Consider the following 57,671-nt stretch of genomic DNA (forward strand, 5'->3'; position numbering starts at 1 on the left):
TTGCGGAAGGTGGTGCCGATCGGGTGGATCGGGGGGAGGTAGACGACGTCGAAGCCCATCTCCGCGATGGCGGGCAGGCGTTCGGCGGCGGTGCGGAACGTGCCGTGCACGGGCGGGTCGAGCTGCCCGGACTCCGAGCGCGGGAAGAACTCGTACCAGGAGCCGTACAGCGCCCGCTCCCGCTCCACCAGCAGCGGCAGCGGTTCGGAGGCCGTCACCAGGTCGCGCAGCGGATGGCGGGCGAGTACCTCGTCCACCTCGGGGGTGAGCGCGGCGGCGAGCCGGGCGGCGACCGGACGGTCCGGGTCCCGCAGCGCGTCGACGGCGGCGCGGACGGTGTCGCGGTGCCGCTTGCCCTTGGTGCCCTTGGGGAGGCCGGCCGCGGCCCGCTCGTACAGCCGTGCGCCCTCCTCCAGGACCAGTTCCGTGTCCTGGCCGGCCGGGATCTTGATGCGCGCGTGGTGCCGCCAGGTGGTCACCGGATCGCTCCACGCCTCCACCGTGTACGTCCAGCGGCCCTCCCGGTCCGCGCTCACCGGGGCGCCCCAGCGGTCGGTGCCGGGAGCCAGTTCGCGCATCGGCGCCCAGGGGCCGGGGCGGCCCTTCGGGTCGTACAGGACGACGTTCGCGGCGACCGCGTCGTGCCCCTCGCGGAACACCGTCGCCGACACCTCGAACTCCTCGCCGACGACGGCCTTCGCGGGGCGGCTGCCGCCCAGCACGACCGGCCGCACGTCGAGGACGGGGATGCGCCCGACGGCCGTCGCCGCGGCGCGCGGCGCCGCCCCCGCTCCCCCGGACCGGGTCGCCGGGACGGCGGACCGGGCCTTCTTGCGGGGCGCGGCGCCCGGCGCCGAGGCGGCGGTCCTGCGGGAGCCGCCCTTGCTCGGGGCGGCCGTGTCCGGGACCGCGGGGTCGGGAAGGACGGGGTCGGGGACCACGGGGTCCGGCGCGGCGGCCGGAGTCGCGTCGAGGGCCGCCGAACCGGCGCCCTCGGGGGCGGCGGTTCGGTCCTCGGTGCGCGGACGAGGTCCGGTCCTGCGCTTGCGGGGCGTCTCGGAGGTGGCCGTCGGGGGTGGCGACGAGTGGTGCGTGGCGGGCATGACCGCTCCTGTCCGCGTCAACGTGGGTGGGCGGATGGGGGTGTGGGGAAGGTGGACCTGCGAGGCGTACCGGAGGAGCCTTCCCACCCTGTGCGGGTGAGCATTCCGGCACTTTGTTAACTACTCACGCGTATGTCTACACACAAGACCGGCCTCCTCCCGGTCAGGCGAGGCCGGTGCGGGGTGGCCGAATCACCCTGGTCGTGCCGGCGCCCCGCCGCGGTCATCCGACGTTCAGCAGTTTGTTCGGTGAACCGGGCCCGACATCCGACAGCTTCCCCGGAACGGCCAGTTTCACCAGCGCCGCCGCGACCTGTCCCGGAGCGGCCCGCGGATGACCGGACAGATACAGCGCCGCGGCGCCCGCGACGTGCGGGCTCGCCATCGAGGTGCCCGAACCGGCCACGTGCGCCGTGTCGCCGGCCGACGAAGCTGACGTGATTGCCACCCCCGGCGCGAACAGGTCCACGGCCGGTCCGGTGTCGGAGAACGCCGCCCGGGCGTCGCCGCGGTCGCTCGCGCCGACCGTGACGGCCTCGCGGACCCGGCCCGGGGAGAACCGCCCGGCCGGAAGGCCGCCGTTGCCCGCCGCGACCGTGTACGTCACCCCGGAGGCGATGGAGGCGCGGACGGCCGCGTCCAACCGGGCGTTGCCGCGCCCGCCGAGGCTGAGGTTGGCCACGGCCGGCTTCCTCGCGTGCCGGGTCACCCAGTCGATCCCGGCGATGACCTGGGCCGTGGTGCCGGCCCCGTGGTCGTCGAGCACCCGGACGGCGACGACCCTCGCCCGCTTGGCCACCCCGTACCGGGAGCCGACGGCCGTCGCGGCCACCTGCGTGCCGTGGCCGTTGCCGTCCTGCGCCGTCCGGTCGCCGTCGACGAAGTCCCACCCGCTGCTCGCCCGGCCGCCGAAGTCCCGGTGGGTCAGCCGGACACCGGTGTCGATGACGTACACCGTCACGCCCGCGCCCGCCGCCGCGGGAGCCGCGTACCGCCGGTCGAGCGGCCGCGCCCGCTGGTCGATCCGGTCCAGCCCCCACGACGGCGGGTCCTTCTGCGCCTCCTGCGGGACCACCCGGGTGTCCTGGACGACCGAGGCCACCCGGGGGTCGGCGGCGAGCCGCCGGGCGCGGCCGGCACCGGTCCGCACGGCGAAGCCGTTGAGCGCCGAGCCGTACGTGTGGACGACGCGCACGCCGTAGGCCGCGGCCAGGGCCGCTCCCGCCGGCGACGCAGCCCGGGTCCCCTCGGCGAGGGTCACGATGTAGCTCCCGGAGACCGATCCGGGTCCCCCCGCACCGAGGACCCGCCCCTCCGCCGACGCGGGGGAGGGCGGCGCGGCGGCCGAGAGGACCACGGCCGTGACGGCCGCCGCGAGAGCCGCCCCCCGGCGCTTTCGCCGCTTCGCCGACCGTGCCATGACTGCCGTTCCCCTCCTCGACGCCGGCGCGGCCGAACCGTGCCCGCGGTCGCGGGGCGGGTCCGGCCGTACGCCACCCGGCGAGCCTCTCCCGGCGGGGCGAAGCACCACAAGGCCGCCCGGGAGGGCGGAATCGGCCATACCGCATCGGGCGGCCCGGTGAAGGCCGCGGCCGGACGCCGCCGGGGTCACGCCGTCGCGGAGATCCGGGGTCGTGCCGCGATGCGCCGTGTCGCGACGGCACCCCCGCCGCTACCGTCATGGGTGACGAAAGCCGCACAACGCCGTGCGGCCTCTGCCGCGTACGTCCTCCGTGAAGGTGGAATCCGTGAAGGCGATCCGCAGGTTCACCGTCCGACCCGTACTCCCCGAAGCCCTTCACCCCCTCAGTGACCTGGCACGCAACCTCCGGTGGTCCTGGCACGCCGAGACGCGCGACCTCTTCCGGTCCGTCGACCCGGAGCGCTGGGCGGCCTCCGAAGGCGACCCCGTCCGACTGCTGGGCAGCGTGTCCGCCGCCCGGCTCGCGGAGCTGACCGAGGACAGCCGCTTCCTCGGCCGCCTCGCCGAGGTCTCCGCCGACCTGCGCGACTACGTGACCGGCGACCGCTGGTACCAGACGCAGAGCGCCGACCTGCCCGCCGCCGTGGGCTACTTCTCGCCCGAGTTCGGCATCACCGCGGCACTCCCGCAGTACTCCGGCGGGCTCGGCATCCTCGCGGGCGACCACCTCAAGGCCGCCAGCGACCTGGGCGTCCCGCTCATCGGGGTGGGCCTGCTCTACCGCCACGGCTACTTCCGCCAGTCGCTGTCCCGCGAGGGCTGGCAGCAGGAGCACTACCCGGTCCTCGACCCCAACGAACTGCCCGTCGTCCCGCTCCGCGAGGAGGACGGCACGGACGCCCGGGTCTCCCTTGCCCTGCCCGGCGGACGCGCCCTGCACGCCCGCGTCTGGCTCGCCCAGGTGGGACGCGTCCCGCTGCTCATGCTCGACTCCGACGTCGAGGAGAACGACCTCGGCGAACGCGGCGTCACCGACCGGCTCTACGGCGGCGGCAGCGAGCACCGGCTCCTCCAGGAGATGCTGCTCGGCATAGGAGGGGTGCGTGCGGTCCGGACGTACTGCCGGCTGACCGGGCACGCCCCGCCCGAGGTCTTCCACACCAACGAGGGCCACGCGGGATTCCTCGGCCTCGAACGGATCGCCGAACTCGGCGACGCGGGGCTCGATTTCGACTCCGCCCTCGAAGCGGTCCGCGCCGGGACGGTGTTCACCACCCACACCCCCGTCCCGGCCGGCATCGACCGCTTCGACCGGGAACTGGTCGCCCGCCACTTCGGCGCCGACGCGGAACTGCCCCGGATCGACGTGCAGCGGATTCTCGCCCTCGGCATGGAGACCTACCCCGAGGGCGAGCCCAACCTCTTCAACATGGCCGTGATGGGCCTGCGCCTGGCACAGCGCGCCAACGGGGTCTCCCTGCTGCACGGCCAGGTCAGCCGCGAGATGTTCTCCGGACTGTGGCCCGGCTTCGACCCGGAGGAGGTGCCGATCACCTCCGTGACCAACGGCGTGCACGCGCCGACCTGGGTGGCCCCCGAGGTCTTCCGGCTCGGCTCCCGCCAGATCGGCGCGCAGCGCACCGAGGACGCGCTCACCGTCGGCGGCTCCGACCGCTGGGACGCCGTCGCGGACATCGACGACCAGGAGATCTGGGACCTGCGCCGGGGCCTGCGCGACCAGCTGGTGACGGAGGTCCGCGAGCGGCTGCGCCGGTCCTGGCGCCAGCGCGGCGCCGGCACCGCGGAACTCGGCTGGATCGACGGGGTGCTCGACCCCGACGTCCTCACCATCGGCTTCGCGCGCCGCGTCCCCTCGTACAAGCGGCTCACGCTCATGCTGCGCGACCGCGACCGGCTCATGGACCTGCTCCTGCACCCCGAGCGGCCCGTCCAGATCGTCGTCGCCGGCAAGGCGCACCCCGCGGACGACGGCGGCAAGCGCCTGATCCAGGAGCTGGTGCGGTTCGCCGACGACCCCCGGGTGCGCCACCGCATCGTCTTCCTGCCCGACTACGGGATGGCGATGGCGCAGAAGCTGTACCCCGGCTGCGACGTCTGGCTGAACAACCCGCTGCGCCCGCTGGAGGCGTGCGGCACCAGCGGGATGAAGGCGGCACTCAACGGGTGCCTCAACCTCTCCGTCCTGGACGGCTGGTGGGACGAGTGGTTCCGGCCCGACTTCGGCTGGGCGATCCCCACCGCGGACGGCACCGCGACCGACGACGACCGGCGGGACGAACTGGAGGCCGGCGCCCTCTACGAGCTGCTGGAACAGCGGATCGCACCCCGGTTCTACGAGCGCGGCCGGCAGGACCTGCCGGACCGCTGGATCGAGATGGTCCGCCAGACGCTGACCCACCTCGGCCCGAAGGTGCTGGCCGGCCGGATGGTCCGCGAGTACGTGGAGCGCCTCTACACTCCCGCGGCGCACGCCCACCGCGCGCTCACCGCCGAGGCGGCCCGGGAACTCGCCGGCTGGAAGGCCCGGGTCCGCGCCGCCTGGCCCCGGGTGACGGTCGACCACCTGGAGGCGTCCTCGGGCTCGGCGACCGCCGAACTGGGCGCCTCGCTGGCGCTGCGCGTGCGCGTCGGTCTCGGCGACCTCGCCCCCGACGACGTGGAGGTGCAGGCCGTCGCGGGCCGGGTCGGCACGGACGACCGGATCGCCGACCCGGTGTGCGTCCCGCTGAAGCCGGCCGGCGGCTCCGACCTGGAGGGCCGCTGGGTGTACGAGGGCCCGCTGTCCCTGGACCGCACCGGCTCGTTCGGCTACACGGTCCGCATCCTGCCGGCCCACCGCCTGCTGCCCTCCGGCGCGGACCTGGGCCTGGTGGCCGTGCCGTCGGAGGACGCGGGCGAGGGCGCGGGGCTGCTCATGCGCTGACGCGAGGCGCCCGGCGCCCGGGAGCCGGGGCGACGCGCGTCCGGGCGGCGCGGTGGCAGGGGTCGGGAGCGGTCCGGGCCGCGGGTGCGGGCCGCCGCACCCGCGGCCCGGTTCCGGCATCGGGACCCGACGTCCCGTTCCGGCGTCCGGTCTCCGCGCCCGTTCAGTCGTCCAGGCCCGCGCACAGCCGGCGCAGCACGGTTCCGCAGCGCTGGGCGTAGGCGCGCTGCAACCCCCGGGTGGCCGCCCCGCCCGCGCGGGCGTACCACTTGGCGGGGCGGCTGAACGCGGTGACGGTCAGCCAGACGGTGCCGTCGCCGGTACGGGAGACCGCGAAGGCCTCCTCGCCGCTCTCGGGATGGCCGTCCAGGGTGCCGTAGGCCCAGGCGGTGAGCCGGGGCTCCTCGGCCGTCCAGACCACCCGGCAGGGAGCCTTGATCGGGCCCACCGCGACCGTGACGTCCACGCCCGGGGCCGCCCGGTCGGCGTCGCCGGCCATGCCCAGGCCCAGAGCGCGGTGCATCTCCCAGGTCATCAGGGCCTCGGAGGCGCGTCGGAAGACGGCCTCGCCCTCGCCGATCCGGGAACGGACGTGCAGTCGGTGGAAGCCCGGCGGGCAGCGGTCCTCGCGGGTCGCGCCCACGTCCTCGTACGTGTAGGGCATGGGGGCAAGCGTAAGGCGGCACCCGGGGGAGTCCTCGCCCCGGGTGCCGCCCGGCGTCGTGACGCCTTGCCGCTAGTTGACGTTCACGGCGGACCAGGCCGCCGCGACCGCCTGGTACTCCGCGCTCGTCGAGCCGTACAGGGCCGACGCCGCGGAGAGGGTGGCCGTGCGGGCGCCCGCGTACTTGGTCGTCGACGTCATGTACGTGGTCAGCGCCTTGTACCAGATCTGGAGCGCCTTGGCGCGGCCGATCCCGGTGACCGTGGAGCCGTTGTACGTCGGGGAGTTGTAGCTCACCCCGTTGATCGTCTTGGCTCCGCTGCCCTCCGAGAGGAGGTAGAAGAAGTGGTTGGCGACGCCGGACGAGTAGTGCACGTCCTTCCTGCCGACCGAGGAGGACCAGTAGTCGGCGGAGCCGCCGTCCTTGCTGGGCTTGTCCATGTAGCGCAGCGGGGAGCCGTCGCCGTTGATGTCGATCTTCTCGCCGATGAGGTAGTCGCCGACGTCGGAGGAGTTGTTGGCGTAGAACTCGACGCCGGTTCCGAAGATGTCGGAGGTCGCCTCGTTCAGGCCGCCGGACTCGCCCGAGTACTTCAGGCCGGCGGTGTTGGAGGTGACGCCGTGGCTCATCTCGTGGCCGGCCACGTCCAGCGACGTCAGCGGGTGCGTGTTGCCGGAGCCGTCGCCGTAGGTCATGCAGAAACAGCTGTCGTCCCAGAACGCGTTCACGTACGAGTTGCCGTAGTGCACGCGCGAGTAGGCGCCGACGCCGTTGTTCTTGATGCCGCTGCGCCCGAAGGTGTTCTTGTAGAAGTCCCAGGTCTCCTGGGCGCCGTAGGCGGCGTCCGCGGCGGCGGTCTGGTCGGTGCCGGAGCTGGACGCCGCGCCGGTTCCCCAGATGTTGTCCGCGTCGGTGAACAGGCTGCCGGTGCCGGACGTGCCGTGCGCCAGGTTGTACGTCTTGTGCCCGCCGCGGGAGGCGTCGGTCAGCTGGTACGTCGAGCCCGACAGCGTGGTGGTGAGGCTCACGGACCCCGAGTACAGCGTCTTGCCGGTGCCGGTCGCGTTCTCGATGCCCTGGTACTCGTGGAGCTTCTTGCCCGTGGCGGCGTCGGTGATGACGTGCAGCTGGTTGGGGGTGCCGTCGTCCTGGAGGCCGCCCACGACGGTCTCGTAGGCGAGGACCGGCTTGCCGCTCGCCGCCCAGATCACCTTGCGCGGGGCCTGGTCGGCGGTGGTCCGGTCGGAGCCCGCGTCCTTGGCGGCGGTCAGGGCCTGCTTCTCGGCCTTGGCCGTGGTGACCGCCGGCTTGAGCGAGGCGACCTTGATGGCGGCCTTGGTCGCCCTGGTCACGCCCTGGGACGTGCCGGACGAGGACTCGTGCACGACGAGGTCGCCGCCGAGGACCGGAAGGCCGCCGTAGGTGCGCTCGTAGCGGGTGTGGACGGTGCCGTCGGCATCCTTGACGACGTCTCTGACGACCAGCTTCTCCTTGGCGCCGAGACCTATCTCGGCGGCCGTCCGCGCCGTGGCGGCGTCGGCCTTCCGGATGAGCGCCGTCCGGGCGGAGGGGGAGAGCTGGACGGGCGCGCCGGCGAGCGGGGTGGCGGTGCCGGCGGGAAGCGCCGCGGTCTGGGCGGCGGCACCGGTGGTCATACCGGTGGCGAGCAGGGCTCCGGCGGCGACGGTGGTGGCGATGGCCAGAGTGGTGCGCTTGTGACGCGCGTAGAGGGGGGTCACGCAAGCTCCTTCTTGGGGGGACGTCCGCACGGGCTGGGGATTCCGGGCGGACGGTGGTGAAGTTGCGGTGCGGGTGAGCCGTGCGGTGGAAGCGTGCCACCAGGGACGCGTACATGTCAGGAGGGCCTAAAGACCTTGGCCGAAAATCGACGATCGGGTGAACAGTGGGGGTTCCGACCGGCCGTCGGGTGTCGCCAAGAAGAGGTCAAGGCGAACTCCGGGTCATGCAAAGGGAAACGCCGTCCCGGAGGGGTGAACCTCCGGGACGGCGTCCTGTTCTCGGAGCTGCCGCGCCGTCTCGCGCGACCCTCCGGGGCCGGTCTACGGGAAGGTCAGCTTCCAGCTGTTGATGTAGCCCGTGTCGTACCTCGCCTGGTCCTGGACCTTCAACTTCCAGGTGCCGTTGGCGACTTCGGAGGAGGCGTTGACCGTGTAGGTCGTGTTCACGTTGTCCGCCGAGTCCGAGGAGCTGAAGTTCTTCAGCCGGTACGTGGACCCGTCCGGAGCGACCAGGTCGATCACCAGGTCGCCGCGCCAGGTGTGCACGATGTCCACCGAGACGGCGAGGTTCGACGGGGCGTTGCCGCTCCGCCCGCTGACCGTGATCGACGACGTGACCGCCGGTCCGTTGTCCGGAATCGATACGTCGGTCGTGTTCTCGAACGACGTACCGCCACCGCCGCCGCCACCCGGACGCGATCCGACGTTCACCGCCGCCCAGGCGTTCGCCACCGCGGTGTACTCGGCGCTCGACGTGCCGTACAGCTCGCCGGCCGCCGCGAGCGTGCCGGTGCGGGCCGCCGCGTAGTTGGTGGTGGAGGTGAACTTGGTGGTGAGCGCCCGGTACCAGATCTGCAGGGCCTTGTCGCGGCCGATACCGGTGACCGGGAGACCGTCGGAGGTGGGCGAGTTGTAGCTGACGCCGTTGATGACCTTGGCGCCGCTGCCCTCGCTCAGCAGGTAGAAGAAGTGGTTGGCGACACCCGAGGAGTAGTGCACGTCGACGTTGCCGACGCCCGAGTACCAGGAGTCCTTCGACCCGCCGTCCTTGCTGGGCTTGTCCATGTAGCGCAGCGGGGAGCCGTCGCCGTTGATGTCGATCTTCTCGCCGATGAGGTAGTCGCCGACGTCGGAGGAGTTGTTGGCGTAGAACTCGACGCCGGTTCCGAAGATGTCGGAGGTCGCCTCGTTCAGGCCGCCGGACTCGCCCGAGTAGTTGAGACCCGCGGTGTTGGAGGTGACGCCGTGGCTCATCTCGTGGCCGGCCACGTCCAGCGAGGTCAGCGGGTCGGCGTTGCCGGAGCCGTCGCCGTAGGTCATGCAGAAGCAGCTGTCGTCCCAGAACGCGTTCACGTACGAGTTGCCGTAGTGCACGCGGGAGTAGGCGCCGACGCCGTTGTTCTTGATGCCGCTGCGGCCGAAGGTGTTCTTGTAGAAGTCCCACGTCTCGGCCGCGCCGTAGTGCGCGTCGGCGCCGGCCGTCGCGGAGTTCGACGTGGTGCCGTTGCCCCAGGTGTCGCTCGACTGCGAGAACAGCGTGCCGGTGCCGGACGTCCCGTGGTTCAGGTTGTACGTCTTGTGGCCGCCGCGTGCGCCGTCGTTCAGCGTGTAGGTGGAGCCCGACTGGGTGGTCGTCAGGGACACCTGGCCGCTGTACTGGGTGTTGCCGATGCCGGTCTTGACGCCCTGCCAGGAGAACAGCTTCTTGCCGGTGGCGGCGTCGGTGATGACGTGCAGCTGGTTGGGGGTGCCGTCGTCCTGGAGGCCGCCCACGACGGTCTCGTAGGCGAGGACCGGCTTGCCGCTCGCCGCCCAGATCACCTTGCGGGGTGCCCGGTCGGCCTCGGTGCTCTTGGAGCCGGCGGCCTTGGCGGCGGACACCGCCTGCTTCTCGGCGGCGCTCGCGGCGACGGAGGGCGTGAGGGTGGCGACCTTCAGGGCGGCCCGGGTCGCCTTGTAGACGTGCTCGGTCTTCCCGGACTTCGACGCCTCGACCACGAGGTCGCCGCCGAGGACCGGCAGCCCCTTGTACGTCCGCTCGTAGCGGGTGTGGACGGTGCCGTCCTGGTCCTTGATGACGTCGCGCGCGACGAGGCTCTCGTCGGAGCCGAGGCCGAGGTCCCTGGCGGTGGCCGCCTTGGCCGAGTCGGCGTCGCGGATCAGCTCGGCCCGCTGGGAGGCGGTGAGCTTCACGGCGACGGCGCCGGCACGGACGCCGCCGGGGCGGGGTGCCTGCTCGGGGGCCGCGCTCGCGGCGCCCGACTGGACGGCCGCGGCCAGCAGGGCGGTGACGCCGACGAGGGCGACACCGGCGACGCGGCGCTTGGTGGTGTGGGAGGTGCGTCTGTGGGAGGAGCTGCTACTCAACACTGACTCCTTCTGCGTGGCCGCGGGTCGCGCGGCCAGGGGAGACCGGACGAACGAAGGACCCGTCCGGGCAGAACTGGGCTGTTCGCGGAACCAGGTGCAACGGGGTCGTGCGGGCGCGTCACAGCGAACGGACTGTGGGGTTGCTGTGAAGCAGCCGTGGGAAGAGTGGCAGGAGATGACGCTTTCTGTCAGGACCGCGTCAGGACTTTGGCCGGAAACGGTCCGTTGTCCGGTTCGTCATGTTCGGTATACGGACTGTCTGTCGAAGCGTGCGGTGGTCTTCCGCCGTGGACGCCGGGGAGTTCATCCGTCCGCCATCCGCGGGGTCCCGCCGCCGCGCGCCGCCGGCAGACGTCCGCCCCCGCGCGGACTGCGCCCCGGCCCTGCCGCGCTCGCCCCACCGGCGCACCCGCCCGTGCCCGGCACCCCGGCGGCGATGCCTCGGCACCCGGCGCCCGGGCCTTCGATACCGGGGCACCCGGCGCCCGGCCTGCGGCGCCCGATGCCGCGGCGCCCCGCGTCCGGTAATCCGGGGGGCGCCGCATCCCGCAGTCCGGCACCCGGTGCCCCGGCATCCGACGTCCCGGCCGCCGACGCCCTGGCGCTTGGCGCTTGCGCGCGCGGTATCCAGGCGCCTCGCGTCCTGGCACCCGGTCCTCCGGTACACCGTGCCGGGGGACCGGTGCCTCGGCGCCCGACCTCCGGCACCGCGGATCATCCCGGCCCTCGGTGCCGTGGCGTTTGGCGCTTTTGCACCCGGTGTCCAGGGGGCCGGCGTCCCGTCATCCGGCGCGCAGACCCCGGCCTCAGGCTCCTGACGTCCCGGTGACCGGCGCCCAGACCCCCCGCCCCCGCCGCCCGGTCCCCGGCATCCGGTCGCCGTGTGCGGGTGGGGTGGGCCCGGCGGTTCGTGGTGTGCGGCGTGGGGGTGGGGGCCCGAGCGGTGCCTGGGCCGCGGGCCCCGTTCCTCAGACGAGGCTGTCCCGCCACGCGCGGTGCAGATCGGCGAACCGGCCGGTGCCGGCGACGAGTTCGGCCGGCGATCCGTCCTCGACGATCCGCCCGTGCTCCATCACCAGCACCCGGTCGGCGATCTCCACCGTCGACAGCCGGTGCGCCACGACCACCGCGGTCCGGCCCCGCAGCACCGTCGACATGGCGCGCTGCACCGCCCGTTCGCCCGGCACGTCCAGCGAACTGGTCGCCTCGTCCAGGATGAGAACGGCCGGATCGGCCAGCAACGCACGGGCGAACGCGACCAGTTGGCGCTGGCCCGCGGAGATCCGGCCGCCGCGCTTGCGGACGTCGGTGTCGTAGCCGTCGGGCAGCTCGCTGATGAACTCGTGCGCCCCGATGGCCTTCGCCGCCTGCTCGATCTCCTCCCGGGTCGCCTCGGGCCGGCCGATCGCGATGTTCTCGGCGACCGTGCCCGAGAACAGGAACGCCTCCTGGGTCACCATCACCACCCCGCGCCGCAGCTCGGGCACCGACAGCTCGCGCAGGTCCACCCCGTCCAGCAGGACCCGCCCCTGCGTGGGGTCGTAGAACCGGGCGAGCAGCTTCGCCAGCGTCGACTTGCCCGCGCCGGTCGAGCCGACCACGGCCACCGTCTGTCCGGCCGGGAGCGTCAGGGAGAACGCCGGCAGCACCTCCCCGCCGGTGCGATAGGCGAAGCGGACCCCGTCGAAGACGACGTCGCGGCCCGGATGCTCCGAGGCGAGCGCGGGCAGCGGGCGCGGCTCGGACGGCTCCGGCACCGACGGCGTCTGGGCCAGCAGCCCGGCGATCTTCTCCAGCGACGCCGCCGCCGACTGGTAGGAGTTCAGGAACATGCCCAGCCGGTCGATCGGGTCGTACAGCCGGCGCAGATAGAGCACCGACGCGGCGAGCACGCCGAGTTCCAGCGAACCCGACGCCACCCGGTAGGCGCCCCACAGCACGATGCCCGCAACGGCCGTGTTCGCGACGAGCCGGGAGCCGACGACATAGCGGGCCATCTCCAGCAGGGCGTCGCCGTTCGTCTTCTCGTGCCGCCGGTTGAGCACCCGGAAGGCGTCGTCGTTGGCCGCCTCCCGACGGAACGCGCGGACCGGCCGGATGCCGTTCATCGTCTCCGCGAACTTCACGATCACCGAGGCGATCGCCGTCGAGCGGACGGCGAAGATCCTGCCCGCCCGGCGCCGGTAGCGGCGGATGAGCAGGTACAGCGGGACGAACGAGGCGACCGCGACAGCGCCGAGACCCGCGTCCAGCCAGAGCAGCATCGCCGAGATGTAGACGAACGACAGGATGACCGTGACGAGTTCCTGGAGTCCCTCGCTGAGCAGCTCGCGCAGCGACTCGACGTCCGTGGTCGAACGCGAGATCAGCCGGCCCGAGGTGTAGCGCTCGTGGAAGTCGACGCTGAGCGCCTGCGCGTGCCGGAAGATCCGGCCGCGCAGGTCGAGCAGCACGTCCTGGTTGACCCGGGCCGAGGCGATGATGAAGGCCCACTGGAGTCCGCCGGAGAACGCCGAGCACAGCAGGTAGGCGACGCCGACGGCGATCAGCGGCCCGTGGCCGCCGTCCCGGGACGCCGGGACGGCCCGGTCGATGGCGTAGGCGACGAGCAGCGGCCCGGCCTGCACCGCCGCCTGCTGGAGCAGCAGCAGGACGGTCGTCGCCGCCACCCGGGTCCGCAGCGGCGCGAGCAGCGAGCGCAGCAGGGCGGCCGTCGCGCCCGGGGGAGTGGGCAGGGTGTCGCGGTCGAAGGGGTCCCGGGGCGGCTCGGCCGGTCCGGCGGCCCCGGCCGCCGCCGTCGCGTCGCTCCGGTCCTCGCCCGGCGCTCCGTCCGGTTCCCGGTCCGGAGCGGTGGTCGTGGGCGCCGCGGTCATCGGTCGTCCTCCTCTGCGCCCGACATCAGATGGGCGTACTCGGCGTGCGTGCGCAGCAGTTCGTGGTGGGTGCCGACGGCGGTGATCCGCCCGCCGGAGAGCAGGGCGACGCGGTCGGCCAGCAGGACCGTGGAGGGGCGGTGCGCCACGATGAGCGCGGTCGTCTCCGCCAGCACCCGGCGCAGCGCGGCCTCGACCGCCGCCTCCGTGTGCACGTCCAGGGCGGACAGCGGGTCGTCCAGGACCAGGAAGCGGGGCCTGCCGACCACCGCCCGGGCCAGCGCGAGGCGCTGGCGCTGGCCGCCGGAGAGGCTGAGGCCCTGCTCGCCGACCTGGGTCGCGGTCCCCTGGGGCAGGGCGTGCGCGAAGTCGGCCTGCGCGACGGCCAGGGCGCGGTCCAGCTCGTCCCGGCCCGCGGAGTCCGGGGCGCCCATCAGGACGTTCTCGCCGACGGTGGCGGAGAAGAGGGTGGGCTCCTCGAAGGCGACGGCGACGAGTTCGCGCAGCTCCTCGCGCGGCATGGCGGTGATGTCCCGGCCGTCCAGCGTGATCCGGCCCGAGGTCACCTCGTGCAGCCGGGGGACGAGCGCGGTGAGCGTGGTCTTGCCGGTCCCGGTGGCGCCGACCAGGGCCATGCTCTCGCCGGGCCGGATGTGCAGGTCGACTCCGTCGAGGACCGGCGGGGCGTCGCCGGCGGCGTCCGGGTACCGGAACACGACCCCGTGGAGGCGGAGCCCGCCCTCTTGGGACGGGGCCGCCGCCCGGTGGGCTCCCGCCGGACCGGCGGTGGCCGCCTGCCGGTCGGCCGCGACGGGCGCGGCGCCGTTCGCGGGCGCGGCCGGGGAGGCCGGCGGGGCGGGGGCCGCGGCGGGGACCGGGCCCGGGGAGCCGGCCGGCGTCCGGGCGGGGGTGGGCGCGGGCGAGGACTCCTGTTGCGCGTCCATCACCTCGAAGTACCGCTCCGTGGCCGTCGCCGCCTCCTGGCTCATCGCGAGGAGGAAGCCGATGGAGTCGACGGGCCAGCGCAGCGCCAGCGCGGTGGACAGGAAGGCGACGAGGGTGCCGGCCGACAGGTCGCCGTCGGCGACCTGGATCGTGCCGAGCACCAGGGCGGCGCCGATGGCCAGTTCGGGCAGGGTGACGATGACGGCCCAGATCGAGGCGAGCAGCCGGGCCTTGGCCAGCTCCGTGCCGCGCAGTGTCCCGGACAGCTCGCGGAACGCGCGGGCCTGACTGCGGTGGCGGCCGAACCCCTTGATGATGCGGATGCCGAGCACGCTCTCCTCGACCACCGTCGTCAGGTCCCCGACCTGGTCCTGCGCCGTGCGCGCCACCTGCGAGTAGCGCCGCTCGAAGGACCAGCAGACGATCATCACCGGGATCGCGGGGGCGAGCAGCACCAGCCCGAGTGTCCACTGCTGGACCAGCATGATCGCCACGCCCGCCAGGATCGTCACCGAGTTCACCAGCAGGAACGTCAGCGGGAACGCCAGGAACATGCGGACCAGCATCAGATCCGTCGTCCCCCGGGACAGCAGCTGACCGGACGCCCAGCGGTCGTGGAAGGCGACCGGCAGCCGTTGCAGGTGCCGGTACAGGTCCGCCCGCATCGACGCCTCGACGCCCGCGAGCGGCCGGGCCACCAGCCACCGGCGCAGCCCGAACAGCCCCGCCTCCGCGATGCCGAGCAGCAGCAGCCACAGCGCGCCGAGCCAGACCCCCGCCGGGTCCTCGCCGGCGATCGGCCCGTCCACCATCCACTTCAGGACCAGTGGGAACACCAGCCCCAGGCACGACGCGACCACCGCGACGAACGCCGCGCCGAACAGCCGCGCCCGCACCGGCCGCACGTACGGCCACAGCCGCAGCAGGCTGCGGACCGTCGATCGGTCGGGCTGATCCGTGGTGACTGCATCTGTGGTGGCCATCAGGGGCGAGCCTACGGAGTGCCACGGACAGTGCCCACCGAGTTTCGGCCGGACCGGCGGGAACGGGACCGCGCGGCCCGCGCGGAATCCGGGCAGCTCGCGGCGGGGACACCGGCGGCCCGCGGGCCCGGGAGCCGGCCCCGGGAGGGGCGGCGGCTTCGGGCGCCGGCACCCGTGCCGGTCCCTCCCGCGGCACGGTGTTCAGCGCACCCGCAGCAGCAGCACCGACCGCGCCGGCACGGTGACGGCCGCCCCCGCCGGGTGCACCACGCCGGGTTCGGCGTCCTGCTCCTCGCGCGAGGTGTCCACCACCACCTCGTAGGCGCCGGCCCACGGCGGGCCGGGCAGCTCGAAGCGGGCCGGCCCGTCCCCGGCGTGCAGCACGGCGAGGAAGCTGTCGTCGGTGACCGGAGCGCCCACCGCGTCCCGTCCCGGGATGTCCCGCCCGGACAGGTACATCCCGAGGGTCCCGGCGGGCGCGTACCAGTCCCGCTCCGTCATCTCCGTGCCCCGGGCCGTGAACCAGGCGAGGTCCCGCAGCCCGTCCGCCGAGTGGGCCCGTCCCGAGAAGAACGCCCGGCGCCGCAGTACCGGGTGCTCGTGCCGCAGGGCGATCAGCCGGGACGTCAGCTCCAGCAGCGCCCGCCAGCCGGGGTCCTCCAGCTGCGTCCAGTCGACCCAGCCGATCTCGTTGTCCTGGCAGTAGGCGTTGTTGTTGCCCCGCTGGGTGCGCCCGAACTCGTCCCCGGCGACCAGCATCGGCACGCCGGTCGACAGCAGCAGCGTGGTCAGCAGGTTCCTCAGCTGCCGCCGCCGCAGCGCCCCGACGGCCGGGTCGGCGCTCTCCCCCTCCACCCCGCCGTTCCACGCCCGGTTGTCGTCCGTGCCGTCCCGGTTGCCCTCCCCGTTCGCCTCGTTGTGCTTGCGCTCGTAGGACACCAGGTCCCGCAGGGTGAAGCCGTCGTGCGCGGTCACGAAGTTCACCGACGCGTACGGGCGCCGCCCGCCCCAGGCGTACAGGTCGCTGGAGCCGGACAGCCGGTAGCCGAGGTCCCGCACGTCGGGCAGGGCACCGCGCCAGAAGTCCCGTACGGCGTCGCGGTAGCGGTCGTTCCACTCCGTCCACAGCGGCGGGAAGGCCCCCACCTGGTAGCCCCCCGAGCCCACGTCCCACGGTTCCGCGATCAGCTTGACCCGGCGCAGCACCGGGTCCTGCGCGATCACGGCGAGGAACGGCGACAGCATGTCGACGTCGTGCATGGACCGGGCGAGCGCGGCGGCGAGGTCGAAGCGGAACCCGTCGACGCCCATCTCGGTCACCCAGTAGCGCAGCGAGTCCGTGATCAGCCGCAGCACCTGGGGCTGCACCACGTGCAGGGTGTTGCCGCAGCCGGTGTAGTCGGCGTAGCGGCGGGGGTCCTCCTGGAGCCGGTAGTAGCCGCGGTTGTCGATCCCGCGCAGCGACAGCATCGGGCCCAGTTCGCCGGCCTCCGCCGTGTGGTTGTAGACCACGTCGAGGACGACCTCGATGCCCGCCGCGTGCAGCGCGCGCACCATCCGCTTGAACTCGCCGACCTGCTGCCCCCTGGTCCCGGAGGCCGCGTAGCCGGCGTGCGGGGCGAAGTAGCCGATCGAGTTGTAGCCCCAGTAGTTCCTCAGGCCGCGGCGCAGCAGATGGTCCTCGTGCGCGAACTGGTGCACCGGCAGCAGCTCGACCGCCGTCACCCCGAGCCTCACCAGGTGCTCGATCGCCGCCGGGTGCGCGAGCCCCGCGTAGGTGCCGCGCAGCTCCTCGGGGACGCCCGGGTGCAGCCGGGTGAACCCCTTGACGTGCAGCTCGTAGATCACCGAGTCCGCCCAGGGCGTCTTGGGGCGGTGGTCGTCGCACCAGTCGTCGTCGTCCTGCACGACCACGCCCTTGGGCACGAACGGCGCCGAGTCCCGGTCGTCGCGCACGGTGTCGGCGACGTGCTGCTGCGGCCAGTCCCGGACATGCCCGTACACCTCCGGCGGCAGGCTGAAGTCGCCGTCCACCGCGCGCGCGTACGGGTCGAGGAGCAGCTTGGCCGGGTTCCAGCGCGCGCCGGTCCAGGGGTCCCAGCGGCCGTGCACCCGGAAGCCGTAGCGTCGGCCGGGGAGCACGCCGGGGACGAATCCGTGCCAGATCTCGTGGGTGAGTTCGGTGAGCGGGACGCGGACCTCGGCGCCCGCGTCGTCGAAGAGGCACAGGTCGACGGCCTCGGCGCCGCCGGCCCACAGGGCGAAGTTGGTGCCGGTGACGCCGTCGGGGCCGGTACGGAAGCGTGCGCCGAGCGGGGTGGGGGAACCCGGCCACACGGGAACGGGCGGCGCCTGCGGGCGCCGGGCGCCGTTCAGGGCGGGGGCGGCCGGTCGTGGTTCCGTGGTTGCGGGCGCGGCGGTGGACCGCCCCGCCGGGTCCGTGGCGGTCTGCGTGGGCAGTTCGGCGGCAGGTCCCTGGTGGACTGCCTCCTGCTCGGGTGCGCTCGACACCGATCAGCCTCCCGCGGCTCGTGGAACGCAGTGAGAGGGGGCGTACGGCGTCCCGGCCGCAGCTCCCTGTCGCGTCGTCCTCCCCAGTGTTCTGCCCACCGGGTGGCTCGCACTCACGTTTCCCCGGCGGGGCGCCGTCGTTGGGTCCCTTGTGAACCATGTACAGACGCGCGCGCGGCGCGCAGGGACCGCGCTGACCGCCGCCCTGACCTGGGCGGCTCTGCTGGCCGGAGCCGCCGGCTGCTCCTCGGGCGGGATCGGGGAGGCGTTCGGCAAGCCGCGCTCGCCCGAGGACGCCATCCACGTCACGCCCGCGGACACCACCAAGGGGGTCCGCCCCGGGCAGTCCCTGGAGGTGCGGGTACCCGACGGCCGCCTGGAGTCCGTGAAGGTGGTCCGGTCCCAGGACGCGCGGCAGTCCCCGGTACCGGGGCACATCTCCGACGACGGCCTGTCCTGGACCCCGGACGGCCGCCGCCTCGCCCTCGCCGCCCGGTACACGGTCGACGCGGTGGCCCTGGACGGCCACGGACGCCGGTCGGCCCGGCACACCACCTTCACCACGCAGGTCCCCGACGAGCGGTTCATCGGCTACGTCACCCCGGAGAACCGGTCCACCGTCGGCACCGGGATGATCGTCTCCCTGGAGTTCAACCGGGAGATCGAGAACCGGGCGGCCGTCGAACGCGCCGTCCGGGTGCGGGCGGAACCGGCCGTCGAGATCCGCCCGCACTGGTTCGGCAAGGACCGCCTGGACTTCCGGCCCGAGGCGTACTGGAAGCCCGGCACGAAGGTCACCGTCGAGCTCCGGCTGCGGGACGTCCAGGCGGCGAAGGGCGTCTACGGACTCCAGTCGAAGACCGTCTCCTTCACCGTCGGCCGCAGCCAGACCTCCGTGGTCGACGCCCGCGCGCACACCATGGAGGTCCGCCGCGACGGCGCCCTGCTCGACACGGTGCCGATCACCGCGGGAGCGCCGAAGACGACCACGTACAACGGGAAGATGGTCGTCACCGAGATGCTGGAGATGACCCGGATGAACAGCCGCACGGTCGGTTTCGGCGGCGAGTACGACATCCCGGACGTCCCGCACGCGATGCGCCTCACCGCGTCCGGGACCTTCCTGCACGGCAACTACTGGGCGCCGGAGGCTTTCGGCCACACCAACGTGAGCCACGGCTGCGTGGGCCTTCAGGACGTGAAGGGCGGCGGCTCGGACACCCCCGCGGGCTGGTTCTTCGACCGCAGCCTGGTCGGCGACGTCGTCGAGGTCGTGCACAGCAACGACAAGCGGGTGGCGGCGGACAACGGCCTCGGCGGCTGGAACATGGGCTGGAAGGAGTGGACGGCGGGCTCGCGGCGGTGAAGTGACCCGATATGCGGGGAGGCGCACGACGGACTCCAGCGGCGTCCCGCACGGCCGAAGTTGGGACGGAACGGTGACCTTCGCGGGGAGCCATCGCCGCCGGCCGTGTGATTAATTGGCGCGACAAGCGCGTGGGACGCGCTGGAGTGCGGGCCGGCCTGATCAGGCCGTGCGAGGGGAGATCGACTGTGAACGGGCGACCGATATCGGGGGCGTCGGTTGACGCACGGACCCACCGGAGCAGGGGAGTCCTGGCGCTGCTGCTGGGAGTTCTGCTGCTGGCGCTGACGGCGTGCGGCGGGGGAGGGGACTCGGACCGGGAAGCCGGCTCGGGCGACGCCAAGGGCAGCGAGTCGAGCGGCACCGCGGACACCAGGGTCTCGCGGGCCGTGGTGCGGATCGCCCCCGAGGACGGGGCCCGAGACGTGGAGACGACGGGCGCGCTCAAGGTCACCGCGGCCAAGGGCAAACTGACCGAGGTCCGCGTCGAGGACACCAAGGGAAACGCTGTCAAGGGCGGCATCACCGACGGGGGAGCCACCTGGACCCCGTCCTCGCACCTGGCCGCGGCCACCAAGTACACGGTCCACGCGGTCGCCGAGGACTCCGGCGGGCGTGAGGCCGCCGAGGAGTCGGCGTTCACCACACTGACGCCGAAGAACACCTTCGTCGGCATCTACTCGCCCGAGGACGGCTCCACGGTGGGGGTCGGGATGCCCTTCTCGGTCCGCTTCACCCGGGGCATCACGCACCCGGACGCCGTGGAGAAGGCCATCCGGATCACGACCGAGCCCGCGGTCGCCGTCGAGGGCCACTGGTTCGGCAACGACCGGCTGGACTTCCGCCCCGAGGAGTACTGGGCGGCCGGCACGAAGGTCACCGTCCGTCTCGACCTCGACGGCGTCGAGGGACGTCCCGGCGTGTACGGCAAGCAGGCCAAGACGGTGGCGTTCACCATCGGCCGCCGGCAGGTCAGCACGGTCGACGCGAAGACCCACAAGATGACCGTCAAGCGCGACGGCGAGGTCCTCAAGACCCTCCCGGTCACCACGGGCAAGCCGGGCTACGACACGTGGAACGGCCGCATGGTCATCAGCGAGCGGCTCAAGGTGACCCGCATGAACGGCGAGACGGTCGGCTACGGCGGCGAGTACGACATCAAGGACGTCCCGCACGCCCAGCGCCTCACCGACTCCGGCACCTTCATCCACGGCAACTACTGGGGTGGCGGCACCTTCGGCAACTACAACTCCAGCCACGGCTGCATCGGTCTGCGCGACGTGCGCGGCGGCTGGGACGCGAAGGTGGCGGCGGCCTGGTTCTTCGACCACTCGATCACCGGCGACGTCGTCGTGGTGAAGAACTCGCACGACAAGACGGTCGCCCCGGACAACGGCTACAACGGCTGGAACATGTCCTGGGCGGACTGGACGAAGTAGGGCGGCCGGACGGCCGGTCCACCGCGGGCCGGGTGCGCTGTGACCCAGCACACCCGGCCCGTTGCCGTTAACGAGCACTAACCTGCTGCCATGACTGTTCATCTCGAAGTGGCCGAGGGCGTGGGCACCATCCGCCTGGACCGCCCGCCCATGAACGCCCTGGACATCGCGACGCAGGACCGTCTCAGGGAACTCGCCGAGGAGGCCGCGACGCGGGCGGACGTGCGCGCCGTCGTGCTGTACGGCGGGGAGAAGGTGTTCGCGGCCGGCGCGGACATCAAGGAGATGCAGGCCATGGACCACGCGGCGATGGTCGCGCGGTCCCGGGCGCTCCAGGACTCCTTCACCGCCGTCGCCCGCATCCCCAAGCCCGTCGTCGCCGCCGTCACCGGCTACGCCCTCGGCGGGGGCTGCGAACTCGCCCTCTGCGCCGACTACCGCATCGCCGGGGACAACGCGAAGCTGGGCCAGCCGGAGATCCTGCTCGGCCTCATCCCGGGCGCCGGCGGCACCCAGCGGCTGTCCCGGCTGATCGGCCCCTCCCGGGCGAAGGACCTCATCTTCACCGGCCGCATGGTCAAGGCCGAGGAGGCGCTGACGCTCGGTCTGGTCGACCGGGTGGTGCCCGCCGCCGAGGTCCACACGGCCGCCCACGCGTGGGCCGCCCGGCTGGCGCAGGGCCCGGCGATCGCGCTGCGCGCGGCGAAGGAGTCGGTCGACGCGGGGCTGGAGACGGACCTGGAGACCGGGCTGGCCATCGAGCGGAACTGGTTCGCCGGCCTGTTCGCCACGGAGGACCGCGAGCGGGGGATGCGCAGCTTCGTCGAGGAGGGCCCGGGCAAGGCCGAGTTCCTCTGACCCGGCGGACGGCGGCACCGCGCCGACGGTGCCGTCCCCCGTCCCATTGACGCGGTGTCTTACCCGGCGTCCCCCGATGGTGCGGTTTATGCCAGCCTTAAGAGAACCTTAAGCGCACCTTGTGGCCAGCCGCCGGGTCATGCCCCCGAACCGCACGTCGCCCCAGGTCGAATGGGCTGTCCAGCCCGCCGAAATGCCGTGGGCATATGCCGTTCGACCCCTGTGGAATGTCCCGTTCCGGGGGACGTATTCCTCCGGAACGGCCCCTCGGCGGGGGTGCGGCGGCCATGATGGGGGGCATGGCGGGGCTGGAAGGTATCGATCAGCCGGGGCGGCACGGAAGTGCGACCGCGGCGCGCTGGACGCCTGCGGTCGAGGACGAACGGGCGCTCAGGGCACTGGAGTCGTTCGGCAACCCTCTCGACACCGAGGTGCAGTTGCCGTCCCGTCCGGAGTCGGCGGCGTCGGCCCGGCGTCTGGCCCAGGTCGTGGTGCTGCGGCACTGGGGCCTCTCGCCGAAGATGACCGAGGACGCGGTCTTACTCGTCTCCGAACTGGTGGGCAACGCCGTACGACACACCGGCGCCCGCATGTTCGGACTCCGGATGCGCCGCCGCCGCGGCTGGATTCGCGTCGAGGTGCGCGACCCCTCGCGCGGCCTTCCCTGCCTCATGCCGGTCCAGGACCTGGACCTGAGCGGCCGGGGACTGTTCCTCGTCGACAAACTCTCCGACCGCTGGGGCGTCGACCTGCTGCCCCGCGGCAAGACCACCTGGTTCGAGATGCGCGTCGCCGACCGCTGAAGCGTGGACGGCGCGTCGCGTGCGGCCCGCCGCGAGCCGTGCGTACACGAGAACCCCGGCCGCGTGGCAGCCGGGGTTCCGGGGCGCCGCGCAACGAATGGGGTGTGGTCCGCGGTGCCGGCGACAACCAGGGCCCGGGTCAATGGGTGGAGGTCGCACCGCTGACTATCGCAGACCCGCCGGACTGATCCAAAACGCGAGGACACCTCCCCGGACGGCCTCCCGACCGCCCCCCCCGGGTCCGATCGTCGCCCAACTCCGGGCGCCGCCGTGTTCCGACCGCCTCCGCGTCCCGGGCGCCGCCCCGCTCCGGGCGCCGCCCCGCTCCGGGCCGGGCGGCCTCCCCGCGGGGTCCGGCCTCCGGCCCGCGGCGGAGTCGGTGCGGCGGCGTCCCGTCGGGGCCGGGAGCCCCGGGGTGCCCGGGCCGCCGCCGACCCGCAGCCGCCCGCAGACGGAGCAATCGCTGGATTCCGGGCGTACCGCCCCTTAAATGGTCCGGTGACCACGCCCGCCGAAGATCCCGGACCACCCGCCCCACCGCGGCGCGCGGCCCTGCTCTCGGGCCTCGCGCTCACCGCAGGAACGCTCTCCGCGGGCGCCCTCACCGCGGGGTGCTCCGCCCCCGTGGCCCCCGGCGCCGCACGGGCCGATCCCCGGTCCCGGCCCCCCGGCGCGCCGAGCGCCTCCGCGGCGCCGAGCGCCCGCACCGCACCGCCCGCGCCCGCCCCCCGCCGCTTTCCCGCCCAGCCCGCGCAGATCGCGCACGGCCCCCGCACCCATCCCCCGAAGGTCGCCCTCACCTTCCACGGCCAGGGCGACCCCGCCCTCGCCACCTCGGTTCTCGGCGAGGCGGAGAAGGCCGGTGTGCGCGTCACCGTCCTCGCCGTGGGCACCTGGCTCGACGAACACCCCGGCATGGCCCGCCGCATCCTCGACGGCGGCCACGACCTCGGCAACCACACCCTCCGCCACCTCGACATCAACGCGATGCCGCAGGCGGAGGCCGCCGCCGAGATCCGCGGCTGCGCGGACCGGCTGAAGCGGCTGACCGGCTCGATCGGCACCTGGTTCCGGCCCTCCCGCAGTCCTCGGGCCTCGGCCCTGGTCCAGCGGCTCGCACGGGACGCCGGATACCCGCACACCCTGTCCTACGACGTCGACTCCCTCGACTACACCTCGCCCGGAGCCGCCGCCGTCACCCGCAACGTCCTGGCGGCCGTACGGCCCGGCTCCGTGGTGAGCCTCCACTTCGGCTACGCCGACACCGTCGCCGCCCTCCCCGACCTCCTGCACGAACTCGACGGGCGCGGCCTGCGCCCGGTCACCACAACGGAGTTGCTGAGCTGATGCCGACGCCCCCCTCTCTCCTGGGTTCCTCCCCGCGTTCCTCCCTGCGCCCGTCCTCGCGTTCCCCCCTGCGCGGTGCCCTCGCCGCCGGTGCCGCCCTCGCCGCGCTGGCCGCCCTCGCGGGCTGCGGCGGGTCCGCCGGCGGACACGCCGACGAGGCCCTCGGCACCAAGGCCGCCGTCCGGCCCGCCCCGGCGAAGAAGAAGGCGCCCGAGGGCCTGCCCGGCATGCCCCCGCTGCTGGACCCGACGGACGTCTACGCGGCCGACCGCCCGAACCGGCTCTCCCCGGTGGTCAAGGACTTCCCGTCCCGGGTGTACGTGCCGAACACCGAGTCCAACACCGTCTCCGTCATCGACCCGAAGACGTACAAGGTCGTCGAGACCATCCCGGTCGGCGCCCAGCCCCAGCACGTCGTCCCCTCCTGGGACATGAAGACGCTGTGGGTGAACAACGACAAGGGCAACAGCCTCACGCCGATCGACCCCGCCACCGGCAAGGCGGGCAAGCCGGTCGACGTGCACGACCCGTACAACCTCTACTTCACGCCCAACGGCAAGTACGCCATCGTCATGGCCTCCCTCGACCGCGAGCTGGTGTTCCGCGACGCGCACACGATGAACCGCGTCAAGACCGAGCCCGTCAGCTGCTACGGCGTCAACCACGCCGACTTCTCCGCGGACGGCCGCTACTTCGTCGTGTCCTGCGAGTTCAGCGGCGAGCTGCTGAAGGTCGACACCGAGAAGATGAAGGTGGTCGCCCAGCAGAAGCTGCCCTTCGACGGCGCGATGCCGCAGGACGTGAAGATCTCCCCGGACGGCAAGACCTTCTACATCGCGGACATGAAGGCCGACGGCGTCTGGGTGCTGAACGGCGACACCTTCGCCCAGCCGACCCTGCTGCACACCGGCAAGGGCTGCCACGGGCTGTACATCGGCCGCGACTCCCGCGAGATGTACATCTCCAACCGGGGCGAAGGCACCGTCTCCGTCTTCGACTTCACACGCGACGAACTCACCCGGAAGTGGCGGCTGCCGGACGGCGGCAGCCCCGACATGGGCGGCGTCTCGGCGGACGGCAAGGTCCTGTGGCTCTCCGGGCGCTACGACGCCGAGGTGTACGCCATCGACACCCGCACCGGAAAGCAGCTCGCCCGCATCCCCGTCGGCCGCGGCCCGCACGGCCTCGCGGTCTACCCCCAGCCGGGCCGCTACTCGCTCGGCCACACCGGCATCTTCCGCTAGAGCCCCGACCGGCGGGTCCGCCGGCTCGCGACGCCCGGGACGGCGGCTCGCCGCGTCGTCGCATCACCCGCGTACATCCCGTACGCGGGCGACGCTCCGCCGTGCGCAGCACCGCACCGGACGCCGCGAGCCACCCGGCGCACCCTGCCGGTCACGGCACCGGAGCATGACGCGACGCCCCGCCCGGCCCCCGGTCACCGCCCGGCCCGCGGCGGGGCGGCGCGGGGCGTGAACAGCGCCTCCGCCCCGACCGGGCGGAACCCGGCCGCCAGGAACGCCCGCAGGCTGCGGGCGTTTCCGGCCGCCACCTGCGCCCACACCGGGCCGCCGGCGAGGTGGCGTGCCGCCGTGGCGAGCCGCCCGCCCAGCCTCTGGTGCCGCGCCTCCTCGTCCACCTCGACCGAGACCTCCAGCCGTCCGCCGACCCCGCGTCCGAGGACGACCACACCGCCGCGCGCCTCCCACGCCCGCACACCGTCCCGCCGGGCCCGCGCGGCGGCGGCCCGCGGATGGCCGGGACCGGACGGCCCGGACACCTCCGTGAGCGGCAGCGGCGGCGGGCCCGGCAGCGGGCCGGCGACCGCGAGGACGTCGACGGTGTCGTGCGAGCGCCCCGTCCGCTCCCCGAAAACGGCCAGGAAACGGGGGTTCAGGGCGGCGGCGAGCGGATCGCAGCCGACGGCCGCCAGGGCCGCGCGCACCCAGTCCTCGTCCTCGTCGATGAAGACCACCGAGTGCGCCGTGAAGGCGAGGACGCCCGCGTCGCGCCACGCGTGCTGCCGCACGATCGTGACGGACCCGTCGGGCGCGGGCGGGACCCCGCGGCCCGCGGCCTCGACAACGGCGCGCAGTGTCGTCCCGGTACCGGTCACGTCGGCCCTCGATTCCGCGGCGCCGCCCGCCGCGGGCTCCACACTGGCAGACGCGCGGTCCGGCGTCGCCCGTCCCGGGGGACGCGGGCCCGGGTGCCGGGCCCGCTCGCGGGTGGGCACCGCCCGGCGTGCTCGCGCGGCCCGTTAATCTGACCTCCGTACACCAGCAGCGACGCACGCAGTGATGCACGACGAAGGGGCGGATCGGTGGCCGACATCGAGGAAGCACGCAAGCAGTTCGAGCGGATCGACACGAACGGTGACGGGTTCGTCACGGCGGCCGAGTTCAAGACCGCGCTCGCCCAGGGCGGCGACTGGAACGTCACCGAGTCGGTGGCGGAGGTCATCATCGCGACCCGCGACCTGAACGGCGACAAGCTCCTCTCGTTCGACGAGTTCTGGGCCCACCTGAACAAGTGACGCGCCGCGAGGGGGCGCCCGCCGGCACGACCGGCGGGCGCCCCCTCGTCCGTTCCCGCCGGCCGCCGGCGGACGCGGACCGGCCGAGGGCCGCGTGCCCGCGGCCCGGTGACCCGTCTGCCGTATCGGGCGGAATAGGGCACCGGCGCCCGGGGTTGGTGATCCCCATCAGGAGCATCCACCCCGGAAGGGTCTGTCTCTCATGAAGATCGGCATCATCGGCGCGGGCAACATCGGCGGCAACCTGACCCGGCGGTTCACCGCGGCCGGGCACGAGGTCTCCGTGGCCAACTCCCGCGGCCCCCACACGCTCACCGCGCTCGCCGAGGAGACCGGGGCCCGGCCCGTCCCGGTCGAGGAGGCGGCGCGCGACGCCGAGATCGTGGTCGTCACGGTCCCCCTCAAGGCGGTCCCCGACCTGCCGGACGGCGTCCTGGACGGTGCCGCCGACGGCGTCGTCGTCATCGACACCGGCAACTACTACCCCCGGCAGCGCGACGGCCGGATCGCCGCGATCGAGGACGGCGGCCTGACCGAGAGCCGCTGGACCGCGCAGCAGCTCGGCCACGCGGTCGTGAAGGCCTTCAACGGCACCTACGCCCAGGACCTCCTGGACCGCGCCCGCCCCGCCGGCGCCCCCGACCGCATGGCGCTGCCGGTGGCCGGCGACGACGCCGAGGCCAAGCGGCGGGTCCGCGGGCTGATCGACGCGATCGGTTTCGACACCGTGGACGCGGGCGGCCTGGACGACTCCTGGCGCCAGCAGCCCGGCACGCCGGTCTACGGTCTGCGCGAGGGCGTCACCGCGGTCACCGAGGCACTGGCCGCGGCGCCCCGGGAGCGCCCGGAGGACTTCCGCGGCTGACGCCCGTCCGGCCGTCCCCGCCCGCCCCGCACGCGCTCTCGCCGCACCGGGCCGCAGCCGGGTACGCCCGGTACACGGCTCGGCGCGGGGCGGGCGCTGCACCGGCCGTCGCGGACCGTCCGGCACACCCGTCCGGTCACCGCGTACGGGCCGGGCGACGGAGCCGGCCGCCGGGGGCCGGCCGGGGGGCCGGGGGGCGGGGGCCCGCCCCCCCCTGCGGGGCCCGCGCAAGGGGCCCCCCCGCCCCCGGGGGGCGCCCGGGCCGGGGGGGGGCGCGGGGGCGGCCGGGGGGCCCGGGGGGGGGGCGGGGGGGGCCCCGCGCCGCCCCCCCCGCCGGCCCACGGCACTAGGCTCCGCCCGCCCAGGTGCGCAGCGCCGTCCTGCTGGGGAAGTCGGCGACGTCCTTGTCCACCGGGTCGGACGTGTACTGGTGGAAGCGCCACTTCGCCTTGATGCGCGGCTTGCCGGCGCTCACGTAGTCGGCGATCCAGAGGCCGTCGCCCGCGTACGAGGTGGTGTCGACGTTCAGCCAGAAGTTCCGGTTCGTGTAGAGGACCACCCGGTTGTGCGGGCGCAGTTCCTTCACCTTGCGCACGAAGCGGTCCTTCTCCGCGTTGCTCGCGTGGGTGCCCTCGCCCGTGGTCTCCCAGTCGACGGCGAGCACGTCGCCCGCCCTCTCGGGGGCCTTGCCGACGAAGTGCTCGGCCTGCGCGGTGAGGTTGCCGGGCCACAGGAAGTGGTAGAGCCCGACGACGCAGCCGGCGTCGCGGGCCCGCTTCACCTGGGCGGCGAGCTTGGGATTGACGTACGTACGGCCTTCGGTCGCCTTGACGAAGACGAAGGAGAGGCCGGTGGTGTCGTAGGCGGACGACTGGTAGGCGCTGACGTCGATGCCTCGCAGCATGGGGGGAGCCTCCGTGCGGGGGGCGGGCGGGCCACACGGGGTGGCGCCCGGGGTTCGTGGGGGAGTAACTGCCCTTCGAATTCCCCGGCTTGCCCCGCCTCACCCTCGCACGTGGGAGCGAGCGCCCTCCGCGCTCCGGTCCGGCGCGGACCCCGCGGCTCCCGTGTCCGGCTCCCGGCACGACCGGTTTCCCCTCGCCGGTCGTGCCGAGAGCCGGGCGGCGCCGGTCAGTCGTCGAGGTTGCCGAGGGTGCGGACCGTGCTCGCGTAGAGGGCGAGGGGGGCGAGGACGACGAGCGCGCAGGCGGTGCCGAGGGCGCCGCGTGCGCTCAGGGTGTCCGCGATGGTGCCGCCGAGGAGCGCGCCGACGGGGAGGGCGCCCCAGGTGAAGAACCGGACCGACGCGACGACGCGGGGGAGGAGGTGCGGTGGGGTGACGGTCTGGCGGTGGGTGCGGGTGAGGATGCTGAGGATCGTGATGCCGGCCGCGAATCCGGCCAGGCCGAGCGCGAAGCAGACCGCCGTCCAGCTCGACCGGGCCAGCGGCAGCAGCAGGGTGGCGGCGGCTCCCGCGGCGGTGGCGAGCACGGCGGCGCGCGCGGTGCCGAGTCCGGCGGCGAGCCGGGTGGTGATCGCGGCTCCGGCGAGTGCTCCCAGGCCGTCGCAGGCGAGGACGAGACCGACGGTGCCCGCCGGGAGGCCGGCGGTGCGGACCAGGAAGACGGGGGCCACGGCCAGGACGATCCCGGAGGCGAGGTTGAAGGCGGTGGAGGCCAGGACGGAGGGGCGTATCACCGGGTGCCGGAGGACGAACCGCACGCCCTCCCTGATCTGCCGGACGAACGGTTCGTGGCCGTGCGCCGGGGAGCGGGGGCTCTCCGCGCGGATGCGCCCGAGGAGGACCGCGGACAGCAGGTAGCTGATCGCGTCGGTGAACAGGCTGGTGGCCGCGCCGAGGAGCTGCACGAGGAGGCCGCCCAGCGAGGGGCCGGCCAGCTGGGTGGTGGCGAGGGTGCCGGAGATGAGGCTGTTGCGGGCCGTCAGTTCCTCCTTGCCGACGATGGCGGGAAGGAAGGCGGTGTTGGCGACGTCGAAGAGGATGTTGGCGAGGCTGATGAAGAGGCCGACCAGCACGAGCTGGGCGATGGTCAGGATGTGCAGCCACGCCGCGGCGGGCACCGACGCGATCAGGACGGCGCGGATCAGGTCCATGAGGACCTGGAGGCGCCGCATCGGGAAGCGCTGCACGATGACACCGGCCGGCAGCCCGAGGAGGACGGCGCCCGCGTAGCTGGCGGCGGTGATGAGGCCGACGTCGAAGGCCGAGGCGTCGAGGACGACGAGTGCGGTCAGCGGCAGGGCGACGGCGGTGACGCCGGTCCCCAGGCTGCTGATGCCCGACGAGGCCCAGAAGTACCAGAATCCTGAGCGCGCCGAGGTGCCGCCGGGCACCGTGGTGAGCTGGGGGCCAGTGGTCATGACAGGGTTCCCATTCCTCTTCGTGGGGTTCCGGGCCGGGCGGGCCTCAGACCGTCCGGCCGTCCCGGGGGCGTGCGGCCAGGCGGAACTCCAGACGGGACACGGCCTCCCGTGCGGCGGCCAGCGCGGCTTCGGGGGTGTCCCCGAGCGCGCGGACGGAGGCGAGGCGGGCGTCGGAGTCGGTGAGCGCGCCGATCTCGGTGCCGGGTTCGGCGAGGACGGCGACCTTGCCGACGCCGGGGACGGCCGCCGCCTTGTCGGTGCCGGTGACCGAGACGAGGGTGCCGGAGGTGTCGAGGGAGGCGAACCAGATGGCCGAGGCCCGGCGCGCCGGCCCGGGTTCGGCGAGGGCGGCCCGGATGCCGGGCAGCACCTCCTCGCCCAGTGCCTGCCGGGTCGTGCAGTCGTCCATGTCGACGCCGGTGGCGTCCAGGGTCAGGTCCGGGATGCCGTCGCCGCCGACCCGGACGTGCGTCTCGATCAGCCGCGGGCCCTTGCCGGTGAGGACGACCTCGGTGTGGGTGGGTCCGTTCTGCACGTCGAGGGCGTCGAGTATCCGCGTGACGTAGGCCCCGATGCTCCGCTGCCGGTCCTCCGGGAGAGGGGCGGGGGAGACGTGTCCGAGTTCGACGAAGCCCTCCGGGTCGGAGCACTTGGCGGTGATCCCCACCAGCTGGTGCTCGCCGTGTTCGGAGAACGCCTCGACGCTGTACTGCGGTCCCTCCAGGAACTCCTCGACGAGCACTCCGGACGGGCCCGCACCGCCGGCCCGCGCGAAGGCGCGCTCCAGGTCGCCCTCGGCGCAGACCTTGCCGACGCCCAGGCTGCCCGCGCTCGACACCGGCTTCACGATGCAGGGCAGGCCGTGGAGCCGGGTGAAGGCGCGCAGCTCGTCGAGGTTCTCGACGCGCCGGGACGCGGTGGCGTCGATCCCCTTCTCGCGGAGCCACTCGCGCATCGCGGCCTTGTCGTGGGCCAGGTGCACGGTGCGCGGGCTGTGGCCCGGCAGTCCCAGGGCCTGGGCGACCGCGGCGTAGGGGATCTGGTCCGACTCCCCGAACGTGGCGACGCGCGTGAACGGATCACGGGCGTGCACGGCCTGGGCCAGGTCGATCCACTCGCCCTCGGGCGCGTCCCTGCGCAGGCAGAGGACCCGGACGTTCTCCGCCGGCTCCCTGACCCGGCCGATGTAGGTGACGTCGCACAGGACGGTGGTGCGGGTACCGGGCGCGGCCCGGCGCAGGCGGGCGGGGAAGTCGCGGCCCGGGCCGACGATCAGAACGTGCTCGGACATGGTCTGTCTCCTGGGTCTCGGTCCCCGCCTGCGGACGGCGGGGTTCGGCGGAACCACCCGGCGGGGGTGCGCCGGGCCGGGGAAAACTCCGGTGCGGGGGGCGTCGGGACGGTGGGGACCGGCCCCCGCCCCGCGTGCCGCGTGCGACCGGGCGCACGCGGCGGCGCCGGTGCGGGGCTCAGGCGAGTTTGTGGCGGGCTCCGCCCTCGACGTGGATCGTCTCGCCGGAGACGAAGCCGGCGCCGAGCAGCCACATCACCGCGTCGACGACGTCGTCGCTCTCGCCGTGCCGTCCGGCCAGGGTCCCCGCGGCGCTCTTGCCCAGCAGGGCGCTCTTGCGGTCGCCCAGGCGGTCCCAGGCGCCCGAGTCCACGACGCCGGGCGAGACGGCGTTGACGCGGACCGGGGCCAGGTCCGCCGCCAGGTGGCGTGCGGCGTACTCCACCGCGCCGTTGGTGACCCCCTTGACGAGGGATCCCGGCCCGGGGCGCCATCCGACCACTCCGGAGAACAGCACCATCGACCCGGTCGGCCGCAGGATCGGCGCGAAGTGCTTGGCGACCAGCATCGGGCCGAGCACCTTGGCCGTGAAGGCGGCCACCAGCCTGTCGCGGTCCAGCTCGCCGGCGCGCACGTCGTGCGGTGCCGAGCCGGTCGTCACGATGTGGTCGACGCCGTCCCTCAGACGCTCCGCGGCGGCGGCGAGCGTCGACTCGTCCTGGAGGTCGCACCGCACCGCCGTGGCGCCGATCTCCGCCGCCGTCTCCTCGGCCGCGGCCAGGTCGCGGGCGCCGACCACCACCTCGAAACCGTCCTTGACCGCACGCCTGGCGATGGCCGCGCCGAGCGCCCGCGCACCGCCGATGACCAGAATCCGCTCCATGGATCGCACTCCTCCTCGTAGGATCGGATCTGACGGTATAGATTGGATACCGGTATCTTCAACGAAACCGGAGGCAGCCATGGGCAGGGCCTACAACGTGATGGCGGCGACGTGTCCGAGCCGCACGGTGCTGCACCGGATCGGCGCGCGCTGGACGGTGTTCGTCGTCAACGCCCTGGACGGCGGGCCGCGCCGCTTCACCGAGCTCAAGGGGCACATCCGGGGCATCACCTCGAAGGCCCTGACCGAGACCCTGCGCTCCCTGGAGGCCGACGGTCTGATCAGCCGCCACGAGTACGACGAGAACCCGCCCCGCGTCGAGTACGCCCTGACTCCGCTCGGCCACTCCCTGCTCGTGCCGCTGCGCGCGGTGCGGCGCTGGGCCGAGGAGCACGTCCCGGAGATCGAGCTGGCCCGCTCCCGTCGGCCGGTCGCCGAGGTGGGCGAGAGCTGAGGAACGCGCCGTCCCTTCGAACAGTGAGGTGGTTCCGGTCGATGACCGAACACGACCAGCAGGCCACGACGGTCATCGCCCGTACCCCGGACGGCACCGCGCTGGCCTGTCAGCACAGGGGGCAGGGCCCGCCCCTGGTCCTGCTCGCCGGGCAGGCGAACGACCACCACTGGTGGGACGGCGTCCGGGAGGACTTCCACGGCCTGCGCTCGACCATCACGCTGGACCCGCGCGGCACGGGTGACAGCGACAAGCCCGAAGGGCCGTACTCCACCGTGCAGTTCGCCGACGACGTGGTGGCGGTGCTGGACGCGCTCGGCGTCCCGCGCGCCGACGTCTACGGCACGTCGATGGGCGGACGCGTCGCGCAGTGGCTCGCGATCCGCCATCCGGGGCGGGTCCGCCGGCTGGTGCTGGGCTGTACCTCCCCGGGCGGCCCGCACGCCGTGGAACGGGACACCGCGGTGCGCAAGCTGCTCGCCCGACCCGACCCGGAGGCGGTACGGCGGGCGCTCGCCGACCTGATGTACTCGCCCGAATGGCGGGCCGCGCACCCCGGCCCCTACCGCACCCTGGGCGACCCGCGGATGCCCGCCCACGCGCGCCGCGCCCATCTGGTGGCCAGCAACGAGCACGACGCCTGGAACGACCTGCCGCGCATCACCGCACCCACCCTGGTCCTGCACGGCGACCAGGACCGGCTGACCCCGCCGGACAACCTCGGCCTGCTCGCCGGGCGCATCCCCGGAGCCCGCAGCCGCCTCTTCGCGGGGGCCCGGCACGCCTACTTCGAGGAGTGCCGCCCGGAGGCGGCCGATCTGGTGCGCGGGTTCCTCGCCGAGGAGGAGTGAACCGCGGGAGGCGCCGGCGTCCTTCCCGCGGGCGGCCCCGCGCCGGCCCCGCCGGGTTCAGCAGGCGAGGCCGGCGTGGCGCGCGTAGAGCGCGGCCTGCGTGCGGTGGGTGGCGCCTATCTTGCAGTAGATGCTGCCGAGATGGTTCTTGACGGTCTTCTCGGAGATGTCGAGCCGACGGGCGATGAGCCGGTTGCTCAGCCCCTCGGCCAGCAGGCCGAGGACGTGCCGTTCGCGCGCCGTCAGGGCGGCACCGTCCGCCGGGTCCGCCTCCCGGGTGACGGTCAGTCCGACGTGGCGCGCGTAGAGCGCGGCCTGGGTGCGGTGGGTGGCGCCTATCTTGCAGTAGATGCTGCCGAGATGGTTCTTGACGGTCTTCTCGGAGATGTCGAGCCGACGGGCGATGAGCCGGTTGCTCAGCCCCTCGGCCAGCAGGCCGAGCACGTCCAGCTCCCGGAAGGTGAGGTTCACGGCCGGTGCTTCTCCCACGTTCTTCTTCCTCCTGCTGTGTTCCCCCGAAGGGCAAGAGAGGAACGGTTCAAGGACTTGATTCCGCGGAACGTGCAGCCTCGGGGAGCGTCGGGCGGCGCGATGCACCGCCTCACCCCCGTACTGCCGCGGCCAAGCTACGCCCCGCGCCGGGCGCATCGCTCGCACACGAGTGCGGCTCGTGAGCCGGGCTGGAGCGTTTCCGGAAGGTGTTTCGTGAGCGGGGCTGGAGCGGTTCGAGAGCGCGGCCCGAGCCCGCGCCGCGCGGCGGCGGCCACGCCGCGGGTCCGGACCTCGGGGGGAGCGGGCCGGGTTCCGGCGCGCGGCGGTGGGCCGCACCACCGGGCGGGCACGGGGTGCGGGGGGCCGGCCGGCGTCCCCGGCCGGCGCGCGAGGACGGCCACGGCACCGCGGGGCGTCCGGGCGACCGCACGGACGAGCCCGGCGGGAGGGACCGGCCCTCCGCCGGGCCGAGTACCGCATCCGGGGCGCCGCGCGCCGTGCGGCCGGAGACCGCGGGACGGCCCTCAGGCCCGCAGGTCGCCCGCGATCTTCAGCAGGCGGTCGTTCTGCTCGGGAGTGCCGACGGTGATCCGCACCCCCTCCTCGCCGAAGGGGCGCACCATGACCCCCGCGGCCAGGCACGCGTCGGCGAACGCCGCCGTGCGGGTACCGAGGCGCAGCCAGACGAAGTTGGCCTGGCTGTCCGGGACGCTCCAGCCGGCGGCGCGCAGGCCGCGGGTGACGCGGGCGCGCTCGGCCACCAGGGTCTCCACCCGGTGGAGGAGCTCGGGCTCCGCGTCCAGCGAGGCGAGCGCGGCCGCCTGGGCGAGTCCGTTGACGCCGAACGGCACGGCGCAGGCCCGCAGCGCGTCCGCGACCGGGGGGTGCGCGACGGCGTAGCCCACCCGCAGCCGCGCCAGGCCGTAGGCCTTGGAGAAGGTGCGCAGCACGACCACGTTGGGGCGGTCGCGCTGGAGCGCGATGCCGTCCGGTACGTCGCGGTCGTCGACGAACTCGCGGTAGGCCTCGTCGAGGACGACCGGCACGTCGCCCGGAACCCGGTCGAGGAAGCGCTCCAGCTCGCCGCGGCGCACGGCCGTACCGGTCGGGTTGTTGGGGTTGCAGACGACGACGAGGCGCGTGCGCTCGGTGAGCGCGTCGGCCATGGCGTCGAGGTCGTGCCGCTCGTCCCGCAGCGGGATCTGCACCGGGGTGGCCCCGGCGGCCCAGACGAGCCGGGGGTAGGCCTCGAACGAGCGCCAGGCGAACAGGACCTCGTCCCCCTCGCCGACGGCCGCGCACAGCAGATCCGCGGTGACCCCGAGGGACCCGGCGCCGGGAACGACGTGTTCGGGAGGCACCCCGAGCCGGCCGGACAGCCGGGTGACGAGCGCGCCGTTCGCCGCGTCGGGGTAGCGGTTGACGCGCTCCAGTTCCCCGTGCAGCGCGGCGATGACCGACGGCAGCGGGGCGAAGGGGTTCTCGTTCGACGACAGCTTGTCCACGAGATCGCTGGGAGCGACCCGGCCGGGTGTGTAGCGGGGCAGTCCGGAGACATCGGCGCGCAGCCGGGGGACGGGCGAAGAAGGCATCGGCGCTTCCTGTGCTGGAGGGGGCGGACGGTCGAGCGGGGGCGCCGTTCGCCGCCGGCCGCGGGCCGCCGGCCCCGGAGCCCCCACGCCGTGGGGGGGGGGGGGCCGCCCCCCCCGGCCCCCCCCCCCCCCCCCGCCACGATCTCCGGGGGATCAGCCGACGGCCTCGGCCGTGGCCTGCACCTCCTCGACGGCCATGGTGCGGACGCCCGCGTTGGAGAACTCCTCCATGAACGTGGGAAAGGACAGCTTGACGTCTTCGAAGCCCGAGAAGTGGTTGGCGAACTGCATCCGCAGGCCCGCGACGAAGAGGGACATGAAGATGCGGTGGTCGCCCCAGCTCGACAGCGTCACCCCACCGGGGTAGGTCTGCGCGCCGCGGACCTCGAAGCCGTCGCAGATCCCGTCGTCGTACAGGACCTCGATGTCCACGCCCGCGCGGGTCAGTTCGGAGGCCATGGCCTCGATGCGCGACGCCTTGTGGAAGCGGGTGAGGCGACCGCCGGTCAGCCGCAGGCTGCCCTGCACGTACGCGCCCAGGCCGGCGAGGGTGGGCACGATGTTGGGGCAGTCGCTCACGTCCACCTCGAAGTCGCCGCGCAGGGCGTCGGGCGGGGTGTCGACGGTCAGCGACGAGTTGGCCCGGTCGAAGGTGATGCCCACCCCGAGCTTCTCCAGGATGGGGACGATCGCGAACTCGCCCTGCATGCTGTCGCCGTACACGTTGGTCAGCACGGTCCGGCCGGGGAACAGCGCCGCCGCGGCCAGCAGGTACGAGGCGGAGGTGTAGTCCTCGTGGATGACGACGTCCTGGGCCTGGTAGGTGGAGGGCTCCACCCGGTAGTGGCGCATGTCGTCCGACGCGGTGACCTTGATTCCGGCGTCCGTGAGGCTCGCCAGCGTCTGGCGGATGTAGGACTGGGAGTAGACCTCGCCCGTCACCTCGATCTCCACCGGGTTCTCCGCCAGCGGAGCGGCGAACAGGATGGCGGTGATGAACTGCGAGCTGATGTCGCCCGGCAGCCGGCAGGTCCCGCCCCGCAGGCCGCGTGCCCAGTTGACGATCGGCGCCTTGTTCTCGCCGACGATCGACTCGATGTCCGCGCCGAGTTCGCGCAGCGCCTCCAGCAGGGGCTCCATCACCCGGTTGCGCAGGGTCGCGTCGCCCGTCACCACGACGGGCGAGGGCTGGACGGACGCCAGCGCCGTCACGATGCGGAACACCAGGCCCGAGCCGCGCGACTGGATGACGCGTCCGACCGCCGGGAACGAACCGCCGATGCCCTGGATCTCCAGGAACCCGTCGTGCTCGGTGATCTGCGCACCGAAGGCACGGCAGGCGTTCTTCATGGTCTCCGTCTCGTCGCAACGGAGGTCGTTGTAGACGCGCGACGTGCCCTCGGCCAGCGTGCCGGTCAGAATCGCCCTTTGCGTTTCCGGCTTCGAGGAAGGAACACGGAACGTCCCGGAAAAGGAATCGACCGGATCAACTCTCAGCAGCATCCTCGTATCTCCTGTTTCCCGTGATTCGCGATCTGAATGCTTCTGCTTGCGATGTGTTTCTGCCGCCCGTGTCGTTTCCCGGAGGATGGAAAGAAAAGTTCCACTGTCGGGGAATTCGACGCCGGACCGGCGGTTCGGGGAAAGCCTCCCGGTGCGCTCCGCATTTCTCCGTGAAAGGGGGAGGCTCGATATGAATTCTCCGGCCCGAATGGCGCCCGGGCAATAGGTCCATCTACCCATGGGATATGTCCGGCGTGCCGGTCCCGCTCAGGCCAGGGACCGGAACGACCGCTCGTAATGGACCATGGGCGCCGCCGTGTCCAGCCCCAGACGGGCCCCGGACACCCGGCCGACCAGGATCATGTGGTCCCCCGCCTGGTGGCGGGCGTGCACCTCGCAGTCCAGTTCGGCGAGCGCGCCGGCGACGGCCGGCAGCCCGCCGGGCGTGAGCGACAGCCCGCCCGACGCGAACTTGTTCGCGCCCCTGGTCGCGAACCGCGTCGCCAGCGCGTCGTGTTCGCTGCCCAGCACGCTCACCGCGAAGGGTCCGCAGGAGGCGAACGCCGCATAGGAGTCGGCCGAGTTCGCCAGGCAGACGAGAACCAGCTGGGGGCGCAGGGAGACCGAGCAGAACGAACTCGCGGTGAAGCCGCGTGGCTCCCCGTCCGCGTCCCGTGTCGTCACCACCACGACCCCGGACGCGAACCGGGCCATGGCCGCCCGGAAGTCTTCGGTGCCCGCCCGTTGCACCGTCTGAGCCGTTTCCGTCATCACCGCACCACCTGTCCTGCGAGATATCAGTCCGGTTTCGGAGTTCCGCCGCGAAGGCCCGGTCGCCGCCGCACGGGGCGCCGGCGACCTGCGCGGCCCGCTGTTGACGGAAGGGGCGCGCTACGGATTCTGTGTCCCGCGCCGCGGGCGTGCAATAGGCCCATCTGCCCAGGGCGGGAGTTCTCCGCTGCGGAACGTTTTTGGACCTGCCCGTGCCGTCGTCGCGCAGGGGGCTGGGACGTAGGTCCTATTCTGGCCGGGCCGGTCCCGTGCGAGGCTGAGGCAGCGCGAACGACACCTCGATGGCTGCGCCCCGAATTCCGGGCCGGGTCCGACCTCTTCTTTTCGGGGGCCGGCGCGGCCGTCGGCCGGCCGTCCCTGGGCCGGGCGTTTTCCGGCTTTCGAGAACCGCGGACCGTGAGGAAGATATCCATGTCCGGCGCCATCCTGTTCCTGAACCGCTGGCCCTTGTACGAGGACCAGCGCCGCTGGGAGAACCGTCTGGCCGCTCCCGACGTCGTCTTCCGCCCGGACACCGACCGGGTCACCTACGTCTGCGACGAGGGCGGCCTCAGCGCGGTGCCCGCCGGCGCCGAACGCGTCCACGCCGTCACGGACTTCGACGACGTGGATGCCGTCCTGGGCCTGCTCGACGACGTCGTGGCCGAACACGGCCCCTTCGACCACGTCATCGCCTTCTCCGAGATGCTCCTCGACCTCGCGGCGACCCTGCGCGAGCGGTACGGCATCCCGGGGGCCGGCAGCGAGCAGATCTCCCGGTTCCGCGACAAGGCGGTCATGAAGGAGGTGCTGGCGCGGGCCGGCCTGCGGGTGCCGCGGTGGGCGTCCTGCCGCACCGAGGAGCAGATCGTCCGGGCCGCCGAGGAGTTCGGCTACCCGGTGATCGTCAAGCCGGTGCGGGGCGCGTCCAGCCAGGGGGTGCGCGAGGTCGCCTCGGCCGGGGAACTGCGGGCCCTGTGCGCCGAGCGGACCCTGCACGACTTCGAGATCGAGGAGTTCGTGCGGGGCGAGATCCTGCACGTCGACGGTGTCCTGGACGCCGCGGGCGAGCCGCTGTTCCTGTGTACCTCGCGCTACGTCTCCAGCTGCCTGGACTTCGAGGTCCTGGGGGAACCGCTCGGCTCCGTCTTCCAGACGGACCCCGCGGTGCGCGGGCGCTGCGAGGACTTCGCCGTGCGCTGCCTGAACGCGCTCGGCCTGCGCAGCTCCGCCTTCCACCTCGAACTCTTCGACACCGGCGACGAACTGGTGTTCCTGGAGGTCGGCGCCCGGGTGCCGGGCGCCGACGTGCCCTACGTCATCCACGACGTGCACGGCGTGAACCTCTTCCGGCTCTGGGTGGACGTGCTGCTCGGCCGGGCGGCGCCGACCCCGGCCGCCGGCCCCGAGAAGAGCGGCGGCTGGCTGATCGTCCCGGGCCCCAGGCCGCTGCCCCAGAAGATCACCCAGGCCGACTCGCTGCTCGGTGAAGTCCCCTATGTGTACCGGGAACTGGTGCCCAGGCCCGGCGAGGTCCTGGTAGCGCGCCCCGGCTCCTACGCGACGCTGCAAGGCGGACGCTTCCTGTTCCGGGGCGGCACCCAGGAACAGATCGAAGGGGCGGTGCGCCAGGCGAGGGCGCAGTACCGCCTCGACTCCGAGCCCGTCGCGTAGGGCGATCGGCCCCTGCCGTGCCATCGGCAACCGGAACCGTCGAGTCCATGGAGGAAGACGTGGATCAGAGCCATGCCAAGCTGGCCGACAAGAAATTCGTGCTGTTCGCCGAGGGGTGCTTCGGGCTCTTCACCAGCAAGATCGCCGCTTCCCTGGTCCGCTATCGCGGTGACCGCTGCGTCGCCGTGATCGACAGCCGCAGGGCCGGCCAGACCGTCCAGGACGTCCTCGGCTACGGGGGCGACATCCCGATCGTCAGCCGCGTCGAGCAGACGCTGCACCTGCAGCCCGAAGTCATGATCATCGGCAAGGGCCTGCACTCCTTCGAGCTTCCGTCCGGCTGGCGGCCGCACATCCTCGGAGCCGTCCAGCACGGGCTCCACCTGATCAACTCGATCCACTTCCGCCTCACCGACGACCCCGACATCGCCCGCGCCGTGCGGGAGAAGGGCGTCACCGTCTGGGAGACCAAGGACGCCCCGACCGTGCCGCTCAACAAGGGCCGGGTGCTGGACCTGGACACCTGGGTCGTCCACACCTGCGGCAGCGACTCCAACATCGGCAAGAAGACCGCCGCCCTCCAGGTGTGGAACGAGGCCAACCGCCGCGGCATCACCACCGGCTTCGCCGCCACCGGCCAGAGCGGCATGCTGATCTCCGGCCACGGCATCGCGATCGACGGCGTGGCCGGCGACTTCATGGGCGGCGCCGTCGAGCAGGTCGTCATGGACGCGGCCGCCGGCAACGAGTGGGTCGTCGTCGAGGGCCAGGGCTCCCTGAACCACATCGGGTTCAGCGGCGTCGCCCTCGCGATCCTGCACGGCTCCCTGCCGCACGCCCTGGTCTTCTGCCACCGCCTGGGCGCCGAGCGCACCAAGGTCTGGGAGACGCCCATCATCCCGATCCCCGAACTCATCCGCATGAACGAGGAACTCACCGTCTTCGAGCGGCCCGCCAAGGTCGCCGCCGTCAGCCTGAACAGCGCCGGCTACAGCGAGGAGGACTACCGCCGCGCGGCCGAGAAGCTGGAGGACGAGACCGGACGGCCGGTCGTCGACCCGGTCCGCGAGGGCGGCGCCGCCCGCCTCGTGGACGTGCTGCGCGCCCACCAGCGAGAGAACGCCGACAGCCGCCCGGCCCGGCGCCGCTGACGACCGGCCGGGACACCGCGAGGAGATGCACCGATGAAGAGAGCGCTCCTGCTCCTCATGCACCAAGGCAAGTCCTACACGGAGGAGATCGCCCGGGCGACCGCCGGGCTCGGCCTCGACCTGGTCGCCGTCAGCTCCCGCCCGCGCACGCCGCAGGCGCTGGCGGAGAGCCGCCGCCACCTGGCGGACTGCGTCGTCACCGAGGAACCCGAACTGGGCTCCGGCGACGTCGACAAGGCCGTCCGCGAGCTCACCGGCCGCGGCTACCGCATCGAGGCCGCCCTGGCCAGCTTCGAGGGCTACCGCCTCCTGATGGCCTCCCTCAACCAGCGGCTCGGCGCGCGCGACTGCACCGAGTCCGCGCTGCGCCTGTGCCTCGACAAGTACGCCCTGCGCAGCCACCTGTTCGACGCGGGACTGTCCGAGGTGGGCGTCCACCGGCTCGCCCCCGGCCACATCCCCGAACTCGACCGGTCCAGGCGCTGGTTCGTCAAACCGGTGCGCGGCGCCTCGTCGTTCGCGACGTTCGTGCTCGACGACGTCGACGACCTGGCCGACCTGCCCGCGATCCAGCAGCAGATGCGCGCCGACCCGTCGATGAAGGCGATCTTCATGGACCGCTACGACTTCCTCGTCGAGGAGTACGTCGACGGTCCCGAGTTCAGCTTCGAGACCTTCGTCCTCGACGGCAGGATCGACCACCTGTGCGTCCACGAGAAGGCGCGCGTGGAACGGCTGGAGCGGACCACCCTGGAGGGGATGTCGGTCAGCCCGCCCGTCAGCCTGGGACGTGAACTCGTCCTGGAGGGAGCCGACCACGTCACCCGCTGCCTCACCGCGCTGGCGGAGCACGGACTGACGGCCGGCGCCTTCCACATCGAGGTCAAGTACTGGGAGTCGAGGAAGCGCTGGGAGATCATCGAGATCAATCCCCGGATGGGCGGCAGCCTCATCAACGACAGCGTCACGACCATCACCGGGCTCTCCCTCCTGGACCTGTGGACCGAGTCCCTGCTGCTGCCCGACGCCGAGCGCGACGCCTTCCACGATCGGCTCGCCGGCGCCTCCCAGCTGCCGGCCCTGGGCACCGGCCCGGCCGACCGGGCGACGGTGTTCCTCAGCAAGTACGGGGAGAAGGGGCGCACCGTCGACGCGATCGGCTTCGAGCCACCGCACCGCCCGCCCCGCATCCTGCGCCTCCACGTCGGCCGGGGTGCCGAACTCGCCTCCTCCGACCGCGGGATCTGCCTGATGGACGCCCTGTGGGACGTGGCGGCCGACGACCTCGCCGGCGAGACCGCCTTCCTCGACCGGCACGCCACCGAGCACTTCCACGTCCGCTACCGCTGACCGCGCCACCCCAGACCGTCCGCGGGACGTGGGCCGATGCTCCGGGCGTCGCCCCACCCCCACCGTGTGCACAGCCCAGCGAGGAGCACCCCTGCGCTGGCCCTCTTGTGAAGGAGAACGCATGAACCGCGTGCAGAACACCGGTGTCCGGCACCCGAAGCCGTTCTACAACGAGGAGCAGAGCCGGCAGAAGAAGGCCGAGCTCGACCGCTACCTGGACCAGAAGATGGCGGAGTGGAAGAGCACCGTCCCCTTCGCCTCCCACCTGACCGAGCCGGAGCTCCACGAGGCGTACTACCGCCGCACCCTCATCGAGCACGTGTGGCGGATCCGGCTGTCCCGGGTCAGCCAGTCCAAGGCCATCTACAAGATCGCCCAGGTCGCGCCCAGGGCCGCCCGCGACTACGCGCAGTACCAGGCCGACGAGATGCTCCACGACAAGCTGTACATCAGCGACGCGGCGGCCGCCGGTGTCACCGAGGAGGAGATCCTCGCCACCGAGCCCTACCTCTCCACCCGCCTGCTGGAGGGCTTCTTCTACTACGCGCTGGAGCACGAGTCGTTCCTCGCGCCGGTCGTCTCCAACTACCTCGTGGAGTACACCCAGATCAAGCTCCAGCCGGCCATCGTGGAGAACCTCCAGAACACGCTCGGCAAGGAGAACGTCAAGGGCCAGGCCGCCCACCTGCACGTCGACTCCACCGAGGACCACTCGCAGGAGATGTGGGACATCCTCCACCAGCTGATCTTCAGCGAGGACGACTTCCGCCAGGTCTTCAAGTACATCGACGACGTCCAGGAGATCCTCGCGCTGTTCTTCCGGGAGATCTACGCGGACACCGTCGCCAAGCACCTGGACACCGCCGTCGGCTCCGCGGAGAACGCCGTCTCGGTGTGACCCGGGCGCGGGGCCCGTCGGCGGCAGCGGCCGGCCGGCCCCGCGGCCCGCGGGGGCGGCCCGGCAGCCACGCCGGGCCGCCCCCGCGGGTCCCGCCCCACCCGTCCGCACCCGTGCCGCCCACCAGGGAGTGAACCGCATGTCCGCACACGTCAGCGCAGCGTTCGTCAAGGAGTACCGGGAGAACGGCTACGCGGTCGCCGAGCGCCTCTTCGACCCGGCCGAGGTCGCCGAACTCGGCTCCGCCATCACGGAGATCCTGGCCGTCCCCGACATCGGCTCCGTCGCCGAGGTGGAGCCGGGCGACAACGGCATGGCCCGCCGGATCTGGTCGCCCACCAAGCAGCACCCGGCCTTCGAGCGCGCCGCCGCCCACCCCGCACTGCTCGACCACGTCGAGGCGCTCATCGGCCCCGACATCCTCTTCCACTACAGCAAGCTCCACCTCAAGGCCCCGCAGGTGGGCAGCGTCGTGGACTGGCACCAGGACTTCGCCTACTACCCCCACACCAACACGGACCTGGTGACGGCACTCGTCTACCTCGACGACACCACCACCGAGAACTCCGCGCTCCAGGTCGTCCCCGGATCGCACCGCGACGGCCTCGCCGACCACTACGTCGACGGCCACTTCCGCGGCAAGGTGACCGGCGCCGCCGCTCCGGACCCGGCGCTCGCCGTGTCGCTGGAGGCGCCGGCGGGCAGCGTCGTCTTCATCCACCCCCTGCTCCTGCACTACTCCTCCCCGAACCGCTCCGACCGCTACCGCCGGGCCTTCCTGCCGGCCTACCGGGCGGCCGACGCCTTCCCGATCCACTTCGGTCCGCACGCCGGCCACAACGAGTCCGGGGTGCGGCTGCTGCGCGGCGCCGTGTCGGACACGGCCCGTGTGGAGGCCGGCGCGTGGCGGCTGCCGCTCGCGGAACGCCCCTTCGGCTCGCTCTTCCAGCTCCAGGAGGGCGCCGACGGGGACACGAGCGCGGCGAGCACCGGCTACGCCACCGTCGAGGAGGCGAAGTGAGCGCCCCGTGACGACGCCGAGGGTGACGCTCGTCGACGCCTGCCTGCGCGACGGGACGGGCGGCAGCCCCACCGCCGTCGTGTTCGAGGACGACGCGGACGCGGCGCCGCTCGACGACGGCGAGCGGCGCCGCGTCCCGGCCGCCTGGGGCACCTCGCACGCCGTCTACGTACGCCGGGCCGGCGACACCACCGACCTGCGCTTCTTCACCGCGCGCGGGGAACTGCCCGCCTGCGGGCACGGCACCGTCGCCGCCCTCGCCCTCCTCGCCGCCCGACGCGGCGGCGCCGCCCCGTACCGGGCGACCCTGCGGGCCGCGGGGCGCGTCTTCACCGGGCGGGCCGAGCGGGACGGAGCACTGCTCACCGCGGCCTTCGACCCCGGACCCGTGACCCTGCGCGAACCGGCCGCCGCCGAGCGGCGCCTCCTGCTCGCGGCCCTCGGACTCGCGCCGGACGGCACCGGGCCGGACGTCCGGATCGCCGGCGTCGGCAGCGCGCGTGCGCTGGTGCCGGTCCCGGGGCGGGCCGCGCTCGCCGGGCTGCGCCCCGACCTGGCGCGGCTCCGGGCGGTCTGCGACCGGTTCGGCCTGATCGGCGCCTACGTCCACTCGCCGCCCACGCCGCACGGGGCGCTCGCGGCACGGATGTTCGCCCCGTCGATCGGCGTCGGCGAGGACATCGCCAACGCCAACGGCACGGCCGCTCTCGCGGCGCACCTGTCCGGCCGGGGCGTGCACCGGATCGCCGTCGACATGGGCGACGCCCTGGGCGGGCGCGCCACCATCACCGCTGCGGCGGAACCGGGCCGGAGCCTCGAACTCGGAGGCACCGCGCGGGTCGTGGCCGAGCAGGACAGTCGGAATCGAATCGATCGGAAGGTGGGAACGTGACCGTCAGCGACGTGACACCGCGGCTGGACCCGGAACCTGGCGAACTGCGCGTGCACTGGAACTCGCCCCTCAGCGGACAGCAGAAGGCGTCGGGAAAGTACGGGACCGGACAGTTCGACCTCGACCAGATCGTCGAGTTCGCGCAGGAGGCGGACGAACTGGGCGTCGACTCCCTCCTCATGGGGATCGGCGCCCACATGCCCGACCCGCTCCCCGTGCTCGGCGCGCTGGTCCGCGAGACCGAACGCGTCAAGTTCCTCCTCGCCTACCGTCCCGGACTGCTGTCGCCGACGCTCTTCGCCCAGGTGGTGAACACGATCTCCTGGATGTCCGACGGGCGGATATCGCTCAACCTGGTCGCCGGCACCTCCCCGGCCGAGCAGGCGGGCTACGGAGACTTCCTCGCCCACGACGAGCGCTACGCACGCTCGAACGAGTTCCTGGACATCCTCCACCGGTTCTGGCGCGGCGAGACCCCGCTGTCCTACGACGGCACGCACCACCGCCTGGAGAACGCGCACATCGGCCTCGGGTACAAGGGCGGCGGGCGGCCCGAGATCTACATCAGCGGGGCCTCCGAGGTGGCCCAGCGGACCGCCGTGGACCACGGCGACTGCTGGCTCCGCTACGGCGACACCCCCGAAGGGCTGGCCGAGGCGGCGAAGCCGGTGCTGGCACAGGGCCGACGGGTGGGAACCCGGATGCACGTGCTGGCACGGGAGACCCGGGAGGAGGCGCTCGCGGCCCTCGCGGAACTCATGGGCGATCCCGACGAGGAGCACCGCGAGCGGATCGCCGACGCGGTGGCCGCCTCCGATTCGGTGGCGGTGGCCACCTCCTTCCGGCTGGCCGGGTCGGCGGACGGCGACTGGCTCTCCCCGATGCTCTACTCCGGCGCCGTCGCCTACCGCGGCGGTCCGGCCCTGTGCGTGGTGGGCAGCCACGAGGAGGTCGCGGCGTACCTCTACGCGTACAAGGCGGCCGGCATCAGCGAGTTCATCTTCTCCGGCTGGCCCACGCGCGACGAGATGCGGATCTTCTACACCCGCGTGCTGCCGCTGCTGCGGCGGCTCGAACGCGAGGGGGCCGACCGGGTGGCCGCCGCGGCGGCCACCCGGCTCTGACGGGCCGGGCGTCCGGTTCCGGGCCGTCGGACGCTCCCGTCCGGCGGCGGAAGGCGGGCCGGACACCGGTGCCGGGCACGGGAACGGACCGGCGCCGAGGGCGCCGGTCCGCCGCCCGGCCCGCGCCGGAATCCGGACCCGCGCCGTACGAGCGAGGAGTTGACCACGGTGGGGCTGACCCTGGAAGCGCTCGAAAGCGTGCACGGCCGCAGTGCCGCGGGGCTCTGCGTGAGGCTGGAGACGCTCGTCGTCAAGGACTGGGTGCCGCTCGCCGAGTGCACGACGGACGAGTTCGGCCGGATCGACGACTGGCACGGCCACGGCGAGAGCCAGGGCCTCTACCAGCTGGTCTTCGACGTGGACCGGTACTTCTGCGGACTCGGCGTGATTCCCGTCTGCTCGGAGGTCGTCACCACCTTCCGGGTCTTCGGCGGGCAGACGCGGTGCCGGGTGTTCCTCCACCTCTCGCTGCACCACTACGTCGTCGCCTTCACCTGAGGCCCGGAGGCGCGCCGCCACTCCCGGCCGACCGGAGCAGTCCGGCGGTGCGCGGGGACAGGGTGTGCCCGTGCGTCCGCGCCTCGGCCAGGCACAGCTCCGCCGCCTCGGCGTCCCCGGCGATCCGCAGGGCGGCGTGCAGGACGACCAGCGCCTCGGCCTGGTCGGCCGGCGTGTCCATCGACCGGAACAGCGCCAGCGCCCGGCGCAGGTGGCCGACCGCCTCCCGGGCGTCGTGCGTCGCGAGCGCCAGCGCGCCGAGCGCCACCAGGACCCGGCCGGTGATCAGCCGCTCGCCGCTCACCTCCGCCCGCACCAGGGCCCGGCGCAGCGCCCGGGCGGCCCCCTCCGTCTTGCCGGCCATGAGCAGGGCGGAGCCGATGCCGTGCAGCGCGTAGGCCTCGCCGGTGTGGTCGCCGATGGGCAGGACGATGCACAGCACCTGCTCGAACGCCTCCAGGGCGGCCTCGCAGTCACCGCGGTCCAGATGCGTCTGCCCCAGCCGGTGCAGCACCTGGGCCTCCACCCGCCGGCCGCTGCCCTCGCGGCTCAGCCGCAGCGCCTCGTCCAGGAGCGGCCCGGCCGCGGCCTCGTCGCCGCTGTCGAGCCGCAACTGAGCCAGGTTGTGCAGTACATAGGCCACCGCGACGGACTCCCCGCCGCGCCGGAAGACGTCGAGCGCCGCCTCGTAGCGCTTGGTGGCCTCGTCCTGCCGGCCGCGGATCCGGGCCAGGTAGCCCAGTGCCCGGGTGGCGAGGGCGCCGCCGAGCTGTTCGCCGATGTCCTCGAAGATGGCGGCGGACTCCAGCAGATGGGCCTCGGCACGGGCGAAGTCCTGCCGGGTCACGGCCAGCGAACCGAGCGAGTGGAGCGTCGCCGCCTCGCCGAGGCGGTCGCCCGCCCGGCGGCTCGCCGCGAGCGCCGCCTCGTTGGTGTCCCGCCAGTCGTCGAGGCACACCTGGGTCTCCATGAACGTCACCGCGGTGACCGCGAGACCCCAGCAGTGCGCGCTCAGGCCCATCATGGCGGCCTGCCGGACGTGGACGAGCAGCGAGGAGCGCTCCCTGGAGAACCACGCCAGGGGCTCGGCGAGAACCCGGTCCACGAACGCGTCGGGCAGCGGGTACAGGTACACGTCGCGGCCCTGGATCAGCACGTCCTGGCCGTACTCGCGGTCCCGCGCCTCCCGCAGCAGGAAGAGGAAGCAGCCGAGCACCCGGCGGACGGCGGCCTCGCGCGCTTGCGTGGACTCCTCGGTGGCCAGGCGTTCCCGGGCGAGGAGCCGGATCAGGCTGTGCAGCCGGTACTGCCGGTGATGTCCGGTCCCGGTCCCGACGGCGTCCAGCAGCTGCGCGTCCATCAGCTCGTGGACCAGGTCGTGCACCGCGGGCTCGGGGAGGTCGAGGAGTGCCATGACGGCCCAGAGGGAGAAGGGCCCCTCCTCCAGCAGGGCCAGCAGCCGGAACAGCCGCCGGGCGTCCTCGCGCAGGCTGTCGTAGGTGAGGGACAGTCCGGCCCGGATGCCGACGTCGGCGTAGTCGAGTTCGTCCAGCCGGCGCGTCTCGTCCTCCAGGCGTTCGACCAGCTCGGCGATCGCCCAGTGCGGCCGGGCGGCCAGCCGGGCGCCGGCGATGCGCAACGCCAGCGGCAGGTGCCCGCACAGCGCGGCCAGGGTCCGGGTCGCCTCCTGCTCGTCCGCGACGCGTCGCGCGCCCACGATGCGGCCGAGGAGACGGGTGGAGTCCGACGGCGCGATGGTCGGGACGTCCACGCGCACCGCTCCGGCGAGGCCGCCGATGTGGCCCCGGCTGGTGATGATGACCGCGCAGGAGGGCTTGCCGGGCAGCAGCAGCCGCAGCTGGCTCTCCTCGACCACGTTGTCCAGGACGACCAGCACCCGCCGCTTCGCCAGGAGGGCGCGGTACATCTCGGCCCGCTCCTCCACGTCGTCGGGGATCGCCGTGCCCTGGGTGCCCAGGGCGCGCAGGAACCGTTCGAGGACCTGGGCGGGCGACACCGGGGCGGAGCCCACGCCGCCCAGCTCCGCGAAGAGCCGCCCGTCGGGGAAGTCCGCGGCGACCTCGTGGCCCAGCTGGACGGCCACGGCCGTCTTGCCCACCCCCGGCTTGCCGACGAGCGTCACGATGGGCACCGCCAGGGCGGACCGGTCGCGGAACGACACGAGCAGGTCGCGGACGTCGGCGACCAGGTGCTCGCGCCCGGTGAAGTCGGCGACGGCGGCGGGCAGCATCTCGGGTGTCCCGGCGTCGGCGGGGGCGGCGCCGGCCGCCGGCGCGGCGCGGCTGTCCGGGAGATCGAGCCGGGGGTCCGTGACGAGGATGGAGTGTTCGAGGCGGCGCAGCCGGATGTCGGGCTCCACCCCCAGTTCGTCGAGCATGAGTTTGCGGGCCTCGCGGTAGACGTTGAGCGCCTCCGCCTGGCGGCCGGAGCGGTACAGGGCCAGCATCAGCAGGCCGCGCAGCCGCTCGCGCAGCGGGAACCGCTCGACCAGGTCGAAGAGTTCGCCGACGAACGCCCGATGCCGGCCGAGCGCGAGTCCGAGCCGGATGTGCTCCTCGGTGGCGGTGATGCGCTGCTCCACGAGCCGGTCGGCGCCCGCCTCGACCACCGCACTGGTCAGACCTTCGAGGGGGGCGCCGCGCCACAGGTCCAGGGCCCTGCCGTACGTGCTCGCCGCCTCCTCCGGCTCGCCTTCGTCGTGCCGGGCACGCGCCGCCGCGACGAGCGCCTCGAAGCGCAGTGCATCGAGGGTCCGCTCGTCCGCGCGGAGCATGTAGCCGTGGGGATGGGTGCCGATGACGTCCTCGACGCCGTGCGCACCGAACAGGCGCCGCAGCCCCGAGACACTGATCTGGAGCTGCGCGCGTGCCGTCGCCGGCGGAGCCTCGCCGTACATGGCGCCGATCAGCCGGTCCGCGCTCACGACCTGGTTGGCGTTGAGCAGGAGGGTGGCGAGGACGATCCGCTGACGCGCGCCGCCGAGCTTCAGCGCGGTGCCGTCGACGATCGCCTCCAGGGGACCGAGGACGCCGAACCGGACTCCGCGCCCGTCCGTCTCCCCGTCGGCCCCGGGCACGGTCTGCTCCACGTTGCTTCCCCCCAAGAACGTGCACCGCTCGACAAACTCCGCACCGGCGCCGGTGATCGCGTCGACGCTGTGCCGGCCCCTCGCCCGGGCGCTCCGCACCGCCTCGCGCGGCGCCCGTTCGCTCCCCCCGCCGACCGCCGGGCCGAGGCCACCCCTCCCCTTCCGCCGGGATCGGGAGCCGACGCGCGGCCTTGCGCGGCAGGTCCGTCAACGGTCGTCACCACAGCGGTTCGTGACACGATGTGCGATTTTGCTATGCCGTCGAGACGCTATCGACTCCCTATTGTTTCCGCCACTCCCATGGATCGTGGCGCGATGGCCGGTCCTGCCAAGCTCTAGGCGTCCTCAAGCAGACGCCGCAAGGCCGGACTCCCGGAGCGGGGAAATCATGGACATGATCAGAAGTGGATCGCTTCTCGCCGTATGCGCCTTCTTCTTCGTCGTCATCGCGACGATCACGACCGCACCGCGAGCGACCGCGGTCGCCCCGGCGCACCGGTCGCTCGCGGCCGGCGGAGGGACGGGCGTCGTGGCGCAGCACAACCCCTGGGGGTGACCGGAGGCCGAGGGCCAGTCCCGCCACCGGTACGCGCCCCCTCGGCCGGGTGCCGGACGGACCATCCAAGGAGAGGGCAAGCAGCGTGGACATCGATCTTCTCGGTGCACTTGCGGTACGCGAGCACGGCGTCTCGATCACACCGACCGCCCCCAAGCCACGGCAGGTGCTCGCTCTGCTGGCCCTCAACGCCGACCGGGTCGTGCCGGCCGCCACGGTGATCGAGGAACTCTGGGGCGCCGCCCCGCCGCGCAAGGCCCGCTCCATCCTCCAGAACTACGTCCTTCAGCTACGCGAGTTGATCGGCGCGGCGCTCGCCCAGGCCCGCGACACCGTCCCGCGCTCGGCCAAGGACGTTCTGGTGACGGTGCCCGGCGGCTATCTGCTCAGAGCCGGTGAAGGGCGCAGCGACGTAAGGGAGTTCGAGCGGCTGGCGGACGCCGGGCGGCGGGCCCTGGACGCCGGGGACCCCACACGGGCCGTCCGGCGGCTGAGCGAGGCGCTCGCCCTGTGGACGGGCCGGGCCCTCGCCGACGTCCGCACCGGGCCCCATCTGCACCCCCAGGTCGCGCGGCTGGAGGAGAGCCGGCTCTGCGTGCTGGAGCAGCGCATCGACGTCACGCTGCGGCTCGGCCGGCACCGCGAACTGCTCGCCGAGCTGACCGCGCTCGTCAGCCGCTATCCCACCCACGAGAGCCTGTGCGGGCAGTTCATGCTCGCCCTGCACCGCTCCGGGCGCCGCGGCGAGGCGCTCAGCGCCTACCAGCGGCTGCGGACGACCCTGGTACGCGATCTCGGTCTCGAACCGTCGGCCGCGCTCGCCAGCGTCCAGCGCTCCATCCTCGTCTCCGGCCCGTCCCGTCCGGCCGCCGACGACCTGTCCCTCACCCCGCACCGCCCCCGCGAGGCGCACGCCGCGACCGGCCGATGAGAGCCCGTCCCGGGCGCCGGGGCAGCGGCCCGGGCACGGGCTGACCGGCGGCCGAGGGCACGCGGGGTCCGTGGTCCGGCCCGACAGCCCCGCGGGAGGCGAACGTCCCGTCCGTCCCAGGGCGGCTCCAGGGACTTCCCCTCGCGTGAGCAGGGAGCCCTGACAGCACCGAACCGCAGACGTGCTGGTCAGGGCCCATCCGCCTAGCACTCGATGATGTTCACCGCCAGCCCGCCCCGGGCCGTCTCCTTGTACTTGACGCTCATGTCGGCCCCCGTGTCCTTCATGGTCTTGATGACCTTGTCCAGGGAGACCTTGTGGGAGCCGTCGCCGCGCATCGCCATCCTCGCCGCGGTCACGGCCTTCACGGCCGCCATGCCGTTGCGCTCGATGCAGGGGATCTGCACCAGGCCGCCGACCGGGTCGCAGGTCAGGCCGAGGTTGTGCTCCATGCCGATCTCGGCCGCGTTCTCCACCTGCTCGGGGCTGCCGCCGAGTACCTCGGCGAGCGCGCCGGCCGCCATGGAGCAGGCCGAGCCGACCTCGCCCTGGCAGCCGACCTCGGCCCCGGAGATCGACGCGTTCTCCTTGAAGAGCATGCCGATGGCGCCGGCCGCGAGGAGGAACCGGACGACACCGTCCTCGTCGGCGCCCGGCACGAAGTTGATGTAGTAGTGCAGCACCGCCGGGATGATGCCCGCCGCGCCGTTGGTCGGGGCGGTGACCACCCGGCCGCCGGCGGCGTTCTCCTCGTTCACCGCCATCGCGTAGAGGGTGATCCACTCCATCGCGTGGGCCAGCGGGTCGCCCTCGGCGCGCAGCTGGCGGGCGGAGACGGCGGCTCGCCGGCGGACCTTCAGGCCGCCCGGCAGGATGCCCTCGCGGGACATGCCGCGCGAGACGCAGGCCTGCATCACGCGCCAGATGGCGAGGAGCCCCTCGCGGATCTCCTCCTCGGTGCGCCAGGCCCGCTCGTTCTCCAGCATCAGCGCGGAGATCGACAGCCCGGTCTCCCGGGTGAGCCGCAGCAGCTCGTCGCCCGTGCGGAAGGGGTACTTCAGGACGGTGTCGTCGAGCTTGATGCGGTCCTCGCCGACGGCGTCCTCGTCGACGACGAAGCCGCCGCCCACCGAGTAGTACGTCTTCTCCAGGACGAGCTCGCCCGCGGCGTCGTGGGCGGCGACCGTCATGCCGTTGGCGTGGTACGGCAGGGTCTTGCGGCGGTGCAGGACGAGGTCGTCGTCGAAGGAGAACGCGATCTCGTGCTCGCCGAGCAGGTCGAGCCGGCCGGACGCCTTGATCTGCTCCACCCGGTCGTCGGCGCCCTCGACGTCGACGGTGCGGGGAGAGGCGCCCTCCAGGCCGAGCAGCACCGCCTTGGGGGTGCCGTGGCCGTGGCCGGTCGCGCCCAGCGAGCCGTACAGCTCGGCGCGTATCGAGGCGACCCGCGCCAGCAGGTCCTCGTTGCGCAGGCGCCGGGCGAACATGCGGGCGGCGCGCATCGGGCCCACCGTGTGGGAGCTGGACGGGCCGATGCCGATCGAGAACAGGTCGAAGACCGAGATGGCCACGGGAACTCCTTGGGGTTTCGCCGGACGCCGCTGTCCGGCGGGGGGTGGTGCGGGGACTGCATGGGACGGGGCACCGCGCCTGATTCCAGTGTGCGCGGTGCCCCGGAAGCCCGTACGGATCGAACCGTACGAACAAAAACCGTACGCGGGAAAAACGTACGAACAAAAACGTACGGCCTGGAAGCGTACGGAACTACTTCAGGCCGGGGTACAGCGGGTGCTTGTCGGCCAGAGCGGACACCCGGGCCTTCAGGGCCTCGGCGTCGTAGCTCGGCTTGAGCGCCTCGGCGATGATGTCGGCGACCTCGGTGAAGTCCTCGGCGGTGAAGCCGCGGGTGGCCAGGGCCGGGGTGCCGATGCGCAGGCCGGAGGTGACCATCGGCGGGCGCGGGTCGTTCGGGACGGCGTTGCGGTTGACCGTGATGCCGACCTCGTGGAGGCGGTCCTCGGCCTGCTGCCCGTCCAGCGCGGAGTTGCGCAGGTCGACGAGGACGAGGTGCACGTCCGTGCCGCCGGACAGCACGTCCACGCCCACGGCCTTCGCGTCGTCCCGGACCAGGCGCTCGGCCAGGATGCGGGCCCCGTCGAGGGTGCGCTGCTGGCGCTCCTTGAAGTCGTCGGTGGTGGCGACCTTGAAGGCGACGGCCTTGGCCGCGACCACGTGCTCCAGCGGACCGCCCTGCTGGCCGGGGAAGACCGCGGAGTTGATCTTCTTGGCCAGCTCGGCGGTCGAGAGGATCACGCCGCCGCGGGGGCCGCCGAGGGTCTTGTGGGTGGTCGTCGTGACGACGTGGGCGTGCGGCACCGGGTTCGGGTGCAGGCCCGCGGCCACCAGACCGGCGAAGTGCGCCATGTCGACCATGAGGTACGCGCCGACCTCGTCGGCGATCCGGCGGAACTCCGCGAAGTCGAGCCGGCGCGGGTACGCGGACCAGCCGGCGACGATCAGCTTCGGCCGGGACTCCTTGGCCAGGCGCTCGACCTCGGCCATGTCGACCTGCCCGGTCGCGTCGTCCACGTGGTAGGCGACGACGTCGTACAGCTTGCCGGAGAAGTTGATCTTCATGCCGTGGGTGAGGTGCCCGCCGTGCGCGAGGTTCAGGCCCATGATGGTGTCGCCCGGCTTGAGCAGCGCGAACATCGCGGCGGCGTTGGCCTGCGCGCCGGAGTGCGGCTGCACGTTGGCGTGCTCGGCGCCGAACAGCGCCTTCACCCGGTCGATGGCGATCTGCTCGACCACGTCGACGTGCTCGCAGCCGCCGTAGTAGCGGCGGCCCGGGTAGCCCTCGGCGTACTTGTTGGTCAGGACCGAGCCCTGCGCCTCCATGACCGCGACCGGAGCGAAGTTCTCCGAGGCGATCATCTCCAGCGTGGACTGCTGGCGGTGCAGCTCCGCGTCGACGGCGGCCGCGACGTCCGGGTCCAGCTCGTGCAGGGGGGTGTTCAGAAGCGACATGCGGTGACTCCTCAGCCGGCGGTGAAGGCGGCGTACTCGTCGGCGGACATCAGGTCCTCGGGCTGGTCGGCGACGCGGACCTTGAACAGCCAGCCGCCCTCGAAGGGAGCGGAGTTCACCAGCGACGGGTCGTCCACCACGTCCTGGTTGGCCTCGACGACCTCGCCCCCCACCGGGGAGTACAGGTCGCTGACCGACTTGGTCGACTCCAGCTCGCCGCAGGACTCGCCCGCGGTCACCGTGTCACCGACCTCCGGAAGCTGGGCGTAGACGACATCGCCGAGCGCGTTGGCCGCGAACTCGGTGATGCCCACGGTCGCGACGCCGTCCTCGGCGACGGACAGCCACTCGTGCTCCTTGCTGTAGCGGAGCTGCTGGGGGTTGCTCATGGCCTGAATTCTCCTGTACGCGGGGGAGTGCTGCTGAAAGGGGGAGTCGATCGGGCGGGCCGGCCCGCCCGGAGGCGCCGTGCGAGGCCGCACGGCCCGTGCGACCGGCGTTCCGCGGTCACGGTCCGCCGGTCGCGCACCGGTGTCACTTCCGGCGCTTGTAGAACGGCAGCGCCACGACCTCGTACGGCTCGTGGCTGCCCCGGATGTCCACGCCGACACCCGGGGTGCCCGGCGCGGCGTGCGCGGCGTCGACGTACGCCATCGCGACGGGCTTGCCCAGGGTGGGGGAGGGGGCGCCGGAGGTGACCTCGCCGACGACCTGCCCGCCGGCGACGACCGGGTACCCGGCGCGCGGCACCCGACGCCCCTCGGCGATCAGGCCGACCAGGACCCGCGGCGGGTCCTGCTCGGCGCGGTCGGCGGCCTCGCGCAGCGCGGCACGCCCCACGAAGTCGCCCTCCTTCTCGAACTTCACGACCCGCCCGAGGCCGGCGTCGAAGGGGGTCAGCGCGGTGGTCAGCTCGTGCCCGTACAGCGGCATGCCCGCCTCCAGGCGCAGCGTGTCGCGGCAGGACAGGCCGCACGGGATCAGGCCGGCGGGGGCGCCGGCGTCGGTCAGCGCCTGCCACACCTTCTCCGCGTCGGCGGGCGCCACGAACAGCTCGAAGCCGTCCTCGCCGGTGTAGCCGGTGCGGGCGATCAGCGCCGGTACCCCGGCCACGGTGCCGGGCAGGCCCGCGTAGTACTTCAGGCCGTCGAGGTCGGCGTCCGTGAGCGAGGCGAGGATGCCGGGGGACTCGGGGCCCTGGACGGCGATCAGCGCGTAGGCGTCGCGGTCGTCGCGCACGGCGGCGTCGAAGCCGGCGGCGCGCTCGGTCAGCGCGTCCAGCACCACCTGGGCGTTGGAGGCGTTCGCCACGACCATGAACTCGTGCTCGGCCAGCCGGTAGACGATCAGGTCGTCCAGGATGCCGCCGTCCTCGCGGCAGATCATCGTGTAGCGGGCGCGGCCGACGCCGACGGTGGCGATGTTGCCGACCAGCGCGAAGGCGAGGAGGTCGGCGGCCTGCGGCCCGGTGACGGTGATCTCGCCCATGTGGGAGAGGTCGAAGAGTCCGGCCTTCGTGCGGACGGCGAGGTGCTCGTCGCGCTCCGAGCCGTAGCGCAGCGGCATGTCCCAGCCCGCGAAGTCGGTCATCGTCGCGCCCAGCGAGCGGTGCAGGGCGTCGAGCGCGGTGAGACGGGGGGTGGTGCTGCTCATCGGTGGGGCTCCCAAGGCATGACGGCGAGGTCGTTCCTCCCCATCTGTCATCGGAACCTGAGAGGTTCATCATGACCCCGCGAAACGGTGGTCCTGACTTGCACCTTGGGTGGAGCCACCACGAAGCGGCCCGCTTTTCAGATGTGCCTCGCCCGCGCGGTAACGGTGCCTGAGAGATTCAAGGGAGGGACTTGCTCCTTCGGCGCCCGGGTACACGTACCCGGGACTCTCCCGCGCGGATTCAAGCGGCCGGTATGCAGTTGGCGCGGCCATCATCGCACGCCCCGTCCGATCAGGGCAGTCCGGATCCGTAACCGTGCCGTGGCGGTCCGCTTACGGAAACGGGAAGCGCGGCGCATTACCTTCTCTTTACACTCGGCGTGACGGGAGTCCGCGACCGCGGGGGAGTCCACGTCGAAGGGGAGGGTGGCCACGGTGAACAGGACCAGGGTGTACGCGGCGGGATCGGGCCTCGCGGTGCCCGAGCAGCCGGAGGCGCCGGCCCGGGGGGTGTGCGGACCGCACCGGGCCGCCGTCGTCCGCGACCTCCGCGGCGGCGCGGGCCGCGGCCCGCACGGCCTGCGCTTCGGCGCCCGCGACCTCGTCGTGGTCACCGGGCTGCCCGGCAGCGGCAAGTCGACGCTGATGCGGCGGGCGGTGACCGGTGCGCGCGTCGACTCCCAGGACACCCGCGACCGCTGGGACCGCCGGATGGCCCCGCTGCTGCCGTACGCCGTCTACCGCCCCCTGGTCCGCCTCGCGCACTACGCGGGACTGCGCCGGACGCTGCGCGGGGCCGGCGGCGTCGTCGTGCACGACTGCGGCACGCAGGCGTGGGTGCGCCGCTGGCTCGCCCGCGAGGCGGGCCGCCGCGGCGGCGTCCTGCACCTGCTCGTCCTCGACGTCGGGCCGGACACCGCGCTGGACGGCCAGCGCCGGCGCGGCCGGGGCGTCTCGCGCTACGCCTTCGCCCGCCACCGCGGCGCGGTCGACCGGCTGCTGCGCTCCGTGGAGCGGGGCGATCCGCCCGCGGGATGCGGCTCGGTGGTCCTCCTGGACCGGCGGTCCGCGGACGTGCTGCGCAGCATCGATTTCGGCCACTGACCGGCACCGGCACCCACCCCCACTAACCTTCCAGCGGAACAGTGGTTCGAAGCAGGCGGTTGAGACAGATGGACTTCCCGGCACAGGCACACCCCCATCCGCACGGCGGCTGGCCCGGCAACGAGCTGGAGGAGGTGCTGTCGGCCGCACTCGGCATGGGGGCGGCGGCGTCGGCGGGCGCCCGCATCGTCGAGGTGCTCGGCCGCAGCTTCCTCTGGGTGCCGCTGCCGAGCGGCGGCGGACACGGCAGCGGGCCGCTGGACCTGCCCACGATCGAACTCCAGGGCCAGGCGTACGTCCCGGTCTTCAGCTCCGAGGAGCAGTTCCGGCAGGTCACCGGCGGCCACATGGCGTTCACCATCGCCCCCGCCGTGGAGTTCGCCCGCGGGCTCCCCCCGCAGGTGGGCATCGCGGTCAACCCGGACGGAGTGGTCGGCGTGCCGCTGCCGCCGCCCGCGGTGGCGGACCTCTGCCGGGCCGGCCGCACCCCGCTGGACGGGCCGGCGAGCGGCGGCCGGGTGCGCCTGTTCGAGCCCGACTGGCAGGAGGACCCGGTGGACTTCCTCGCCGCGGCCTCCGCCGAGTTCGCCGGGACCGGCGTCGTGCTCAGCGCCCGGCGCTGCCTGGCGAGCATCGAGGGGGACGCCCCCGTCCTGTTCATCGGCGTGGAACTGTCCCTGTGGGAGGGCGAGGCCCGCACGCTTCCGCTCGACGCCCTCGGCCGGGCCCTCGGCCGCGTCCCGATGGGCATCCCGGTGAACCTGGTCCTCCTGGACGTGGCGGAGGACCCGGTGGGCGACTGGATGCGCGCGCAGGTGCGGCCCTTCTACCAGGCGGGTCACTGAACCACGGGCCCGGCCGGCCCCGCGCGCGGCCGGCTCGGCCGCCGGTGCGCGGCCCCCTGCGCGGGGCCTCGGGAACGCCCGCCCGCGGCCCCGCGCGCCGCGATCGTGACGAAAAGGAGCTCCGGACGCCTTCCCCGGCGGAGGACGTTCGCCGCATAAGCTGGTTTCATGGGCCGGTCGGGGGTGACGCACGTTCTCGGCCGGCGCCTCGGGCGTGAGGGATGAATTCGTCGTGATGTGTTCTCGAAGGGGCGGTTGAAGGGTGAGCGCGTCGGGCACGGCCGCGGCCGGGCAGGTCGAGCACATGCTGCGCCAGGTGACGCCCGGGCGTTACGACGCCTACGAGGCGCTCCTGCGCGCGCTCGCGACCCCCTCGTCCGGCCAGGTGTGGATGCTGCTGTGGCACGGCCAGGCCGGCTCCCCGGACGCCCAGTACGGCAACATGCAGGTGGAGGGCTTCGGTTACGCCCCCTGCGTCACCTCGGCCCAGGAGCTGTCGGCCAGCGGCTGGAACCGCTCGTACGAAGTCGTCGACGGCCTGGACGTCGCGCGCACCCTCTACCCCGACCACTTCGGCATCTGGCTGAATCCGCACGCCCCCGGCGGCGGCCTCGGCATCCCGTGGCTCGATCTGCGCCGGATCGCCGCCGGACTGGAGCGGCAGCCCGCGGGACCGCTCCGGCTGTCCGAACCCGGCATCGAGATCCCGCAGTTCTACGCCCTGCTGACGCAGAACGCGCACCGCACCCCGGCCGTCCGCTCGCTGCGCCGCGCCTGGGTGCAGCCCGCGCTCGGGGCGCCGTATCTGGCCATCGGCCTCGACGTGTACGACACCTCGCCGCCCGC

General features: G+C 73.3%; 46 protein-coding genes and 1 riboswitch (1 of these 47 running past the window's edge). Of the genes, 24 read left to right on the forward strand and 22 right to left on the reverse strand.

All coding sequences use genetic code 11. The features are described from left to right. Both ACGFS9_RS24520 and ACGFS9_RS24525 read right to left on the reverse strand, forming a co-directional pair. The coding region (locus ACGFS9_RS24520; protein ID WP_393256185.1) for a maltotransferase domain-containing protein at positions 1 to 1,103 on the reverse strand (1,103 nt) is incomplete at its 3' end. A 223-nt stretch (positions 1,104 to 1,326) separates the two neighbouring features. Continuing rightward, complete coding sequence (locus tag ACGFS9_RS24525; RefSeq protein WP_393256186.1) at positions 1,327 to 2,523, reverse strand: S8 family peptidase; 1,197 nt, start codon at positions 2,521 to 2,523, stop codon at positions 1,327 to 1,329. A gap of 328 nt (positions 2,524 to 2,851) precedes the next feature. On the opposite strand from ACGFS9_RS24525, the gene ACGFS9_RS24530 reads away from it, so the two are divergent. Then, positions 2,852 to 5,470 (forward strand): glycosyltransferase family 1 protein, encoded by a 2,619-nt coding sequence (locus ACGFS9_RS24530; RefSeq protein ID WP_393256188.1) that lies wholly within the window; start codon positions 2,852 to 2,854, stop codon positions 5,468 to 5,470. Between the two features lie 163 nt (positions 5,471 to 5,633). Here ACGFS9_RS24530 and ACGFS9_RS24535 read toward each other — a convergent pair whose 3' ends face one another. The 6 genes from ACGFS9_RS24535 to glgX all read right to left on the reverse strand — a co-directional run bounded on the left by ACGFS9_RS24535 (position 5,634) and on the right by glgX (position 17,556). Continuing rightward, entirely contained in the window at positions 5,634 to 6,134 is a 501-nt protein-coding gene (locus ACGFS9_RS24535) for a DUF1990 family protein (RefSeq protein ID WP_393256190.1), read from the reverse strand. Between the two features lie 72 nt (positions 6,135 to 6,206). Then, a complete protein-coding gene (locus ACGFS9_RS24540) occupies positions 6,207 to 7,874 on the reverse strand; it encodes a M4 family metallopeptidase (RefSeq protein ID WP_393256191.1) in 1,668 nt (555 codons plus the stop codon). A gap of 321 nt (positions 7,875 to 8,195) precedes the next feature. Further along, positions 8,196 to 10,241: a M4 family metallopeptidase gene (locus ACGFS9_RS24545; RefSeq protein ID WP_393256193.1), complete on the reverse strand. Its 2,046-nt coding sequence runs from the start codon at positions 10,239 to 10,241 to the stop codon at positions 8,196 to 8,198. A gap of 971 nt (positions 10,242 to 11,212) precedes the next feature. Next, a complete protein-coding gene (locus ACGFS9_RS24550; RefSeq protein WP_393256195.1) occupies positions 11,213 to 13,117 on the reverse strand; it encodes an ABC transporter ATP-binding protein in 1,905 nt (634 codons plus the stop codon). Then, on the reverse strand, positions 13,114 to 15,045 hold the full coding sequence (locus ACGFS9_RS24555) for an ABC transporter ATP-binding protein (RefSeq protein ID WP_393256196.1): 1,932 nt from the start codon (positions 15,043 to 15,045) through the stop codon (positions 13,114 to 13,116). Before ACGFS9_RS24555 ends, ACGFS9_RS24550 begins: the two co-directional genes overlap by 4 nt. Positions 15,046 to 15,246: 201 nt before the next feature. Further along, positions 15,247 to 17,556 carry a glycogen debranching protein GlgX gene (gene glgX / locus ACGFS9_RS24560; protein ID WP_393256198.1) on the reverse strand — a complete coding sequence of 770 codons (2,310 nt, stop codon included), beginning with the start codon at positions 17,554 to 17,556 and terminating at the stop codon, positions 15,247 to 15,249. 151 nt (positions 17,557 to 17,707) lie between these two features. On the opposite strand from glgX, the gene ACGFS9_RS24565 reads away from it, so the two are divergent. The 6 genes from ACGFS9_RS24565 to ACGFS9_RS24590 all read left to right on the forward strand — a co-directional run bounded on the left by ACGFS9_RS24565 (position 17,708) and on the right by ACGFS9_RS24590 (position 24,613). Beyond that, complete coding sequence (locus tag ACGFS9_RS24565) at positions 17,708 to 18,922, forward strand: Ig-like domain-containing protein (protein ID WP_393256199.1); 1,215 nt, start codon at positions 17,708 to 17,710, stop codon at positions 18,920 to 18,922. A 188-nt stretch (positions 18,923 to 19,110) separates the two neighbouring features. Next, positions 19,111 to 20,361: an Ig-like domain-containing protein gene (locus ACGFS9_RS24570; RefSeq protein ID WP_393256200.1), complete on the forward strand. Its 1,251-nt coding sequence runs from the start codon at positions 19,111 to 19,113 to the stop codon at positions 20,359 to 20,361. Between the two features lie 90 nt (positions 20,362 to 20,451). After that, the gene (locus tag ACGFS9_RS24575) at positions 20,452 to 21,219 is read left to right on the forward strand and encodes an enoyl-CoA hydratase/isomerase family protein (protein ID WP_393256202.1); all 768 of its coding nucleotides are present in this window, start codon (positions 20,452 to 20,454) and stop codon (positions 21,217 to 21,219) included. A gap of 299 nt (positions 21,220 to 21,518) precedes the next feature. Then, positions 21,519 to 22,022 carry an ATP-binding protein gene (locus ACGFS9_RS24580; RefSeq protein WP_393256203.1) on the forward strand — a complete coding sequence of 168 codons (504 nt, stop codon included), beginning with the start codon at positions 21,519 to 21,521 and terminating at the stop codon, positions 22,020 to 22,022. A gap of 498 nt (positions 22,023 to 22,520) precedes the next feature. Then, positions 22,521 to 23,369, forward strand: a complete 849-nt coding sequence (locus tag ACGFS9_RS24585) for a polysaccharide deacetylase family protein (protein ID WP_393256205.1) — start codon at positions 22,521 to 22,523, stop codon at positions 23,367 to 23,369. Further along, complete coding sequence (locus ACGFS9_RS24590) at positions 23,366 to 24,613, forward strand: YncE family protein (RefSeq protein WP_393256333.1); 1,248 nt, start codon at positions 23,366 to 23,368, stop codon at positions 24,611 to 24,613. Before ACGFS9_RS24585 ends, ACGFS9_RS24590 begins: the two co-directional genes overlap by 4 nt. A 194-nt stretch (positions 24,614 to 24,807) precedes the next feature. Here ACGFS9_RS24590 and ACGFS9_RS24595 read toward each other — a convergent pair whose 3' ends face one another. Beyond that, entirely contained in the window at positions 24,808 to 25,485 is a 678-nt protein-coding gene (locus ACGFS9_RS24595; protein ID WP_393256207.1) for a GNAT family N-acetyltransferase, read from the reverse strand. Positions 25,486 to 25,692: 207 nt separating this feature from the next. Here ACGFS9_RS24595 and ACGFS9_RS24600 point away from each other — a divergent pair, with 207 nt between their 5' ends. Together ACGFS9_RS24600 and ACGFS9_RS24605 are read left to right on the forward strand one after the other, a co-directional pair. Then, complete coding sequence (locus tag ACGFS9_RS24600; RefSeq protein ID WP_393256208.1) at positions 25,693 to 25,905, forward strand: EF-hand domain-containing protein; 213 nt, start codon at positions 25,693 to 25,695, stop codon at positions 25,903 to 25,905. A gap of 124 nt (positions 25,906 to 26,029) precedes the next feature. Beyond that, positions 26,030 to 26,770, forward strand: coding sequence for an NADPH-dependent F420 reductase (locus ACGFS9_RS24605; RefSeq protein ID WP_393256334.1), 741 nt, complete (start codon positions 26,030 to 26,032; stop codon positions 26,768 to 26,770). A gap of 346 nt (positions 26,771 to 27,116) precedes the next feature. Here ACGFS9_RS24605 and ACGFS9_RS24610 read toward each other — a convergent pair whose 3' ends face one another. The 4 genes from ACGFS9_RS24610 to ACGFS9_RS24625 form a co-directional block, all read right to left on the reverse strand. Continuing rightward, positions 27,117 to 27,674 carry a glycoside hydrolase family 25 protein gene (locus tag ACGFS9_RS24610; RefSeq protein WP_393256209.1) on the reverse strand — a complete coding sequence of 186 codons (558 nt, stop codon included), beginning with the start codon at positions 27,672 to 27,674 and terminating at the stop codon, positions 27,117 to 27,119. Positions 27,675 to 27,901: 227 nt separating this feature from the next. Then, positions 27,902 to 29,152 carry an MFS transporter gene (locus ACGFS9_RS24615; protein WP_393256210.1) on the reverse strand — a complete coding sequence of 417 codons (1,251 nt, stop codon included), beginning with the start codon at positions 29,150 to 29,152 and terminating at the stop codon, positions 27,902 to 27,904. 46 nt (positions 29,153 to 29,198) lie between these two features. Then, positions 29,199 to 30,446, reverse strand: a complete 1,248-nt coding sequence (locus ACGFS9_RS24620; protein ID WP_393256211.1) for an ATP-grasp domain-containing protein — start codon at positions 30,444 to 30,446, stop codon at positions 29,199 to 29,201. Between the two features lie 178 nt (positions 30,447 to 30,624). Beyond that, entirely contained in the window at positions 30,625 to 31,329 is a 705-nt protein-coding gene (locus ACGFS9_RS24625) for an SDR family oxidoreductase (protein WP_393256212.1), read from the reverse strand. A 79-nt stretch (positions 31,330 to 31,408) separates the two neighbouring features. Between ACGFS9_RS24625 and ACGFS9_RS24630 the strand changes: the two genes are divergently transcribed. Both ACGFS9_RS24630 and ACGFS9_RS24635 read left to right on the forward strand, forming a co-directional pair. Continuing rightward, positions 31,409 to 31,783: a winged helix-turn-helix transcriptional regulator gene (locus ACGFS9_RS24630; protein ID WP_393256213.1), complete on the forward strand. Its 375-nt coding sequence runs from the start codon at positions 31,409 to 31,411 to the stop codon at positions 31,781 to 31,783. Positions 31,784 to 31,824: 41 nt separating this feature from the next. Next, complete coding sequence (locus tag ACGFS9_RS24635) at positions 31,825 to 32,634, forward strand: alpha/beta fold hydrolase (RefSeq protein WP_393256214.1); 810 nt, start codon at positions 31,825 to 31,827, stop codon at positions 32,632 to 32,634. 57 nt (positions 32,635 to 32,691) lie between these two features. Here the strand turns inward: ACGFS9_RS24635 and ACGFS9_RS24640 are convergent, their stop codons facing one another. The 4 genes from ACGFS9_RS24640 to ACGFS9_RS24655 form a co-directional block, all read right to left on the reverse strand. After that, on the reverse strand, positions 32,692 to 33,123 hold the full coding sequence (locus ACGFS9_RS24640; RefSeq protein WP_393256215.1) for a response regulator transcription factor: 432 nt from the start codon (positions 33,121 to 33,123) through the stop codon (positions 32,692 to 32,694). Positions 33,124 to 33,650: 527 nt separating this feature from the next. After that, positions 33,651 to 34,718, reverse strand: coding sequence for a histidinol-phosphate transaminase (gene hisC / locus ACGFS9_RS24645; RefSeq protein ID WP_393256217.1), 1,068 nt, complete (start codon positions 34,716 to 34,718; stop codon positions 33,651 to 33,653). A gap of 153 nt (positions 34,719 to 34,871) precedes the next feature. Continuing rightward, on the reverse strand, positions 34,872 to 36,221 hold the full coding sequence (gene aroA / locus ACGFS9_RS24650; RefSeq protein WP_393256219.1) for a 3-phosphoshikimate 1-carboxyvinyltransferase: 1,350 nt from the start codon (positions 36,219 to 36,221) through the stop codon (positions 34,872 to 34,874). Positions 36,222 to 36,488: 267 nt separating this feature from the next. Continuing rightward, positions 36,489 to 36,992 (reverse strand): flavin reductase family protein, encoded by a 504-nt coding sequence (locus tag ACGFS9_RS24655; protein ID WP_393256221.1) that lies wholly within the window; start codon positions 36,990 to 36,992, stop codon positions 36,489 to 36,491. Between the two features lie 432 nt (positions 36,993 to 37,424). Here ACGFS9_RS24655 and ACGFS9_RS24660 point away from each other — a divergent pair, with 432 nt between their 5' ends. The 8 genes from ACGFS9_RS24660 to ACGFS9_RS24695 all read left to right on the forward strand — a co-directional run bounded on the left by ACGFS9_RS24660 (position 37,425) and on the right by ACGFS9_RS24695 (position 45,600). Beyond that, positions 37,425 to 38,666 (forward strand): acetyl-CoA carboxylase biotin carboxylase subunit family protein, encoded by a 1,242-nt coding sequence (locus ACGFS9_RS24660; protein ID WP_393256223.1) that lies wholly within the window; start codon positions 37,425 to 37,427, stop codon positions 38,664 to 38,666. Positions 38,667 to 38,725: 59 nt separating this feature from the next. Beyond that, positions 38,726 to 39,817, forward strand: a complete 1,092-nt coding sequence (locus ACGFS9_RS24665) for a DUF1611 domain-containing protein (RefSeq protein WP_393256225.1) — start codon at positions 38,726 to 38,728, stop codon at positions 39,815 to 39,817. A 33-nt stretch (positions 39,818 to 39,850) separates the two neighbouring features. Beyond that, complete coding sequence (locus ACGFS9_RS24670) at positions 39,851 to 41,167, forward strand: acetyl-CoA carboxylase biotin carboxylase subunit family protein (protein ID WP_393256227.1); 1,317 nt, start codon at positions 39,851 to 39,853, stop codon at positions 41,165 to 41,167. A gap of 121 nt (positions 41,168 to 41,288) precedes the next feature. After that, positions 41,289 to 42,065 carry an iron-containing redox enzyme family protein gene (locus tag ACGFS9_RS24675; RefSeq protein ID WP_393256229.1) on the forward strand — a complete coding sequence of 259 codons (777 nt, stop codon included), beginning with the start codon at positions 41,289 to 41,291 and terminating at the stop codon, positions 42,063 to 42,065. 139 nt (positions 42,066 to 42,204) lie between these two features. Further along, positions 42,205 to 43,086, forward strand: a complete 882-nt coding sequence (locus ACGFS9_RS24680) for a phytanoyl-CoA dioxygenase family protein (RefSeq protein ID WP_393256230.1) — start codon at positions 42,205 to 42,207, stop codon at positions 43,084 to 43,086. A gap of 7 nt (positions 43,087 to 43,093) precedes the next feature. Beyond that, positions 43,094 to 43,978: a PhzF family phenazine biosynthesis isomerase gene (locus ACGFS9_RS24685; RefSeq protein WP_393256232.1), complete on the forward strand. Its 885-nt coding sequence runs from the start codon at positions 43,094 to 43,096 to the stop codon at positions 43,976 to 43,978. Beyond that, a complete protein-coding gene (locus ACGFS9_RS24690; protein WP_393256233.1) occupies positions 43,975 to 45,102 on the forward strand; it encodes an LLM class flavin-dependent oxidoreductase in 1,128 nt (375 codons plus the stop codon). The genes ACGFS9_RS24685 and ACGFS9_RS24690 overlap by 4 nt, the downstream gene beginning before the upstream one ends. Positions 45,103 to 45,270: 168 nt before the next feature. Then, positions 45,271 to 45,600, forward strand: coding sequence for a hydroxyisourate hydrolase (locus ACGFS9_RS24695; protein WP_393256235.1), 330 nt, complete (start codon positions 45,271 to 45,273; stop codon positions 45,598 to 45,600). Here ACGFS9_RS24695 and ACGFS9_RS24700 read toward each other — a convergent pair. Then, complete coding sequence (locus ACGFS9_RS24700; protein WP_393256236.1) at positions 45,593 to 48,709, reverse strand: BTAD domain-containing putative transcriptional regulator; 3,117 nt, start codon at positions 48,707 to 48,709, stop codon at positions 45,593 to 45,595. The genes ACGFS9_RS24695 and ACGFS9_RS24700 overlap by 8 nt on opposite strands. Positions 48,710 to 49,103: 394 nt before the next feature. On the opposite strand from ACGFS9_RS24700, the gene ACGFS9_RS24705 reads away from it, so the two are divergent. Next, the gene (locus tag ACGFS9_RS24705; protein ID WP_393256237.1) at positions 49,104 to 49,265 is read left to right on the forward strand and encodes a hypothetical protein; all 162 of its coding nucleotides are present in this window, start codon (positions 49,104 to 49,106) and stop codon (positions 49,263 to 49,265) included. Positions 49,266 to 49,350: 85 nt separating this feature from the next. Next, positions 49,351 to 50,196: a BTAD domain-containing putative transcriptional regulator gene (locus ACGFS9_RS24710; protein ID WP_393256239.1), complete on the forward strand. Its 846-nt coding sequence runs from the start codon at positions 49,351 to 49,353 to the stop codon at positions 50,194 to 50,196. Between the two features lie 203 nt (positions 50,197 to 50,399). Here the strand turns inward: ACGFS9_RS24710 and ACGFS9_RS24715 are convergent, their stop codons facing one another. The 4 genes from ACGFS9_RS24715 to gcvT form a co-directional block, all read right to left on the reverse strand. Then, positions 50,400 to 51,767: an L-serine ammonia-lyase gene (locus ACGFS9_RS24715; protein ID WP_393256241.1), complete on the reverse strand. Its 1,368-nt coding sequence runs from the start codon at positions 51,765 to 51,767 to the stop codon at positions 50,400 to 50,402. Between the two features lie 193 nt (positions 51,768 to 51,960). Beyond that, positions 51,961 to 53,223, reverse strand: a complete 1,263-nt coding sequence (gene glyA, locus ACGFS9_RS24720) for a serine hydroxymethyltransferase (protein WP_393256242.1) — start codon at positions 53,221 to 53,223, stop codon at positions 51,961 to 51,963. Positions 53,224 to 53,234: 11 nt separating this feature from the next. Then, a complete protein-coding gene (gene gcvH / locus ACGFS9_RS24725; RefSeq protein WP_393256244.1) occupies positions 53,235 to 53,612 on the reverse strand; it encodes a glycine cleavage system protein GcvH in 378 nt (125 codons plus the stop codon). A 145-nt stretch (positions 53,613 to 53,757) separates the two neighbouring features. Continuing rightward, the gene (gcvT, locus tag ACGFS9_RS24730; RefSeq protein ID WP_393256246.1) at positions 53,758 to 54,876 is read right to left on the reverse strand and encodes a glycine cleavage system aminomethyltransferase GcvT; all 1,119 of its coding nucleotides are present in this window, start codon (positions 54,874 to 54,876) and stop codon (positions 53,758 to 53,760) included. 147 nt (positions 54,877 to 55,023) lie between these two features. Further along, positions 55,024 to 55,120: riboswitch (glycine riboswitch) on the reverse strand. Between the two features lie 191 nt (positions 55,121 to 55,311). On the opposite strand from gcvT, the gene ACGFS9_RS24735 reads away from it, so the two are divergent. From ACGFS9_RS24735 to ACGFS9_RS24745, 3 genes are all read left to right on the forward strand, one after another. Continuing rightward, a complete protein-coding gene (locus ACGFS9_RS24735) occupies positions 55,312 to 55,980 on the forward strand; it encodes an AAA family ATPase (protein ID WP_393256247.1) in 669 nt (222 codons plus the stop codon). Between the two features lie 68 nt (positions 55,981 to 56,048). After that, positions 56,049 to 56,825: an enhanced serine sensitivity protein SseB gene (locus ACGFS9_RS24740; protein WP_393256248.1), complete on the forward strand. Its 777-nt coding sequence runs from the start codon at positions 56,049 to 56,051 to the stop codon at positions 56,823 to 56,825. A 262-nt stretch (positions 56,826 to 57,087) separates the two neighbouring features. Next, a protein-coding gene (locus tag ACGFS9_RS24745) for an enhanced serine sensitivity protein SseB C-terminal domain-containing protein (RefSeq protein ID WP_393256250.1) crosses the window boundary here: on the forward strand, positions 57,088 to 57,671 show its 5' portion. The gene runs 217 nt beyond the window's last position; 584 of the gene's 801 nt are visible here — the first part of the coding sequence; its start codon is at positions 57,088 to 57,090; its stop codon lies beyond the right edge, outside the window.

The organism is Streptomyces sp. NPDC048566 (assembly GCF_043199735.1).
In the GTDB taxonomy this organism is placed as follows: domain Bacteria; phylum Actinomycetota; class Actinomycetes; order Streptomycetales; family Streptomycetaceae; genus Streptomyces.

Excerpts from the sequence above, each read along its gene's own strand:
- ACGFS9_RS24635 (WP_393256214.1), top strand. The coding sequence starts at position 31,825 with ATGACCGAACACGACCAGCAGGCCACGACGGTCATCGCCCGTACCCCG.
- ACGFS9_RS24670 (WP_393256227.1), top strand. The coding sequence starts at position 39,851 with ATGAAGAGAGCGCTCCTGCTCCTCATGCACCAAGGCAAGTCCTACACG.
- ACGFS9_RS24675 (WP_393256229.1), top strand. The coding sequence starts at position 41,289 with ATGAACCGCGTGCAGAACACCGGTGTCCGGCACCCGAAGCCGTTCTAC.
- gcvH (WP_393256244.1), bottom strand. The coding sequence starts at position 53,612 with ATGAGCAACCCCCAGCAGCTCCGCTACAGCAAGGAGCACGAGTGGCTG.
- ACGFS9_RS24740 (WP_393256248.1), top strand. The coding sequence starts at position 56,049 with ATGGACTTCCCGGCACAGGCACACCCCCATCCGCACGGCGGCTGGCCC.
- gcvT (WP_393256246.1), bottom strand. The coding sequence starts at position 54,876 with ATGAGCAGCACCACCCCCCGTCTCACCGCGCTCGACGCCCTGCACCGC.
- hisC (WP_393256217.1), bottom strand. The coding sequence starts at position 34,718 with ATGCCTTCTTCGCCCGTCCCCCGGCTGCGCGCCGATGTCTCCGGACTG.
- ACGFS9_RS24535 (WP_393256190.1), bottom strand. The coding sequence starts at position 6,134 with ATGCCCTACACGTACGAGGACGTGGGCGCGACCCGCGAGGACCGCTGC.
- ACGFS9_RS24550 (WP_393256195.1), bottom strand. The coding sequence starts at position 13,117 with ATGACCGCGGCGCCCACGACCACCGCTCCGGACCGGGAACCGGACGGA.
- ACGFS9_RS24610 (WP_393256209.1), bottom strand. The coding sequence starts at position 27,674 with ATGCTGCGAGGCATCGACGTCAGCGCCTACCAGTCGTCCGCCTACGAC.
- ACGFS9_RS24655 (WP_393256221.1), bottom strand. The coding sequence starts at position 36,992 with ATGACGGAAACGGCTCAGACGGTGCAACGGGCGGGCACCGAAGACTTC.
- aroA (WP_393256219.1), bottom strand. The coding sequence starts at position 36,221 with ATGCTGCTGAGAGTTGATCCGGTCGATTCCTTTTCCGGGACGTTCCGT.
- ACGFS9_RS24525 (WP_393256186.1), bottom strand. The coding sequence starts at position 2,523 with ATGGCACGGTCGGCGAAGCGGCGAAAGCGCCGGGGGGCGGCTCTCGCG.
- ACGFS9_RS24625 (WP_393256212.1), bottom strand. The coding sequence starts at position 31,329 with ATGGAGCGGATTCTGGTCATCGGCGGTGCGCGGGCGCTCGGCGCGGCC.
- ACGFS9_RS24555 (WP_393256196.1), bottom strand. The coding sequence starts at position 15,045 with ATGGCCACCACAGATGCAGTCACCACGGATCAGCCCGACCGATCGACG.
- ACGFS9_RS24620 (WP_393256211.1), bottom strand. The coding sequence starts at position 30,446 with ATGTCCGAGCACGTTCTGATCGTCGGCCCGGGCCGCGACTTCCCCGCC.
- ACGFS9_RS24660 (WP_393256223.1), top strand. The coding sequence starts at position 37,425 with ATGTCCGGCGCCATCCTGTTCCTGAACCGCTGGCCCTTGTACGAGGAC.
- ACGFS9_RS24615 (WP_393256210.1), bottom strand. The coding sequence starts at position 29,152 with ATGACCACTGGCCCCCAGCTCACCACGGTGCCCGGCGGCACCTCGGCG.
- glyA (WP_393256242.1), bottom strand. The coding sequence starts at position 53,223 with ATGTCGCTTCTGAACACCCCCCTGCACGAGCTGGACCCGGACGTCGCG.
- ACGFS9_RS24580 (WP_393256203.1), top strand. The coding sequence starts at position 21,519 with ATGGCGGGGCTGGAAGGTATCGATCAGCCGGGGCGGCACGGAAGTGCG.
- ACGFS9_RS24630 (WP_393256213.1), top strand. The coding sequence starts at position 31,409 with ATGGGCAGGGCCTACAACGTGATGGCGGCGACGTGTCCGAGCCGCACG.
- ACGFS9_RS24575 (WP_393256202.1), top strand. The coding sequence starts at position 20,452 with ATGACTGTTCATCTCGAAGTGGCCGAGGGCGTGGGCACCATCCGCCTG.
- ACGFS9_RS24680 (WP_393256230.1), top strand. The coding sequence starts at position 42,205 with ATGTCCGCACACGTCAGCGCAGCGTTCGTCAAGGAGTACCGGGAGAAC.
- ACGFS9_RS24705 (WP_393256237.1), top strand. The coding sequence starts at position 49,104 with ATGATCAGAAGTGGATCGCTTCTCGCCGTATGCGCCTTCTTCTTCGTC.